Genomic DNA, 57,671 nt, shown 5'->3' on the forward strand with positions numbered 1-57,671 from the left:
GCCATGCCCAGGATGCCGATACCGGCCGTCACGTTCAGGCACAGCACCAGCCACACCAGCCAGAATTGCGGGATGCCCCACACCTTGCTGGCGTGGACGTGGCGGCTGGTGATCATGGTGTTGGCGCTGGCCTTGGCCGGCGGCGTCCAGCCGGCCGGTTTCCAGCCGGTCGGCGGCACGCGGTACGACAGCGCGCCGGCCAGCATGAAGACGAAGTAGATCGCCGCCATCACCAGGAAGGTCTGCCACACGCCGACCGAATCGGCCGTCGCGAAGAACTTCATCAGCTTGTCGGCCAATGGCGCGCCGATCATCGCGCCGCCGCCGAAGCCCATGATGGCCATGCCGGTCGCCATGCCGCGCCGGTCCGGGAACCATTTGATCAGCGTGGACACGGGCGAGATGTAGCCCAGCCCCAGGCCGATGCCGCCGATCACGCCGGAGCCCAGCCACATCAGCCAGATCTGGTGCTGGTACACGCCCAGCGCCGAGATCACCAGGCCGCCGCACCAGCACAGCGCCGACACCACGCCGGCCTTGCGCGGGCCGGCGTGCTCCAGCCAGCCGCCGAACAGCCAGGCGGACAGGCCGAGGAAGACGAAGAACATCGTGTACATCCAGCCCAGCATGGAGATCTGCCAGTCGCAGGTGGACGACAGTATCCGGGCCATCAGGTCCATGTCGGCCGGACAGGCCAGCGCCTCCTTGATGCCGAGCGCGCGCGACAGCGGCAGCCAGAACACCGAGAAGCCGTACGCCATGCCGATGCACAGGTGGATCGCCAGCGCCGCGGGCGGCACCAACCAACGATTGAAACCGGACCCCGCCACCGTCCGTTCCTTTTCCAGAAAATCAAATATTGCCATCTAAAGCCCCTTATATTTTCATGTAACTAAAGTACATGTTTCACCCATGCAACTACGGGCGGGAGGGTAGCATAAAGATAGCGAGTTGTCCTACGGACGGCGTTTCAAATCGGCCGGGGTGAACCACAGCTCCTTGCGCGCCAGCGGAGTCTGCGGCGGCAACAGCGGATTGGGCAGCTCGATCACCCGGCGCCGGTCGAACCTGGCCTTGCGCAGCAGGCTGGCGAAGTGCTGGTCGAACAGGCGCGCAAAGCTGCCGTCGGCCAGCGCCGTTTCCAGGCCGGCCCGCACCGCCTCGGCCAGGGCCGGGTTGTCGCGATTGACGAAAAAGTAATCGGCGGTGACATAGTGCAGCACGATATACGGATCGATTGCCAGCTCGGGATGGCGCGCCGCCTCGGCCCAGATCTCGTAGGCCGAGCGCGGCGCCCAGTCGATCCGCCCGGCGTTCAGCATGCCGAACAAGCCGTTGTAGGCGGCCAGCGCATGCACTTGCAGGCCGCTGTGGCGCAGGATGCGCAGGTCCGGCCAGTCATGCCCCTGGGCGGTGGAAAACCTCTTCAGGTCGTCCACCGAGCGCACTTCGCGCAGCAATTCCTTGCGGTCGCCGCGCAGCAGGACGAAGCGCCAGCCGATCAGGCCGCGCGTCATCGGTATCCGCACCGGCAGCAGCGCCTGCTCACGCTCGACCGAGGTCATGGTGCCGACGATGTCGATGCGGCCGGAGCCGGACTGCAATTCCACCAGCGCGCGGTTCTGCTGCATGCGGGTCGGCGACAACTCCACCCGGTACAAGCCGCCCGACTTGGCCAGCGCCAGTTGCAACAGCGCCAGGCCGTACTCGCCGCGCTCATCGTCGGCGCTCTCGGCCCTGGGATAATGCACCACGATGGGTTCGGCCCCGGCCGCCGCCGCGAGCAGCATCAGGCAGGCGCACAGCAGCCGGCGTAACTTAGGCATGTAACATTTCCGCAAAAGTAACTCTCCGACAATACTCACCCAGTTGCATGGCGACGTCAAGCCTGCCGAATTTTTAATCAAACACGTGCAATGCCCGGCGCCCCGGTGTACACTAGCTTTAATTGCCGAAAGGAAATATCGATCATGGCCATCGCCGCACTCAGTTCAGGAGTCACCGGACTCAACGCCGCCGAACGCGCGTTGGGCAACAGCGCGCACGCGATCGCCAATACCGGCACCCAGGGCTTCCAGCCGGCGCAGGCCGTGTTCAAGGAAAACGCCCCGGCCGGCAGCGGCGTGTCGATCTCCTTCCAGGCGCAGCAACTGCAGGCGGCGGACGCGCCCAGCGCCACCGACCTCGCCACCGAAACCACCAACTCGCTGGTCTACAAGGCGCAATTCGATCTGTCGGCCAAGGTGATACAAGCCGCCGACCAGAATATCGGGACGCTAATCAACACCAAAGCTTGACAGGGTCTGGCCGAATCGGCACATTGAAGTCTGCCGAAAAGGGAGACCCATGATAAGAGACCAGGAAACGCTCAACATCCTGTTGGACAGCATCCGCCGCTTCGTGCGCGAACAGCTGGTGCCGCACGAGCAGCAAGTGGCCGAAACCGACGAGATCCCCCCGGCGCTGGTGGCGCAGATGCGCGAACTGGGCCTGTTCGGCCTCTCCATCCCCGAACAATACGGCGGCCTGGGTCTGACGATGGAGGAGGAAGTGCTGGCCGCGTTTGAAATCGCCCGCACCTCGCCCGCCTTCCGCTCGCTGTTCGGCACCAACAACGGCATCGGCTCGCAGGGCATCCTGATCGACGGCACCGAGGACCAGAAGAACGCCTGGCTGCCGCGCATGGCCTCCGGCGAAATCGTCGGCTCCTTCGCGCTGACCGAGCCGGGATACGGCTCCGACGCCGGCTCGCTCGCCACCTCCGCCGTGCGCGACGGCGACCACTACGTCATCAACGGCACCAAGCGATACATCACCAACGCGCCGGAGGCCGGCGTGTTCACCGTGATGGCGCGCACCGACGCCACGCGCAAGGGACCGGGCGGCGTGTCGGCCTTCATCGTCGAACGCGGCACGCCCGGCATCTCGCTCGGCAAAAAGGACAGAAAGATGGGCCAGCAAGGCGCCCATACCTGCGACGTGATCCTCGAGAACTGCCGCGTGCCGGCCGCCTGCATCATCGGCGGCAAGGAGGGCCAGGGCTTCAAGACCGCGATGAAGGTGCTGGACAAGGGCCGCCTGCACATCTCCGCCATCTGCGTGGGCGTGGCCGAGCGCATGCTGGAGGACGCGCTGCGCTACGCCATGGAGCGCCAGCAGTTCGGCCAGCCCATCGCCGAGTTCCAGCTGATCCAGGCCATGCTGGCCGACAGCAAGGCCGAGATCTACGCCGCCCGCAGCATGGTGCTGGACGCCGCCCGCCGCCGCGACAACGGCGAGGACATCCCGACCGAAGCCTCGTGCTGCAAGCTGTTCGCCTCCGAGATGTGCGGCCGCGTGGCCGACCGCTCGGTGCAGATCCACGGCGGCGCCGGCTACGTGTCGGACTACGCGGCCGAGCGCTTCTACCGCGACGTGCGCCTGTTCCGCATCTACGAAGGCACCTCGCAGATCCAGCAGCTGGTCATCGCCCGCAACATGATCAAGGCGGCCGGGGCCTGATGGAGGCCCTCGACACCGGCCGCCTGCTTGCCACGCTGCCCGCGCGCCTGGGCGGCATCCCGCGCCGCTGGGCCGAACGCGCGCCGCAGGCGCCGGCGCTGCACGACGGCGCGCGCCACTGGTCCTACGCCGAGCTGACGGCAGCCATCGACGAAACCGCGAACCTGCTGCGCGCGCTGGAAGTGCGGCCCGGCGACCGACTGATGGTGGTCGGCGAAAACTGCGCCGCGCAGGTGGCGCTGATCTTCGCCGCGGCCGACATCGACGCGTGGATCGTCAACGTCAACGGCCGCCTGTCGGCGCGCGAGGTGGACCAGATCCTGGGCCATAGCGGCGCGCGGCGGGTGATCTACCTGGCGGCGCCGGGCGATGGCTCGGCATCGGCGCCCCTCCCCGCCTCGCCGGAATCCGCCGCGCACGGCCAGCGCCATGCTGCCGTGCCCACGCCCTCGCCGTTCGGCACATGGATGATCGGTGCGCTCAACGCCCACTGCGCGCCGGAGCCGGTGCACGCCGATCCGGCGCAACAGGTGGCGGCGCTGATCTACACCACCGGCACCACCGGCCAGCCCAAGGGCGTGATGCTCACGCACCGCAACCTGCTGTTCATCGCCGCAGTCTCCAGTACCCTGCGCGGCCTCACGCCCACCGACCGCGCCTACGGCGTGCTGCCCATCACCCACGTCTACGGCCTGGCCTCGGTCATGCTGGGCACCCTGTACGCGGGCGCCTGCCTGTACCTGTGCCCGCGCTTCGCGCCGGAGGCCGTGCTGAAGGCGATCCGCGACGACGGCCTGACCATCCTGCAAGGCGTGCCCGCCATGTACGCGCGACTGCTGGAGCAGCTGGGCGGCGCCGGTGAACCGCTGGCGTCGCGGCTGCGCTTCATCTACGCCGGCGGCTCGCCGCTGGCGCCCAGCCTGAAGGCGCAGGTGCAGCAGCTGTTTGGCCTGCCGCTGCACAACGGCTACGGCATGACCGAGACCTCGCCCACCATCAGCCAGACCCGCCTCGACCAACCGCGCGACGACGCTTCGGTGGGTCAGGTCATCCCCGGCGTCGAAGTGCGGCTGGTGGATGCCGGCGGCGACGACGTGGCGCCCGGCGAGGACGGCGAACTGTGGGTGCGCGGCCCGAACATCATGGCCGGCTACTACCGTGAGCCCGAACTGACGGCGGCGGCGATGCGCGACGGCGGCTGGCTCAATACCGGCGACGTCGCGCGGCAGGATGCCGACGGCGCGCTGTTCATCGTCGGCCGCACCAAGGAGCTGATCATCCGTTCCGGCTTCAACGTCTATCCGCTGGAAGTGGAGACGGTGCTCAACGCCCATCCGGCGGTGACGCAATCGGCGGTGGTCGGCCGCAACGCCGACGACGGCAACGAGGAAGTGGTGGCCTTCGTCGAGATCGACCCGCGCCACCGCGTCACGCCCGAGGAATTGCAGCAGTACCTGGCGGGCCTGCTGTCGCCGTACAAATGCCCGTCCGAGATCATCGAAATGCAAGCCCTGCCCGCAGCGGCAACCGGAAAAATCTTGAAAGGACAGCTGCGGCAACTGGCACAAAAATAACCACAAGGGAGACTGGAATGAAAAACATCACAATCGCGGCGCTGACCGCGATGGCACTGGCTGGCGGCGCACAAGCAGAGGAATTCACGGTCGGCGCGGAGCTGCCGCTCACCGGCACGCTGGCCCGCGTGGGCTCCGGCATGCAGGAGGGCGTGCTGGTGGCCGCCGAGGTATTCAACAAGACCAACGGCAAGCACAAGATCAAGATCGTCACCATCGACGACGAATCGGCGCCGGCCAAGGCGGTGGCCGCGGTGGAGAAGCTGGCCAGCCAGGGCGCGGTGGCGATTACCGGCGGCTACGGCTCCAACAACATATCCCCCGCCTCCGACGCTGCCAACAAACTGGGGCTGGTCTACATCACCTCCGGTGGCGTGGACGACAGCCTGGTCAACAGCGGCCGCAAGAACTTCTTCCGCATTAATAACACCGCCGGCTACGAGAAGGCCGTGCAGGGACTCCTGGCCGACATGGGCGCGAAATCCGTGTCCATCATCTTCTCGACCAAGGAGGCCACGTCCGACCTGGCCAACTCGGTGCAGAAGGCGCTGACGGCCAAGGGTATCAAGGCCACCACGCATTCCTTCGATCCGGCCATCACCGACTTCAAGCCGATCATCAACAAGATCAAGCTGCAGGACAAATCGGAAGCGATCCTGATGGTCGGCTACGAAAACGACTACGTCGGCATCCTGCGCGCCGCGCGGGTGCTCAAGCCGCCCGTCAAGGCCATGATCGGCGTGTGGTCGCTGGCCACGCCCAAGATGGCCGCCGAGTTCCCGGACCTGATGCCCAATGTGTACGGCACCGCGCTGCTGCCCTTCCCCGCCGTCTTCGACACCGCCGACGGCAAGGCCTTCGCCGACACCTACAAGGCGCTGTACAAGAAGGAGCCGGACTACCTCGGCCAGTTCGGCTACGTGCAATCGATGCTGCTGTTCGAGGCCATCGCCCGCGCCGCCGACAAGGGCACGGTGAAGAAAGGCGGCGTGGCCGAAGAGCTGCGCAAGACCGACCGCGAAACGCTGATCGGCCGCGTGCAGTTCGGCGCCAACGGCGACAACCCCAACTTCGTGCACCGCATGGGCCAGCACCAGGGCAAGAACATCGTCATCGTCTGGCCCCGCGAGACGGCGACCGGCAAGATGGTGTATCCGGGCCTGCCCTGGTAAGCCGCCGTGACGGAACTGATACTCCAGGCGCTGTATTCCGGCCTGCTGCAAGGCGGCTCCTACGCGCTGATCGCGCTGGGACTGGCGCTGGTGTTCGGCACCATGCGGGTGATTAACCTGGCCCACGGCGAGCTGGTACTGCTGGCGGCCTACATCGCCTACTCGGTCGAATCGGGGCTGGGCCTCAATCCCGCGTGGGCGATACCGATCGCGCTGGTCGTGGTCAGCGCGACGTCGGCCGGCGTGTACTGGATCGTCAGCCGCATCAGGAAGGACCGCGAGATCAACTCGCTGATACTCACCTTCGGCATCGGCGTGATCCTGACCAACCTGATACTGCTGATCTGGAAGGCCGACGTACGCTCGACCAGTTCCAGCTGGCTGCAGGAGGCCTTCGTGGTCGGCCCCTTGTACAGCATGCGCAGCGAGTTGATCTTCTTCGTCGTCAGCCTGCTGCTGATGGGCGGCTTGTGGTGGTGGCTGTCGCGCAGCTGGTACGGGCGTGCGCTGCGGGCCGTCTCCAGCAACCGCGACGCCGCCAAGTTGATGGGCATTTCGCCCGGACGCACGGAGCTGGTGTCGTTCATCGTGGCCGGCATGCTGGCGGGGTTCGCGGGCGTGGCGCTGTACAGCTACGGCGTGATCCAGCCCGCGTATGGCGGCGCGTTGACGGTCAAGGCCTTCATCATCACCGTGCTGGCGGGCATAGGCTCGATCCCCGGCGTGCTGCTGGGCGCCGTGCTGCTCGGCGTGGCCGAGGCGCTCACCGTCACGCTGGCCAGTTCGGCCCTGCAGGAGCTGGCCGGCATGACCTTGTTCCTGCTGGTGCTGTTCGTGATGCCCAATGGCCTGATGGGCGCGGCCCGGAGGCGCGGATGATCCGCCTCGGGTGGATGGCCGCCCTGGCCGCGGCTTACATCGCCGTTCCCATGCTGCTCGGCGCCGACAACTACGTCATGAGCCTGATCGTCGCGGCCATGGTGATCGGCTGCGTCGCCCTGTCCTGGGCGCTGCTGGGGAATATGGGCGGCATGGTCAGCTTCGGCCACAGCGCCTTCTTCGGCGTGGGTGCGTATGTATCGGCCATCGTCACCGCCAAACTGGGCGTGCCTGTACTGGCGGGCATCGCGCTGGGGGGCGCCGGCGCGCTGCTGGCGTCCATCGTGATGCTGCCGGTGCTGCGGCTGCGCGGCCCCTACTTCGCCCTGGCCATCCTGGCCTACGCCCATATCTTCCGCATCCTCGCCACCGAATGGAGCTCGGTCACCGGCGGCTCCGGCGGCATCGCCAACATCCCCGGACTGCCGACGATACTCGGCTACGACATGAGCGGCAAGACCGGCGCCTACCTGACGATACTGACCATCGTGCTGCTGTTCGCGCTGGCCTACCGCGCCATCCGCGCCAGCCACTACGGCATCGCCCTGCGCGCCATGCACGACAGCGAGGACGCCACCCGCGTGGTGGGCGTCAACAGCACGCTGCTCAAAGGGCTGATGCTGATGGTATCCGCCTTCATGGCCGGCGTGGCCGGCGCCTTCAACGCCCACTACATCAACTTCCTCGAACCCGACTACGCCTTCAACAGCGTGTGGGTCACGGTGCCCATCGTCGCCGCCATCTTCGGCGGCTACCGCACCATCGCCGGGCCGGTGGTCGGCGCGCTGGTGGTGTACCTGCTGGACCAACTGGTGTTCAAGACGCTGATCCCCACCGGGCATCAGCTGGTGCTGGGCGGACTGCTGGTGGCGATGATCATCTTCAGTCCCACCGGCCTGCTTGCCCTGCTGCGGAGGAAAGACCATGCTTGAGCTGAACAATCTCTCGGTGCGTTTCGGCGGCCTGACGGCGGTCAACGCCGTCACGCTGACTGTCGGCACGCACGACGTGGTCGGCCTGGTCGGCCCCAATGGCGCCGGCAAGACCACGCTGTTCAACGCCATCTCCGGCCTGGTGCGGCCAACCGGCGGCACGATACGCTTCGACCGCCAGGACGTGCTGCGCACGCCCATCTACCGGCGCGCGCGGCTGGGCATAGGCCGCACCTTCCAGATACCGCAGCCCATGCACGAGCTGACGGTGCGCGAAAACCTGATCGTGGCCCAGCGCTTCGGCGCCGGCCGCGTGGACGAGGACAAGATCGCCGAGATCCTGGACTTCACCAGCCTGGCCGACAAGGCAAGCCGCAACGCCGCCACCGAACTGGCGCTGACCGAACTCAAGGCACTGGAAGTGGCGAAGGCACTGGCCACCACGCCCAAGCTGCTGTTGCTGGACGAAGTGCTGGCCGGGCTGGAGACCAACGGCAAGCGGCGCTTCATGGGCATGCTCAAGGAGATGCACGCGCGCTTCGGCGTCGGCATCATCATCATCGAGCACGATATCGAAACCATCCACGCGCTGTGCCAGCGGGTGGTGGTGCTCAACTTCGGCCAGCTGATCGCGGACGGTACGCCGGAAGCGGTGTTCAACGATCCCGAGGTAATCCGCAGCTACACGGGAGCGGCGCATGCTTGAACTGGACCAGGTACGCGCGGGCTACGGCGCCATCAACGTGTTGTGGGATGTATCGATGCAGGTCGCGGCCGGCAAGCTCACCACCATCATCGGCCCCAATGGCGCCGGCAAGACCACGCTGCTGCGGGCGATCATGGGATTGGTGCCGGTGGGCGGCGGCGAGATCCGGCTGGACGGCGCGCGCCTGAACGGCACGCCCACGTGGGACATGGCCGACCGCAGCGTCGCCATGATCCCCGAAGGCCGCATGGTCTTTCGCGACATGGGCGTGGAGGAAAACCTGATCATGGGCGCCTTCCACAAATCGCACCGCGCGCATGTGAAGCAAAGGCTGGAGGAAGCCTACGAGATGTTCCCGCGCCTGCGCGAACGGCGTACGCAGATGGCCGGCTCGCTGTCCGGCGGCGAAGCGCAGATGCTGGCGATGGCGCGCGGCCTGATGTCCGACCCCAGGCTGCTGCTGATCGACGAACCCTCGCTGGGCCTGGCGCCGCTGGTCGTCAACGAATTGTTCGAGATACTGGTGCGGCTCAAGGCCGGCGGCCGCACCATCATACTGGTCGAGCAAAATACCGAGCGCGCGGTGGGCGTGGCCGATCACGTCTACTTGATGCAAAGCGGACGCGTGGCCCTGTCACAGCCCGCGTCCGAAGTGCAACTCCAGCAGCTCCACGATTTGTACTTTGCGCGGTGAGGTGAAGTTATGCCGCGGCGATCTACCAGCCCAGGTAATAATCAGCCGGCAGCCAGCTCGGGCGAGGCAGGCCGAAATAGGACTGCAGCATTTTCTCCGCCTCGCAGAAGGCGCCTTCGACCCAGCCCTGCTGATCCGAATACGCTTCGCCGCAGATGTGGATATCCTCCGTCGACAAAGGCTTGCGCATGTAGGGCATCACATCCTGCACCTTGTAGCCCGCCTTCCAGGCATGATAGCCGGCGCCAAACGGGTCATCGCCCCAGTCCTTGAACCAGGTAACGTAGGGCATAGGGACTCCCACGCCGTGCAATTCGCGCAGTTCCTTGACCACCTCCTTGACCATCATGTCGCTCGCCGCGACGTCGTTCAGCGCCTCGACTTCCTGCTGCGATGCCAGCCTGGTCGCGCGTGGCCGGAATTTCACCGGATCGTCCGACAGCGCCTTCCAGAACGTCTCCGTCTCCATATCGCCGTAGCTACCGAGCAGCATCGAATGGTCGGTCACTTGCGCGGTGCCGAAGTAGTAGCACTGGCGCATCGGCAAGTCGGTGATGGAATGCCCGGCGGTGATCCCCAGCTCATTCCACCACGGCGTATCGAATCCCATCAGGATCTTGAACGCAGGCTCCATGATGACCGAGCGAATGTTCTTGTTCAGTTCGGTATTTTGGTTGACGTTGAAGAAGAAGTTGTCCTGATCCAGAAGTTCCAGCGAACGCCGCGGCATCGCCAGTACCAGGCGGTTCGCGTAGACCCGCCACTCCTGGTTCGAACGCAGGTTGAGGAAGACGAGCTCATAGCGATGCGTGGCAAGTTGCGGATCCTGCCGGTTAAAGGTCAGCAGCTTGTTTTCGGACCAGATGCATGCGCCTGGGTAGCTCATATACGCGTTCGCCATCGCATACACCGTGCTGTCAAAACCCTGGGCGATGGTCTTGTACGTCGCGCCGGCGGAGAAATCGCCGATCATGTAGGGGAAGGCTTCCGCCGCATTCCAGTTGATGGTGTTGGAGTAGTAGCCGCCGGCGGTCGACAGGAAGGTATAGCCCTCCTGCGAGACCTGATCCTTGAGCAGATTCCAGAAGCCGATGTCGTTGACCAGGCGCCTGTCGTACGGCGAGCCTTCGAAACGGTAGGTCAGGTAGGGTTTGATCTGGTCCCACTGGCGCAGCGTCAGTTCGATGGCGTAGTTATATTCGTCGATCTGGTGAACGTACTGGCCGTAATTCTCCCGGAACCATGGATCGGCGGTCAGCACGTTGTAAATGACTTTGCTGAACAGCTGGTCGGCGCTGAAGCCGATGTCGTCGTCGTCCAGATAGTAGCGGGTAGACAGCTTCTCGCCCTTGCGCTGCGCTTCGGTCCAGGCGTTTTGCTTGCAACGGTCTTTGCGCAAGTACATATACAAATCGGCCGGATCGCCCATCGGGAACTCCACCGCTTCCATCTGGTCGGCGAAGACTTCTTCGATCAGCGTGGTGACGATTTTCTGCGAGGTCAGGTAGCGCATGCCACCCAGTTCGCCCTGTACCGTCGGCATGCCAGGCAGGCGCACCGATTCGAGCCGTCCGGCAATGCGGGTGTTCATGTCGAAGACCTGCACCTGACTGCCCGTGCTGGCGCCGGCCGTGGTCAGGCGGTAGGCGGAGTAGATGCCGGAGATACCGGCGCCGACGATGGCTACGTCGAGTTTCAATCCATCCTGCATGCCGGTGTTCAGTGCCGTATTCTTGTCAACCATTGTAGACTCCCGATATAAGTGGCTAAATTATTTACATGCTTCTGAAGTAGCGTTGGCCGGTCTGGAAGTGCGAGATGTCGTACGAGCTTTTGCCGTCGAGTGCCATCTCGGACAGGATGCTGCCCAGCAGCGGCACGAACTTGGCGGCCCAGCCGGTTGCATACATGACGATGTTCTGATGATTGGGGACGTACCTTGGGGCGAAGTCGATCAGCATTTCCTTGCCAGCGATCTTGCTCAGCGCCACCAGGCAGGTGGATTTGTAATGCGGAGTGGGGTCGAGTCCGGTCATATGCTTGCGCACCCACTCGGAGGTGTACGCCAATTCCTCCGGGTTGGGCACAAAGCTGGCCAGGTTGGGGTCGGACAGGGGCGTCATAACGAAGTCCGGCGCAACCCGGATATAGTCGGGGTGATCCCAATCGACCTCGGGGAAACCGTAGAACTGATTGCCGCTATCGCCTTCCGGCTGCTGGAAAACAAACCAGGTTGGGTATTGAATGGCGGGGTCGGTCTTTTTAAAATAGCACGAGGTCATATTCCAATATGTCGCCTCTATCCTGAAATTGAGCATATTAATGACGTCGTTGATATAAGGCCCCGGCACAATCACCAACTTCTTGCCAACATAAGTGCCTCCAGGAGTCGTCACCCTGAACAACTGATCGGATTGCTCGATGCCGATGACCGGCGCCTGTTCAAGCATCGTCACATGCGGACTGGCGAGATTGCAGTCGTACAGGGTGCGCTGGGTGGCGCGCAAGTCGATGCTGGCGCCGTCGGCCTGGAACAGGCCCCGGTAATTCTGCGGCAAGTCTTTAAAATGATATTGCTGTTCGATTTCCGACACGGTCAAGGCGGTGTAAGGCACGTCCTGCGCCTGCATGGCTAGTTCCGCAGCGGCGATGTTGCCCTCCGTCGACTGGACGGTGGGGTCGCCAAACCACAAGGTGCCGACCGTCGTCAGCAACGGTTCCTGGGTGTGGGTTTGCAGTTCGGCCCAATAAGGCAGCGCATCTTCGGCCATTTTCACCATGTATTCGTCAGGATAGGGAATGCGGAACTGGCGGGAGACGCCGGCTGAACTGCCCTGCTGATTGAGGAAGGTGAACTGTTCCAGCACCAGCGTGGAGGCGGCGCGCTTACTGTTGCAATACGCGGTGGCGAGCCCCATCGGGCCGCCACCTATGACTATCACGTCATATGTTTGCTGGAAACTGGATGCGGGATTATTTGTTTTATCGACAGGCATAACACTACCTTTCCAATAACAAGTGGAGGATGGTGATAAATCTGGGCGAATCAGGCATGTGCGAGGACCGCATGCCGGGATGTGTAGTATTACATTAATTTCTAAAAATATAATGCTAGTGTTGGACTATTCCAACGGAGAGATTTTATATTTTTAATCTACTTGACGCGGGTTATGGCTAGTAATTTGCTTGTTATTCTCACGGTGACATGCATTATGTACGTCATTCTGAATTAGCTTGCCTGGCTTTCTTTTTTATTATTTGCGAGTACAAACACCAAGAACCCGTCACAGCACCAAATGCGACCGCCCCGCCATATTCAACGCTGCCGATGGTGAAAATCCTGGATATGGCCGACCGCAACGTCGCCATCCGGCGGCGAGGCGCAGATGCTGGCGACCGAGCGCGGTGGGCGTGGCCGATCACGTCTACCTGATGCAAAGCGGACGCGTGGCCCTGTCACAGCCCGCGTCCGAAGTGCAACTCCAGCACCTCAACGGCCTCTACTCCGCACGCTGAAGTGCTGTCGATTCCAATTACGACATGTGCGCGCGCTTATTGCGGCGGGCCGCCCCGGCCAACATGCCCAGGCCCAGCACGAACATCGACACCATGCCCGGTTCCGGTACCGGGCTGGTAGTGATGAAGGACAGGTTATCCGCATAGCCATCGTTGTCGTTCGAAGCGAGACGCTCCATCGACAGCCAGAACGACAGCTTGCTGGTACCGGCAGGCATGATGCCGACGGACTCCCGGTAGTACAGGCCTGTCTGGTTGCCGCGATCCTGCGGGGTGACGGGGCCGATCGCGGCGTTTCCTATCTCATTGTTCGCCGCATCGAGAAACTGCACATAGAACAGCGCGTTATCGCCCTGGGCGGCCCAGCCGCCGAGCCATCCGCTCAGGGTATAGGCACTGTTCCGGGCCGTCGGCACGCCGAAGTCCAGGGTCTGGGTACCCACGGCATATTGTCCGAGGCCGGCGAACATCTTCGTTCCGCGATCGACCGGGCCAGGCTGGGTGGGAAGCACCCAGTTGTTGCCATAGTCCACCGACTGGACCATGTTGTAACCCGTGTAGCCAGTCCAGCCGCTCACGCCTGCTTCGGCATCGCCGTTGACAACGAGGTTCTGACCGTAGATGACGTCAGCCTTGCCGCTACATGCCACGGCGAACAAGGCCGCGGCGACGAGAAATCTGCACTTCATGAAAAGCTCCTTATAAAAATCAAATGACGCGGTACTGGTCAAGTTGCGCTGCCCCGCGCATCGCAGGGTCGCTGATGGACGGCAGACCGTTTTCCAGATGGCCGGCGAAGCGGCGCATCCAGCCCGGCACGCCGGCCACACGCACGCTGTAGTCGTACCAGTTGGAACTCGATGCCAGCGGTAGACGGACCGCGCTCCTCGATCGTGCGACGACCCGCACTTCCATCGGCTTGTTGGAGTAGTACTTGTTGGCGGTGAGTACGAAGGTGCACGGCTGCGCGCCATTGTTGACCAGGTCGATAACCAGCTCGCCGGCGCTGCGTTCGGCGCGCAGGCTGATTTCCGGCCATGCAGCGTTGCCGTCGCCGCGCACGTCCCCGACGATGTGGCGATGGAAGCCATTCGGTCCCAGCACCCAGAGATCGTAGGCGGACGCGGTGTTCCAGCGGCCTTTGAGCTGTTTGCCAGGTTCGACCGTGTAGCGGCGCGGGACCTGATCCAACGCCAGGCGGTCGTACACATGGAACACCGCCCCGGCTTCGCCCAGGTTGTCGAATCTGAGCTCCACCTGGCCGCCTCCGACCGGCACCTGCGCCTGCACCTGGAGTTCGTAGGGCAGCGCGCGCGCCGGACGCACGCCGGCGGCCTGGACGGGTGCCGTCAGGGTGGTCGGCGTTGCGGGCACCTTGGTGTTTGGCAGGCTCAGCGCCATCGAACGCCGCGCAGCCGTTTCCGGCAGCAGTTGCGTGAAGCCGTTGTCGTTCGGGTTTGCGAAGTCGAAACAGGACAACAGGTTGCCGCTCACCGCGCGGCGCCATGGGCTGATCAGCGGCTCGCGCACACCGAAACGCGCCTCGATGAAACGCACCACCGACGTGTGGTCGAAGACCTGCGAATTCACCCAGCCGCCCTTGGTCCACGGCGAGATGACATACATCGGCACGCGCGGCCCGAGACCGTAGGGACGATGGAGCGTGCGCGCATCCGCGCCGTTGAGCACGTGATGGTACTCGCCGGTCGTGTCGACGGTCGACGCACCGGCCAGCTGCGCCTGCGCCGGATTGCTGCTGTAACTGGTGTACGCGGGAACCGCCGGCGGCGGCATGTGGTCGAAGAAGCCGTCGTTCTCGTCGAAGTTGATGAGCAGGACCGTCTTGCTCCAGCTATCGGGATTGGCGGTCAGTGCGTCCAGCACGCGCGCGATGTAGTCGGCGCCCGACGCGGGACTTGAGGGCCCCGGGTGCTCGGAGCCTTCGGCGGTCGCGACGACCCAGCTGACCTGCGGCAGGCGGTTGGCAAGCACGTCGGCCTTGAGCAGGTCGAGGTCACGCGTCGTGGTGCCGCGATCGCGCAGGGATTGCGAATAGCCCGGCCGGCGATACCACGCGTTGCGGAAAGGACGGAATCCCGCCAGCGAGTTGTCGGTGAAGTTGTCCGCCATGTTCTGGTAGACCTGCCAGCTGACACCCGCCGCTTCGAGGCGCTCCGGATAGGTGGTCCACAAGTAGTCGGTGGACATGTCCGGATTGAAGTCGTCGCGGCTGTTGTCGGTCGATGGGCCGCCCGCAGCGGCCAGGGGATCGTTGTGACCGGTGAACAGAAACAGCCGGTTGGTGTTGGTGCCGGTCTGGGTCGCGCAGTGATAGTGGTCGCAGATGGTGAAGGCACGCGCGAGCGCGAACTGGAAGGGAATGTCGGCGTCGGCGTAATAGCCCATCGCGTGGTTCTGCTTGACGTTGCACCAGTCATTCATGCGTCCGTGGTCCCACGCCAGCTGGGCGTCGAGCCAGGAATGCGGGGTCCCGGCCACGCGCATGACTGGGAAGTCCTGCACCGTGTTGAGCCGGAACGGCGCAATGGCGCTGCCCTGGGGCCAGGTGGGCCGGCCAGGCACCGGCGCCCCGCCGACAGAGCGCTGCACGAAGACGGATTTGCGATTGAAGAGATTTTGCCGATCCATCACTGGAATCGGAAAGGGATCGCCGAATCCCCTCACCCCTTCCAGGGTGCCGAAGTAATGGTCGAAACTGCGGTTCTCCTGCGTCAGCACGACGATGTGCTCAACATCTTGCAGGCTGCGGGTGCGCTGGTTGGCGGGGAGGGCCAGCGCCTTTTGAATGGACGGTGGAAAGGTCGCCAGCACGGCACTGGCGCCGGCCGACTTGCCCATTTTGCGGAGGAAGTCACGCCGGCTCATGCGTGCACCTGCGTGCGGGCGCGCGCGAATTTAAAAATTTGCATTTGATTGATCCAGGTCGATTGTCAGGGAAACATGAAAACTGAAGTCATGCGAGACAGCAGCTTACGTAACAATGATGAAATGTTGATGACATGGCATGCAATTGATGCCACATCAGTTAACCTGGACGCCCGCCTTCGGGGCGAATCGATATGTTCAACTTAAAAGGGATGCGTTCTCCTGTGATGTGACCAGTAATGTATTGGCTGGCCGCCTGTGGAACCAGCCGGTCTTGCCGTCCTCAGAGGTAGAGCACAGGCACCCTGATCATTTCCATCCTCCATCACCAGAACTTCCACCACGCTTTGGCGGCCGGTGGCGCGGGCGTTTTCTCGGACGGTTGTCTGCTGTAGAAATTGAGCTTGGTTCTGTAGTCCCACTCATCCCAGGGGACGACGCCAAAGAAAGCATTCATCACCTGGACGAGCAGATGCGCCGTGACGTAAGGCTCAGATGTGACTTCGCCCGTTTCCAGATTCCGGTAGGCAGGGGGCTCACCTTCTTCGTCGATAAACGACTCCGCCGTCAGCCACGGCAGCTCGAACGCGTTGGGCGTTCCTTCATCCACCGTCTTGTCCAGGGTGTGAACTCGTGAGCGAACTGTGACGCCGTCTTTAATGATGGCGTAGCCGAACGAGCCACCCGAATCATAATGGCAGAAAACCAAAACCAGCTCTGGTCTTCCCAGCGCCGCAAATACCGCAGGCTCCAGCGATCGCCCTTCGAAGAGAATTTTTCCCGCTATCTCGCCGTTATAAACGAAGGTTGCGCCATTCTTCGATTCGACCGCCACATTGCCCGGCACCCGGATGTCACGTGCATTCTCCGTTGCGGACGGATCGAAAGAGCTTCCAAAGACCATCTGCACCAACGCCTGTTCGTCCAACGTTGACGCGTTAGGCCGAAATGCCAACCCCGCTGTAGACAATCCCAAATTCAATTCCTCCGATGTCAGTTATCAGCCAAACTCAGCCGAAGGCTCAAATACTAGCACTATATTTCCGCGATTATCAGGGGAGCCTGATGCGGTCGGAAAAGTCTGTCGCCCTGTCGGCCGCCCGCGCCCTGGCGGTGATGTGGGCTTGCTGCCGCAGCGCGTCGAAGCCGCCCTGCCCGGCCAGCGCCCGAATGTCGTACAGGTAGCGATCAAGATAGCCGGAAGCCAGCAGCCGCCAGTCCAGCGGCAGGCCTGGATCGATGCGGCGGGCCATTTCGAAGATGATGGTGGTGCAGTTGGCGGTCAGCGTGTTGTAGAAGCGCGGCTCGCGCTTGAGCAAGGCCCCCTCCTCCAGATACGACAGGAACAAAGAGCGCATGACCTCCGGCGGCATCTTCAACCGGTACAGATACATGTCCTCATCGCGCACGTTGGTACGCACGCGCAGGATGTCGCGCTCGTCGGCGGCGATCAGCACCGTCTCGAAGCGTTTGAAGAAACCGGCGATGGCATCAAAGCTTTCGCCGCGCTCCTTGCGGATCTCGATGGAGAACGTCAGGTAGCGGCCGTCCGCAAAGCCGAACGACACCAGCGTGTGCGCGATGGCCGGCCCCATCCAATACGACAGCGCCACATCGACCGACCGCAACTGGCTCAGGTCATACGAACGCTGTTCCCAGCGCTGCGTGTAATCGGCATCGCTGCGCCACTCGAAATTGCGCACCTGATCCAGCGTGACCACATTGCCCTGCACGCGGCCCGTGACCATGCGCGCCACGTCGTCCGCCCACACGCGGTCGTGGCTGGGTTTGATGGTGCTCCACCAACCCATCATCAGCGCGAACGCGATCAGCCAAGGCAGCAACATCCGCGCACCACGGCGCCACCACCACGCCAGCGACGCCAGGCTGGCCACGCCCCACGCCACCGCCAGCCAGGGCGCGGCCTGGAACCATAATGCACCGCCGCCCCACAGCGACAAGCACAACATCAACAAGGAAGCGAACAGCTTGCCGGCGAGGAGCAGGTATTTTTTTATCATGCCCGATTATAGGGGCATTAATCCTCTTTATCGTCGACGCCGCTCCCGCAGCCGATCTGGACGCATATTACTTTTAATGCAATACTTACGACCACGCCGATTATTCCGATAAGTTCCAACATGGCGGTTTCCGTAAATGAAGAGAGACGCTTCACTTTAACGGCGCCGCGCTTGGCAATCCAATATCAAATTCGGCGGCCAACTATCTCGAAACGGCATAGCGGTGATTTCACTTAAACAGTTTAAATATTTTGTAGAGATCGTGGAGGCCGGCAGCTACTCGCGCGCGGCCGAGAAATTGTACGTCGCGCAGTCGGCGCTGAGCCGGCAGGTCAAGGAGCTGGAGGACGAGCTGCAAACCCAGCTGCTCACGCGCGACTCGCGCCATATCCAGCTGACGCCGGCCGGCCAACTGTTCTTCGAACGCAGCAAGCGCATCCTCGACGACATCGACCGCACGGTGGTGCAGGCGCGTCAGGTGGGCCAGGGCGCCCAGGGCCTGATCCGCCTGCAGCATTCCAGTTCGGTGATCCTGACGCCGGCGCTGACCGGCGCCCTGGGCCGCCTGCTGCAACAGTTCCCCGGCGTGACGCTGGACATCTCGATGGCGCCGTCTGAGGACCAGACGATGGACATCGAGGAAGGCCGCGCCGACATCGGCCTGATCCGCATGCCCACGCTGCGCAAGTTCCCGCACATCCAGGCGCGCGAGCTGACCACCGAGCGGCTGGTGGTGGCGGTGTCGCGCCACTCGCCGCTGGCGGCGCTCGACAATATCGAACTGGCCAGCCTGAGCCAGGAGCCCTTCATTTCGATTCCGCACAAGGACCGTGGCGGCCTGAGCTACCTGGTGGCCAACCTGTGCCTGGACCAGGGCTTCTTTCCCAAGCCGGCGCGGGTACTGTCGCGCAAGTCTTCGCAGCTGAGCCTGATCGAGGCCAACCTCGGCATCGCCATCGTGCCCGAATGCATGCAGCTGATGGCGCCGGCCGGCGTGCGTTTCATTCCGCTGTCGCGCGGCACCCTGTACACCAAGGTCGGCCTGGCCAGCCGGCGCGAAGCCGAGCCCCTGGTGACGGCCTTCGCCGACGCGTTGCTGCGCGAACTGACACAGAGCGGCTAGGCCGCGCCCCGCGTGGCGGACCAAAAAATGGCGGCCCGAGGCCGCCATGATCGTGGTTCAAGACCGATCAAAGGTCATTCTTGTGGCTTTGACGGCCAGCTTCAGCATGTTGCTCAGGCGTGCCGCCGCGTGTGCCGCCAGAGGAACCAGAACCACCCTGATTGCCCTGACCGCCGCTGCGCGACGTGGCGTTGGACGAACCGCTTTGCTGGTTGCCATCGTTCTTGTGGCTCTGGCTGCCAGCCTGGCGTGCCTCTTCGGACGTGAACTCATGCGCGTTGCCGGACGCGTGTGCCGCACGACCGCCCTCGGCGGCGATCTCGCGCTGCTTATCGGGGTCCATCGAAGCGAAACCGCGATTGCTGGTATCGCTCTGCTGGCTCTGTCCCTTCCCGCCCTGATTGCCTTGATTGCCTTGATTACCTTGGTTGCCTTGATTCGAGTTTGCCATGATATAGCCTCCGGTTGATGTAATAAAAAAACCCAGCTCATCAGTGCTGTCACCGCCGATGTGTCAAGGAGGATTTATCGTAAGGCCAGTTCAACAGGCGGCATATAAGCTATCCCGCTGTGCGCGTGTAGGATATCGCTGTCGGTTTGGTACCCCAGGTTTTAACGCGAGATTGTCAATCGCTCGTTTCAGTTTTTTCAAGCGGCGTAGCGGGCGACTGATGGCATCGGCATGTGGCACACTGCAATCCTGTGGATAGCGGACGAGGCAAGGCATGAGCGGGGAAGCGGACGACAAGGATCAGGCACAGCAACCGCAGCACCGGCGCAGCAGCGACCGCGACCGGCGCGCGCGACCGGACACCGGCACGCCCAGCTATCTGGACCCCGGCGACACCGTCTTCAGCCTGTGGGGCCGCGTGCTCATGGCGCGCTACCGGCGCTTCGCCGCGGCGGCCACGCGCCACATCATCCAGCGGCCGCTGCACATCGGCGTGTCGGCCCGCATCTTCCACCCCGAGCCCGGCGCCACCGGCCTGCGCAGCAAGAACCTGCAATATCTGGAGGAGTCCATCGCGCAATGGGTGATGTCGCGCGACGTGCTGGTGTTCATGATCCCGACCGTCAACACCGACGGCCTGCTGCACCCGTCCAACATCCGCCTGCGCGACTACGCCAAGCACCTGGACGGCCTGGTGCTGCAAGGCGGCGCCGACGTCTCGCCGCAAAGCTATTCGGAAACGCCGACCCGCCCCGAATGGAGCGGCGACCGTGCGCGCGACATGTACGAGCTGGAACTGCTGCATGAATTCGTCGAGGCGGGCAAGCCGGTGCTGGGCATCTGCCGTGGCTGCCAGCTGATCAACGTCGCCTTCGGCGGCACGCTGTACCAGGACATCGCCTCCGACGTCCCCGATTCGCTGGCCCACGTCAACGACGAGTACGACCGCAACCGGCACGAGGTCAGCTTCCCGGCCGGCTCGTCGCTGGCCAAGCTGTTCAAGGGCAAGGGAGTTGGACTGGTCAACTCCATCCACCACCAGGCCGTCAAGACGCTGGGGCGCGACATGGCGGTGGAGGCGCTGTCGGTGCCGGACAAGATGGTCGAGGCGATCCGCTACCGCAAGGCGCCGTTCGTGATGGGCCTGCAATGGCACCCGGAATTCCACCAGGCCGGCGGCGTCGAACTGCTCGACTGCACCGCCATCCTCGACAACTTCCTGCGCGTGGCGCGGGAGACGCGGTTCTAGGAAGACCCCGGCCACATCGAACATCAAGCCGCCATGGCCGTCGCGGCTAAAGCGCGCTAAAGACTTTGACGATAAGGCCGATCGTTCCGCAAGCTGTCGTCATGCAAATGCCGAGCAAGATGCGGAAATCCGTCGTGCGCGCTTGTGTAATCCGTCCATTCATACGGACCAGTTCATCGCGAAGCCGATCAAGTTGCTGGTCAATGCGGGCGAAGCCACGTTGCATCGATTCATGTAGCGGCGACTGCGCCTTGTCCTGACAGTCAATCGCGGTCTCGACACGTGCAATGCGCTCGACGATGCGATGTTGTTCTTGCTGGGGCTGGTTCTCGCCATTCATGGTGAACTCCTCGGTATCATCCACCACTTTACGCCGACATTCATGCGCGGCATAGCGCACACGATTGAGATAGGTCTGCACGGCTCGCTTGGCATCCATCCCCCCCCTCACGCAGCGAATCAGTTACATATGGCCGACTAATGTCCCCGGAAGCGCTGGATCGCCGCATCGACCATGCCTTCGGCGCTGCCGCTGCGCTCGAACTGCTGGCGCAGGTAGTGGGCGTCGCTGCCCTCGTGCGTGACCTGCATCAGATGCTGCAAGCCCGCCGTGCCGCCCAACGCCGCGCCGTGCGGCTCCATCTTGCGCAGCGTGGTCAGGATGTCCTCGCGCAGCGACAGGCTCTCATACGTCTTCGGATGCACCAGCGTGCCATCCAGCCCGAAGCGGCAAGCCTGGAAGCGGTTGTAGTTGTAGACCAGGTAGTCGTCCTCCACCGGCGCCGCCTCGCGGCGTTCCAGCAGATAGCGGCACAGCGCCTGCAGATAACAGGCCAGCGCCGCCGCCCGCTCCACCGTCAGCGGCGTGTCGCACACGCGCAGCTCGATGGTGCCGTACTCCGGCTTGGGCCGGATGTCCCAGTAGAAGTCCTTCATGCTCTTGATCACGCCGGTGTGCTCCATCTTGGCGAAATACTCGTGCTCGAAGGTGGACCAGCTTTGCGTGAACGGCGCCCGCCCGCTCATCGGAAACGCGAACACGGAGTTCAACCGCGCCGAATTGAACAGCGTATCGTTCCCCTGCACATACGGCGACGACGAGGACAGCGCGATGAAGTGCGGCACGTAGCGGCTCAGCGAATGCAGCAGGAACAACGCGTCGTCGCCGGAGGCGCAGCCAATGTGCACGTGCTGGCCGAAAATCGTAAACTGTTTAGCCAGATAGCCATACAGCTCCGACACTTCCTTGAAGCGCGGCTTGGCGAAGATCCGCCGGTCCGCCCATTTCTGGAACGGGTGCGTGCCGCCGCCGCAGATGCCGATGTTGAGCTGTTCGCCCGCCTGCACCAGCGTGTCGCGGATCACCTGCAGTTGCGACACCAGCTCGCTGTGATGCGTGTGCACGTCGCTGTTAATCTCGATCATGCTCTCGGTGATTTCCGGCGTGACGTTGCCGGGAAACGGCTTGCGGCTCAACAGGTGTAGCAGGTCCGGGCTGGACGCGGTCAGGTCGAAGTCCGACAGGCTGACCAGTTGCAGCTCCAGCTCCACGCCCATGGTGAGCGGCTGCGATGATTTGAAGGGTTCCAATGGCATGTCAATGCTCCTCTTTTGCCGGGGTTTCGTTGGCCCAGATTAGTGCCCGCTGCGTGATGATGGGGCCGATCACCTCCAGCAGCAGCGTCATCGCCGCCAGCGCGGCCAGTTCGTCGACCAGCACGATACCCATGTACTTGGTCTGCTCCAGCAGCAGCGTGACGAACACCGACATCGGCGACAACGCGATACCGGTCAACAGCCCCTTGCGCCACGAGATGCCGCCGACGTGCGAGAACGCCGCCACCGCAACCGCCTTCACAATGAAGCGCGCCAGCAGCAGCACCACGCCAAGGCCCGCGCCTTCGACCACGCGCTCCCACTCCAGCGTGGACACGGCGAACACGAACAGCAGCACCGTCAGCAGTTCGCCGATGCCGCCGAAGTTGCGCTCGGTGCGGCTGAAGGCCACGCGGCTGTGGCGCGCGGCCAGGCCGAAGGTCAGCGTGGCCAGCACCGGCGAGACGTCGAACGCGTGCGCCATCGCCACCAGCAGGATCACGCCCAGCGCGAAGGCGATGGTGCCGTCCTGCGCCATCGCGCCCAGGCGGCGCAGCACGGCCGGCACCAGGAAGCCCATCACCGCGCCCATCACGGCCGAGATCAGCAGCTCGATCAGGCTGTGCGAAATGGCCTGCGTCAGGCTGCCCGACGTCTGGAACACCCAGAAGCCCACCACCACCTTGAACACGAACACCGCCAGCACGCAGTTGATGGCGACCAGGTGCAGCACGCGCTCGGTCACCTGCCCCGAGCTGTCCTCCTCGTTAATCACGCGCAGCACGCCGGCGGGCGACGTGGACATGGCCAGCGAGGCCAGCAACAGCGACGTCAGCGGCGGCATGCCGGTCAGGTGCGAGATCAGGTAGACGATGCCGAACGTGGCGGCCGATTCCGCCAGCCCGCTGACCGCGATCCACGGATTGATGCGCAGCCAGTGCAGGTTGATGCGATAACCGAATTCAAACAGTATCAGTCCGAAGGCCAGGTTGGCCAACAACGTCACGGTACTGGAAGCGCCGCTGCTCAACGCGGCGGGAAAGGCTTGCACCATCAGGAATCCGACCACGCCGTAGACGCTGATGCGTGGCAGCCGTGTCCAACGATGCATGAATTCTCCCGCCAGCCAAGCCAAAGCAATCGCCAAGGGCCAGCCTAGTTCGGTCATGACGACCTGAATATCCGGCATGTATTTCTCCTTCTTTAAGATACTTGTACAATTCTGGACGACAACGGGCGTGCTCACTGTGCGCTAAGGAACATAAAGGACCAACATGCTTGAACTAATCAGTGAACACGCCTGCTTCGGCGGCGTACAGCGCTTCTACCGGCACGCATCGCGCGAGATCGGCCTGCCGATGCGCTTCTCCGTTTTCATGCCGGCCCAGGCTGCGCAAGGCCCCGTGCCGGCGTTGTTCTACCTGGCGGGACTGACTTGTAATGAAGAGACTTTCATGATCAAGGCCGGCGCCCAGCGCGCCGCGGCGGAGGCAGGCCTGATGCTGATCGCGCCGGACACCAGCCCGCGCGGCGCCGGCGTCGACGGCGAATCGGACAGCTGGGATTTCGGTGTCGGCGCCGGCTTCTATATCGACGCGACGCAAGCGCCGTGGTCCACGCACTACCGCATGTACAGCTACATCCACGAGCTGCGCGAACTGCTGGTGCGCGAGCTGCCGGTGGACGGCGAGCGCATCGGCATCTTCGGCCACTCGATGGGCGGCCACGGCGCGTTGACGATGGCCTTGAAGCGGCCGGACGTGTTCCGTTCCGTGTCCGCGTTCGCGCCGATCGCGGCGCCGTCCATGTGCCCGTGGGGGAAGAAGGCCTTCAGCGGCTACCTGGGCGACGACACCGCAGCATGGGAGCGGCACGACGCCAGCCTGCTGATGGCGCGCCTGCAAACGACCTTCCCGGCCGGCATCCTGATCGACCAGGGACTGGGCGACAAGTTCCTGAAGGAGCAGCTGTATCCGGAAGTATTCGAAGCCGCCTGCCGCACCGCCGCGCAGCCGCTGGAACTGCGGCGGCACGACGGATACGACCACGGCTACTACTTCATCGCCACCTTCATGGAAGACCACATCCGCTTCCATGCCCGCTGCCTGGGCATGACCCCAACTTGATCTAGAGCTTGATTTCCGTGCCCAGCCGCTGCAGGAACTGGCCCAGCCAAGCCGGGTGCGCAGGCCAGGCCGGCGCAGTGACGAAGTTGCCGTCGGTGACGGCCTGGTCGACCGGGATGTCGGCGTAATTGCCGCCGGCCAGCTTGACCTCGGGCGAGCACGCCGGGTACGCCGAGATGGTCTTGCCGCGAATGACGTCGGCCGCCGCCAGCAGTTGCGCGCCATGGCACACGGCGGCGATCGGCTTGGACGCCGCCGCGAACTGCTGCACGATCTCGATCACGCGCGGGTTGAGCCGCAGGTATTCCGGCGCGCGGCCGCCGGCGATCATCAGCGCGTCGTACTTGCTCACGTCGACGTCGTCGAAGTTGGCGTTCAGCGCGAACAGATGGCCCGGCTTTTCGGTATAGGTCTGGTCGCCCTCGAAGTCGTGGATGGCGGTCTTGACGGTCTCGCCCGCCCGCTTGTCGGGGCACACCGCGTGCACCGTGTGGCCCACCATCTGCAGCGCCTGGAACGGCACCATGGTCTCGTAATCCTCCGCAAAGTCGCCGGTCAGAAACAGAATTTTCTTAGCTGCCACGGTATATCCTTTCGAGAAATGGAATACAAAAAAAGGGCCGCGACGTCGCCGTCACGGCCCTTCGATACTACCCTTGTTTGTGCCGGCGTGCTTAGCTCGCCGCCGCTTTGCCCAACACCGTGCGCAGCGTGTCGGCCAGGTCCTCGGCCGAGAACTTGGCCACGTAGGCGTCCGCGCCCACGCCCTTGACGTGGTCCTCGTTGGTCTTGCCCGACAACGAGGAATGGATCACCACCGGAATCTTGGCGAAGCGCGCGTCCTGCTTGATCAGGCGGGTCAGCGTGAAGCCGTCCATCTCCGGCATCTCCAGGTCGGTCAGCACCAGGGCGACGCGATCGCTGACCGGCACGCCCTCGGCCTTGGCGCCGTCGGCGATGTGCTGCAGGCGGTCCCAGGCTTCCTTGCCGGACTTGGTCATGATGAAGTGGGCGCCCATCGCTTCCAGGCCCTTCTCGATCAGGTTGCGCGCGACCACGGAATCGTCCGCCGCCAGGATCACGGCGCCCGGCTTGAGCATGACTTTCGGGCCGATGGTTTCCGGATCGACGTCCTTGCCTTCCGGCGGCACCAACTCGCGCAGGATGGTTTCCACGTCCAGCACCTGCGCCAGGCGGGTGTTCTGCACGTCGCCGTCGACGCGCGCGATGCTGGTGACCTTGCCGCCGGCCGTGCCTTCGGCGGTCAGCACCTGGCTCCAGTCCAGGCGGACGATCTCATCGACCGACTCCACCGCGAACGCTTGCGTGGTGCGGGCGAACTCGGTGACCAGCATGATGTTCAGACCAGTTTTTGGGGTCACACCGACGATGCCTGGCAAATCCAGCACCGTGATGATTTGTCCGCGCAGGTTGACGACGCCCAGCATGTGTGGCGGGGATCCGGCCACGGCGGTCACTTCCGGCATCGCGACGATCTCGCGGATTTTGAAGACGTTAATACCGAACAACTCGGAATGTTCGCCGTTGGCGTCGGCGCCAAGGCGGAACAGCAGCAGTTCGAATTTATTGGAGTTGGTCAGGTTACTGCGCTCATCAACTTCCTGTTGAACTGATTTCATAGATTTCGTCTCCGTCGGTGGTAGCTCCGTAGCAAGTATAACGTCTGCCACTGCCCACCGTCACACTTTGAAAGAAGAGATATTGTTTTACAGCACGAGATACAACGGTATGGACGTAAAAAAAGGAAGCCCGCAGGCTTCCTTTCAATGTGCTACCGAATTCTGGAGCGGGAGAAGAGTCTCGAACTCTCGACCTCAACCTTGGCAAGGTTGCGCTCTACCAACTGAGCTACTCCCGCAGAAGACAAGATTATGACAGAAAGATTTCCGGTTTGCTAGTGCCCTGCCCCAACTTTTTGCAAAACCGGCGATGGTGTAAGCTTGCTGGCGTCTTGCAATGTTGAAGGAATGAGTATGGATTCAATCGAAGTGGTGCTGGTGATGCTGCTGGCCGTGGTGGCCAGCGCCTATCTCACCCGTTTCCTGCCGCGCGCGGTGCCGCTGCCGCTGGTGCAGATCGCGCTCGGCGCGCTGATCGCCGCCAAATCCACGCGCGGCGTCGACCTGGAGCCGGACCTGTTCTTCCTGGTGTTCCTGCCGCCGCTGCTGTTCCTGGACGGCTGGCGCATCCCCAAGAGCGGCCTGCTGCGCGACAAGGGCACCATCCTCGAACTGGCGCTGGGACTGGTGGTGTTCACCGTCATCGGCGCCGGCTTCCTGATCCACTGGCTGATTCCCGCCATGCCGCTGCCGGTGGCGTTCGCGCTGGCCGCCATCATCTCGCCGACCGATCCGATCGCCGTGAGCTCGATCGCCGCCACCACGCCCATCCCCAAGCGGCTGATGCACATCCTGGAAGGCGAATCGCTGCTGAACGACGCCTCCGGCCTGGTGTGCTTCCGCTTCGCCGTGGCGGCCGCGCTGACCGGCGCGTTTTCGGTCAGCACCGCCGCCCTCACCTTCGTCTGGCTGGTGGCGGCCGGCATCGGCGCCGGCGTCGCGGTGACGCTGCTGGTGACGCGGCTGCAGTACTGGCTGAGCTGCCGCTTCGGCGAGCCGACCGGATCGCCCATCCTGGTCAGCCTGCTGCTGCCGTTCGGCGCCTACCTGGTGGCGGAGCGCCTGCACGCCTCCGGCATCTTGGCGGCGGTGGCGGCCGGCATCACCATGAGCTACGCGGAGCTGGGCGGCCACACGCTGGCCAACACGCGCATCCAGCGCTCGGCCGTGTGGGACACGGTGCAGTTCGCGCTGAACGGCATCATGTTCGTGCTGCTCGGCGAGCAGCTGCCCGACATCTTCCGCGACGCCAGCGCCACCATCGAGGAGAGCGGCCACCTGAACCCGTGGTGGCTGGCGGTGTACGCGGTGGCCATCAACATCGGCCTGCTGGCGCTGCGCATGCTGTGGGTGTGGGCGTCGCTGCGGCTGACCATCTACAAGCAGAAGATCCGCAACCAGCCGCGCATGAAGATCAATCCGCGCCTGCTGCTGGCCACCACGCTGGCCGGCGCGCGCGGCGCCATCACCTTGGCCGGCGTACTGACGCTGCCGCTGGCCATGCCCAACGGCGCGCCCTTCCCGGCGCGCGCGCTGACCATCTTCCTGGCCTGCTCGGTGATCCTGGTCTCGCTGCTGACGGCCAGCCTGGGCCTGCCGCGCCTCTTGGCCGGCATGACCTTCCCGGCCTCGCCGGAAGAGCAGCAGGAGGAAGACCTGGCGCGCCGCGCGGCGGCCAACGCCGCCATCGCCGCCACCGAGCAGGCGCAGATCGCCTTGATGGAGGCCGAGTCCTGCGTCGACCCCGAGGTCTATCCGCAGGCGGCGGCGCGCATCATCGCGTTCTACGAGCACAAGCTGCGGGAGGTCGATCCGAACGCCGGCGCGGCCTGGCGTAAGACCGACCACGCCGAGAAGGAGCTGCGGCTGGCGGCGCTGACGGCCGAACGTCACGCCATCTACGAGCTGGCGCGCAACGACCACATCTCCGACGAGATCTCGCGCAAGCTGGTGCGCGAGATCGACCTGATGGAGGCGCGCTACCGCTAGTCCTATCGACTCATTGACCTATTGATAAGAATCGGTAATCATCTGGGCCATGCTACCGAAGCGCACACAAATCACCATCGCTGCGGCCTGGATCCTGTTCTGGCTGCTGATGAACCTCACCGCCGTCCAGGAATACCTGCGCGACCATCATACCGGCGTGTGGAAGCCGATCGTGTGGGAGACCTCGTCCGCGCTGACCGGCACCCTGCTGCTGCTGGCCCAGCGCCACTACACGCGCCGCTACGACCACCTGCTGGCGCAGCCGCTGCAATGGTTCGCGCGCCAGCTGGTGTGGCTGCCGATCTACTGGGTGCTGTTCGTGCCGGTCGCCTTCGGCATCCGCTATGGCGTGTACGCGCTGGCCGGCGACACCTACACCCACCTGCCCTGGCCGCAGACCTTCCTGTACGAAGACGTGAAGATGACGGTCTTCTTCAGCATCTTCGCCACCATCATGTTCGGCGTGCTGTCGTATCACGCGATGCAGAACGAGAAGCTGCGCGTGGAGCGCGTCAACGCCTCGCTGCGCGAAGCGCAGCTGCTGCGGCTCACCCAGCAGATGCAGCCGCACTTCCTGTTCAACGCCTTGAACACCATCTCCTCGCTGATGCACAGCGACGTGGCGCGCGCCGACGCGATGCTGATCCAGCTCGCCGACGTGCTGCGCGCCACGCTCGACGTCAGCGAGCAGCACCAGGTCACGCTGGCGATGGAGCTGCGCCTGCTGCGCGGCTACGCGGCCCTGATGTGCGAACGGTTTTCCGACCGCGTGCACATCGACTGGCATATCGACGAGACGCTGCTGGACTGCCAGGTGCCGGTGATGAGCATGCAGCCGCTGTTGGAGAACATCTTCAAGCACACGGTGGAACGGCGCCGCCAGGCCACCGCCATCAGCATCTCGGCCAGCCGCGAGCAAGGCGCGATGGTGCTGCGGCTGGAGGACGACGGCGGCACGCTGCGCGTCGGCGAAGGCGCGCAGTCCAGCGCCGGCATCGGCGTGCGCAACCTGCGCGAGCGGCTGGCGGCCCTGTACGGCGCCGGCGCCTCCTTCGACCTGATCCAGCTCGCGCCGGCCGGCGTGCGGGCGGAAATGCGGCTGCCATGCGCGTCCTGATCGTCGACGACGCGCGCCCGGCGCGCGACAAGATGCGCCGCCTGCTGGAGCAGGAGCCCGACGTCGGCGCGATCGAGGAAGCCCGCGACGGCGTCGAAGCGCTGGAGCGCCTGCCCGGCTTCGCGCCCGACCTGCTGCTGCTCGACATCCAGATGCCCGAGATCACCGGCCTCGATGTCGCCGCCTCGCTGCCCGCGCCGGCGCCGCTGGTGGTGTTCGTCACCGCCTACGACGAATACGCGATCCGCGCCTTCGACGCCAACGCCATCGACTATCTGCTCAAGCCCTACGACCAGCAACGCCTGCAACGCGCCCTCCAGCGCGTGCGCGAACGCCTCGCGCAACAGCGTGCCGCCCAGACCATCCAACCCATGCCACCACTCCTGATTGAAGAAGCGCCTCCGCCGTTGCAGCATCCCCTGCCCGCCATCAGCCAGCTGCTGATCCCCGAGCGTGGCGGCACCCGCATCGTTCGGGTCGAGCATATCCAGTGGATCGAAACCGCCGATAACTACGTCGTGCTGCACACCGCCGACGGCCAGCCGCTGATGCGCCAGACGCTGGCCGGCCTGGTCGACAAGCTTGGTCCGCGCTTCCAGCGCTGCCACCGGCGCGCCGCCGTGCAGCTGGACTGGATCGTCAGCGTGCAGCACCTCGACAAGGGCGACGGCGAACTGGTATTGCGCAGCGGCGCGCGCGTGCCCTGCTCACGCCAATACCGCGCCGAAGTCATGGAGCGGTTGAGCGGTCGGTAAGCCGGTTCGCCCCACCTGCATCCCGCTTCGCCCCCGCGCGCTGGACGCCGGACGCGCAGCCTCGCTAGACTGGCTTCATTCAACCTGGAGCCCACCATGAACCCAACCGAGAGCAACCGCCTGTACTTCCTCGACTGGATACGCATCTTCGCGTTCTGCGTCCTGATCTTCTACCACACCGGCATGTACTACGTGAGCTGGGGATGGCACGTCAAGAGCCCGTACGCCAGCGACGCCATCGAACCGTTGATGCTCTTGTCCTCGCCGTGGCGCCTTGGCCTGCTGTTCATGATCTCCGGCGTCGCCACCGCCTTCATGCTGCAGAAGGTACGCGTCGGCGCCCTGCTGCGGCAGCGCAGCTGGCGCCTGCTGGTGCCGCTGGTGTTCGGCATGCTGGTGATCGTGCCGCCGCAATCGTATTTCGAGGTGATCGAAAAACTCAACTACGCCGGCAGCTACGCCGACTTCATGCGCCTGTACGTCACCGGCTACCACGGCTTCTGCAAGGACGGCGGCTGCCTCGACCTGCCGACATGGAATCATCTTTGGTTCGTGGTCTACCTGTGGGCCTATACGATGGTAATCGGCGGCGTGGCCGCGCTGGCCGGCGCCGAGCGCCTGCGCTCCTGGTCCGCCACGTTGGGCCGCCGCCTGACCGGCTGGAAGATCGTCGCGCTGCCGGTGCTGGCGCTGTTCGTGGCCCGCTACGCGCTGGCCGAAGCCTTCCCCGAAACCCACGCGCTGGTCAACGACTGGTACAACCACGCCCACTACTTCTTCCTGTTCGGGATGGGCGTGATGCTGGCGCTGCAAAATGGCTTCTGGGCCAGGGTGGATGAATTGCGCTGGACCAGCCTGGGACTGTGGCTGTTCAGCTGGGCCGTGGTGGTGTGCCTGCACTCGATGCCCGAATCGGTGGGCAACCTGCCGATCATCGCGCAAATGAAGCCGCTGCTGCGCATGATCTTCTGCCTGGGCCAGTGGGCGCCGATCCTGGCCATCTGCGGATTCGGCCACCGCCACCTGGCCTTCGACAGCGCCAAGCGCCGCTACCTGACCGAAGCCGTGTTCCCGGTCTACATCCTGCACCAGACGCTGATCGTCACCATGGCGCACTGGCTCAAGCCGGTGAAGATGGCGCCCGGCACGGAGGGCGCGGTGCTGGTCGTGCTGACCTTCGCCATCAGCTTCGGCGTGTTCGAAGTGGTGCGCCGCGTCGCCGTGCTGCGCCCACTGTTCGGCCTTGGCCGCGCTACTTCACAAACATCAGCGTATGCGCCGCAGGCCCCGGCAGCAGCGGCGTATCCCGCCCGCTGACCCAGTCGGCGCGGCCATCCAGGAAGTACGGCGACAAGGGATGGCCGCTCTGCCCACCCGGCATGTTGAACACGCCCTGCTCCTCATGGCCCGGCGACACCGTCAGCCGCTCCGACTGGCCGAACGACGGTCCCGACACACGCGGCATGTGCTGGTCGCCCGGCAGCATGTCCGGCGCCACTTTGAGGTACTTGCCCAGCACCGGCACCACCGCCGCGAAGGGATGGGCGCTGGCCGCCGTGTTGCGCTCGCCCCACGTGGCGCTGGCCAAGGGCTTGCCGTCCTTGGTCAGGTCGGCGATCGCGCGGTCCAGCGCGGCCAGCTGCAAGGCTTGCCAGCTGGCGTACTGCGGCGGCAACCAGGCGGCCGGCTTCTCATCCAGCACACGCGCCACCACCACCGGCCAGCGCGACGTCACCGCCGCCATGTTGGCCTTGGCGTCGACCTTCGCCATTTCCTCGTTGGCGCTTTCGAACAGGATGTCGTACAGCGCGTACATATAGGCGCGCGTGATGCGGTAGCCCACCGAGTCCACGCTGGCCTTGCCGGTCCAGCTGTCCTTCAGCAGCTTGAGCGCTTCGGTGCGCTGCGGCTTGCCTTCGACGGCCTTGGCGTCCAGCGCGGCCATCGCGCGTTCGCGCCAGGCGGCCAGGAACACGGCGCGGTCGTCCAGCGTGATGGCGTAGACTTTTTTCACGTCGGTCTTGGGGCCGAGCGCGGTCAGGTCGTCGCGCACCTGGTGCGTGCGCGCGCCGAGGTCGAAGCCGCCGTCGCCCAGCAGTTCGGCGCCGGCGTTGGCCAGCTGGCGGCTGTTGGCCGTGGCCAGCCGGCCGGCGGCCGGGTTGACGACCTTCGGGTATTCCTCTGGCTTGAGCCAGCCGGTCCAGACGCCGGCCTGGTCGTCCGCCGACAGCGGATAGGTGGCGGCCACGCCGGCCGGCGCGCGGCGCCGCAGCGCGCCGGCGATGGTCCAGCCGATATTGCCCTTGTCGTCGCCGCCGACAAAATTCTGCGCCGGGATGCCCATCGTCGCCGCGACCGCCATCGCCTGCTCCAGCGTGTCGGCGAACTCCAGGTTCCTGGCGTTGACGTTGACCGCCGCCGGCGTGTGCGCAACCCAGTGGATGGCGTAGCTGCGGCCCATGGCCTCGCGGATCGGACCGAGGCTGGTTTCGCGCACGGCCAGTTTGGCAGCCGGTTCGCCTTTGATTAATATCGTTTCCTCGTGCACCACCGGCGTCTCCCAGCCGGCCTGGGTGCGTACCTGGCCCGGCTTCGCCTGGTCGGTATCGAGCGCGATCAAATCGAGATAGTCGCCGTAGCTGTTGGTGAAGCCCCAGGCCACATGGCCGTTACTGCCGACCACCACCGCCGGCGTGCCGGGCAGCGTGACGCCGACCACGCGGCGCTGGCCGCCCTTCCCGTCGGGGAACTGCAAGGCGAGGCGGTACCAGATCGCCGGCAGCTGTATGCCGAGGTGCATATCGTCCGACACGATGGCCGCGCCGGTGTCGCTGCGGCCGCCCGCCACCGCCCAGTTGTTGCTGCCCACGGTGTTGAGGAGTTCCGCCGCCGCCACTTTCGGATCGGTATGCGCCGCGCCGCCGTCGGCCTTCGGCTTGCCCCACCATGCGGGTGGAGCGGCGGGTATCGCGATGTCGGCGGACGTCACCGATGGCGCGTCGAGCGGCGCATCCCACTGCGTCGATTCCGGCGCCAGGAAGGCGCGCTGCTCTTCGGTCGCATGGTCGCGGAACCAGCCGCGCGCCAGTTCGCGCGGCTCCTGGCTGCCCTGCAGGTCGAAGTACATGGCCCAGATCACCAGCAGCGAATCGGCCGCCGACCACGCGCGCGGCGGCATGCCGATCAACGCATATTCGAATGGCTTCGCGCCCAGCTTCCGCAGGCCGGCGTTGACGCCTTCCACGTAACGCTCCAACAGCGCGCGGTCGGCGGCCGGCATGGCGTTCAGCGCCAGCTCGGCGCGGGCGCGGAAGCGGTGCAGGCGATGGGATTTATCCAGCGGCAGTGCGCGCGCGCCGAACAGTTCGGACAATTCGCCGGCCGACACGCGGCGCAGCAGGTCCATCTGGAAGTAGCGCTCCTGCGCATGCACAAAGCCGGTGGCGTAGGCCACGTCCATCCGGCTGCCGCCGCTGATGAGCGGCACGCCGTGTGCATCGCGCGCCACGCTGGCGCCGGCCTCCAGGCCAGGCGTCTGCACCGTGCCGTCCAGCTGCGCCAGGCTGCCGCGCAAATACAGCCACGCCCCGGCCACGGCCGCCAATATCAACACCACCAATCCGATTACGACACGCTTGGACCACATCCCCAGCCTGTTCTTTTGCATAGTATCCCCACGGTTGATTAAACTACCACGTTGAGGATAGTGCCAGAGAAGCGGCCGCGCAGGCAATCGCCAGCGTGATATCAGAGCGTCAGTTCCCAGGTTTCGTTGACCATGTCCTGGCCGAATGCGTGCACCGGCTCCTCGGCCACCAGCACGTATCCCTTGTTTTGGTAGATCTGGCGGGCTTCCTTCTGCTGGTCGGTGGTCCACAGGCGCATCTTGCGGTAGCCGGCGGCGCGGGCGTAGCGGTGGCATTCGTCCACCAGCCGCGAACCGAGGCCGTAGCCGCGCGCCTGCTCCTCCACCAGCAGCAGCCGCAGTTTGCCGACACCCTCCTCGCCGTCGCGCGCCAGCGCGATCGAGCCGACCGGCTGGCCCGCCATCTCGGCGATCCAGCAATGCTCCAGCGCCGGATCGAAGTTGCGTTCGAAGTCCGCGCAGATCTCGCCGACCAGTTTCCCGAAGCTGTCGTCCCAGCCTTGCTGCTCGGTGTAGATGGCGCCGTGGCGCCGTGCGATCCACTCCATGTCGCCGGCGCGATGGGGGCGCAGCACGAACGGCTGGGCGTATTTCAAGCCGCTCTCCGCATCCAGCATCTGCTGGATGGTGCGCATCGCATCGAGCATGCGCAGCTGGTCGGACTCGCCGAAGCGGGCCAGCAGGTCGCCGACCTCCTCGCGCGAGCGGCGCTCCAGCGGCTCGTAGACGGCGCGGCCTTGCGCCGTCAGGTGCAGCAGCTTGGAGCGGCCATCGGTGGCCGACGGCACCTTGGACACCAGTCCCGCGCCTTCGAACTTGGCCAGGATGCGGCTCAGGTAACCGCGGTCCAGCCCCAGGTCGCGGCCCAGCACCGCCGCCGGCTGGTCGCCCTGGTGGGCCAGCTCGTACAGCACGCGCATCTCGGTCAGCGTGTATTCGCTGTGCAGCAGGCCCTCGCGCAGCACGCCGATCTGGCGCGTGAAGAAGCGGTTGAAGGAACGGACCGCCGCGACGCGGTCATCGAAAACAGGAACTGACATACACCCTCCGGCTGAAACATGGAAGGATTCTGCAATACATTGTTGACTGAGTCAACAATAACCGCGATATCCGAAAAGAGCGGACGCGCACAGAACGCGGGCGCACCCCGGCCTAGCATGGATTTTCCATTGCATCGTCATTGAAAGGAATTGTCATGGATATCACATCAGCCATGCAGGACTGCATAGACGCCTGCGACAACTGCCATCAAGCGTGCCTGCAAACCGCGCTGACCCACTGCCTGGAAATGGGCGGTCGCCACGTAGAGCCGAACCACTTCCGCTTGATGCTGGACTGCGCGGCGGTCTGCGAAATGTCGGCCAACCTGCAACTGAGCGGATCGCGGTTCAGCCCCAGGATATGCGCGCTGTGCGCCGACATCTGCCACGCGTGCGCGCTGAGCTGCCTGGAACTGGACGGCATGGAGGAATGCGTGCGCGCCTGCGAAGCCTGCGAACATAGCTGCCACCAGATGCAGGCCTAGCACAGGCGATTTCGCAACAGATTGGCGACCGGGCCAACATTCAGTCGCGCGGCCGCCGCCGCGATGCTAAAGTCGGCATACGTCCACTTCGAGCGCCCGATGCCCATGCTAGCCGCACCGATCCCCGACAACGATGCCGAGCGCCTGGCGGCGCTGCGCGAACTGCTGATCCTGGACACGCCGCCGGAAGAACGCTTCGACAAGGTGGCACGCTTCGCCGCCGAGGAATTCGACATGCCGATCGCGCTGCTGTCGCTGGTCGACGAGAACCGCCAGTGGTTCAAGGCCAACGTGGGCATGAACGTGTGCGAGACCGCGCGCGACACTTCCTTCTGCGCCCACGCGATCCTGCGAGCCGATATCTTCGTCATCCCGGATGCCCGCGCCGATGCGCGCTTTGCCGACAATCCCATCGTCATCGGCGAGCCGCATGTGGTCTTCTACGCCGGCGCGCCGTTGACCATGCCGTCCGGCTTCACCATCGGCACGCTTTGCCTGATCGACCACAAGCCGCGCACGCTGGACGCGACCGAACTGGCGATCCTGGCGACGCTGCGCGACCTGCTGCTGGAAGAACTCAGCCAACGCACGGAGGCTGCGGATGCCTGAGAATCCGGTCAAGAACCTGAACATGCTGCTGGTGGAGGAACAACCGCTGTTGCGCCGGACGGTCGCGCTGACGGCGCGCACACTGGGACTGGGGACCATCCATGAAGCGGCCAGCATGGAAGCGGCCGAGCGCCTGCTGCTCACGCACAGCTTCCAGGGCGCGGTGATCTCGATCGACTGCGGCCTGCTGCCCGGCTGCACCTACAACCTGGCCTTGCTGGACCGGATGCGCAACGGCATGTACGTCAGCGACAGCGACATCCCCATCGCGGTGATGGCGGAAAACGCGACCGCCGGATTGCTGAACGACCTGCGCGACCGGCATGTCAGCCGCGTGATCCTCAAGCCCTTCCGCGCCAAGGTGCTGCTGGACGCCTTCGCCAGCTTCCAGCAGCCGGCTGCGCACAAGCCTTAGTACATCTCTTTCGCCACTTCGCGCACGGACTTCAACAGCAGGCTCGCGCCCGGCGACATGATGTGGCCATCGACCGTGATGATGCCGTAGGCGTCCATGCGGCACGGCAGTTCGATCGGCAGGATATTGAGCACATTCTGCGACTCGTAGTATTTGGCGACGGCGATCGGCATGACATTGAGCGCGTCCGTCTGCTGCAGCAGCGGTTTAATCAGCAGCACGGCCGTGGTGTCGACCACGTTGGACGGCACCTCCAGGCCGGCGCGGCGGAACATCAACTCGCAGCGCGCGCGCAGGATGCTGCCTTGCGGCGGCAGGATCCACGGCTGGCTGGCGATATCGCGCAGCGACAGGTTGCGCGCCTTCAGCAGCGGATGGCCGGGCCGCACCACCGCGCACGCCGGCTCGTCGCCCAGCTCCTCGTAACTCAGGCCCTCCGCGCTCTGGCGCTCGGGGATGCGGCCGATCATGAAGTCCAGCCGCCCGCGCTGCAACTGCTCCAGCAGGATGTTGGACTGCTCCATCTCCACGCCGATGCGCAGCTTGGGCGCCTGCGCCTTGGTGCGCGTGATCGCCACCGGCAGCAGCGAGATCCCCGGCGTCATGATGGTGCCGATGTCCACCTGCCCGGACAGGCCGGCCTTGATGGCGACGATGTCCTCGTGCGCCAGCGAGAGGCTGGTCAGCGCCATGCGGGCGTGGCGTATCATCGTCTCGCCGTAGATGGTCGGCTCCATGCCGCGCGGCAGACGATCGAACAGCTGCACGCCCAGCATCTCCTCCAGGTCCTTCAACTGCTTGGAGGCGGCCGGCTGCGTCATGTGCAGCTCTTCCGAGGCGCGATGGATATTGCGTTGTTCGTCGAGCGCGATCAGCAGAAGCAGCTGGCGCGTTTTGAGGCGCGCACGCAAGAACCAGTTCGGGTTAGTTTCCATGGAAAAATGATATCACAATCGGTATGGTTGTTGATGGCATACCGGCAGTTGCGGTATCACTTGCACGCCGCAGAAGGATTGGCCGCCGGGCCCTCCCTGGTCTGCGGAATGAATGGAATGGTGCCGTCGGCGTTGTACCGGAACTCTTCCACCGCCACCGAACGGCGGTACTCGCCGCCGCCGGGCAGCTTGGCGTTGTGGTAGAAGATGTAGGACTTGCCGTTGAAATCGATGATGGCCTGGTGGATGGTCTTGACCTTGGCGTTCTTCGACATGATCACGCCGCGATAGTGCCACGGGCCGGTCGCGCTCGGGCCGGTCATGTAGGCCGTCTCCTCGGGGAAGTTGCGCGAATAGGATAAATAGTATGTACCGTTATGCTTGTGCAGGTAGGACGCCTCGGTGAACATGTCCATGCCGACGGTCTGGATCGGACCGTCGAATTCGATCATGTTCGGTTTCAGCTTGGCGTACTTCAGCACCGTGTTGCCCCAGTAGAGATAAGCCTGGCCGTCGTCGTCCTGGAAAATGGCCGGGTCGATGTCGTCCCAGGCGATCGGCGATTGCAGCGTCATGTCGTTGGTGACCAGCGCCGAGCCGCGCGCGTCGACGAAGGGGCCGGTCGGACTGTCGGAGACGGCGACGCCGATGGCGTGGCCGGGAATGGTCGCGTGGTCGACGGTCGAATAGAAGTAGTACTTGCCATCGCGCTTGGTGATGTCGGCCGCCCAGGCGTGGCCCTTGGCCCACTTGAAGGTCGAAGCCTGCACCGGCGAGCCGCGGTCGGTCCAGTTCTTCATGTCGCAGCTGGTGTAGACGCGCCACTCGTTCATCACGTAGTCCGGGCTTTTCGGCGTGGCCTCGTCATGGCCTACGTACAGGTAGACGGTGCCGTTTTCCACATAGGCCGACGGATCGGCCGTGAACAGCTTGGGGAACAACGGGTTGGCCGCCTGCGCCGCGCCCATTGCCAGGCCCGCCGCCGCGATGGCCGCGAATTTGATCAACTTGTTTTTCAATGCTCTCTCCAGTTATTTTTTTTGTCGTGCGCCCAGCGCCATCAAACGCTGGACCACGCAGAATACAAACAGCAAACCACCGATGACAATCTTGGTCCACCACGAGCTGAGGGTGCCGTCGAAGGCGATCAGCGTCTGGATGGTGCCCAGCACCAGCACGCCCGACAGCGAACCGGCCACGTAGCCATAGCCGCCGCTGAGCAACGTGCCGCCGATGACCACCGCCGCGATGGCGTCGAGCTCCGTGCCTTGGGCGTGCAGGCCGTAGCCGGACAACATGTAGAACGAGAACAGCACGCCGGCCAGCGCGGCGCAGAAGCCGCTGAAGGCGTAGATCAGCACCTTGGTGCGCCCTACCCTCAGGCCCATCATCAACGCCGATTGCTCGTTGCCGCCGACCGCGTAGATGGCGCGGCCGAACGGCGTGCAGTGCGCGACGTAGATCGCGGCGGCCAGTGTCAGCACGGCGATCAGCGCACCGGGGGAGATGAAGCCGCCGAACACCGGCAACTGCGTCTGCGACATGGCGACGTACAGCGGATCGTCGATGGTGATCGAGTTAATGCTGATCAGGTAGCACAGGCCGCGCGCCAGGAACATGCCGGCCAGTGTGACGATGAACGGCTGCAGCTTGAAGTAATGGATCATCGCACCCATGGCCGCGCCGAAGCCCGCGCCCAGCGTCAGCGCGATGGCGATCACCAGCAGCGGAGGCAGGTGCCAGCTTTGCAGCAGCCAGGCGGAGATCATGGTGGTCAGCGCCAGCACCGAGCCCACCGACAGGTCGATGCCGCCGGAGAGGATGACGAAGCTCATGCCGACCGCGATCACCAGCAGGAAGGCGTTGTCGATCAAAAGATTGAACAGCACCTGCAGCGACAGGAAGCCCGGATACGCCACGCCGCCCACCGCCAGCAGGACAACCAGCAGCGCCACCGTGACCAGGGACGTGAAATACGGCGACGCCATCCAGGCGCGCCCGCGAAGGATCATGGTGCTCATGCCGCGCCACCTTTGTTCTTGGCGCGGAAGGCGCGCCACATGTTCTTGAATTCCGCCGACTGCGACAGGCACACCAGGAATACCACCACGGACTTGACGACCATGTTGACTTCCGGCGGCAGGCCGAGGGAATAGATCGTGTAGGTCAGCGTCTGGATGATCAGCGCGCCGATCACGCTGCCGGCCAGGCTGAATTTGCCGCCGGCCAGCGAGGTGCCGCCCAGCGTGACGGCCAGGATGGCGTCCAGCTCCAGCAGCAGGCCGGCGTTGTTGGCATCCGCGCTCTTGATGTTCGCGCTGATCATCAACCCTGCCAGGCCGGCGCAGGCGCTGCAGAAAACGTAGACGAAGAAGATCAGCACCGCTGTCTTCAAGCCGGCCAGCCGCGCGGCGACCGGGTTGATGCCCACCGCCTGGATGAACAGGCCCAATGCCGTCTTGCGCATCAACAGCGCGGTGATCAGGAACACGGCGCCGACAATGTAGAGCGAGAACGGCAGGCCAAACAGGTAGCCGCTGCCGAGGAAGAAGAACGGCTTGTAGTAGACGGTGACGATCTGGCCGTCGGTGAACAGCTGCGCCAGGCCGCGTCCCGCCACCATCAGGATCAGCGTGGCGACGATGGGCTGCAGGCCGAGGCCCGCCACCAGCAGGCCATTCCACGCGCCGCACAGCAGCGCCGCGCCCATGGCCGCGCACAGCGCCCAGACCATCGGCGTGTTGGCGACGTATTCGGGCACGCCGTTCTGCATCACCATCGTGCCGCCGATGAGCATTGCGGCGACGGTGCCGCTGATCGCGACCACGGCGCCGACCGAGATGTCGATGCCGCGCGTGGCGATCACCAGCGTCATGCCGAGGGCAGCCAGCACCAGAGGCGCCGCGCGGTTGGCGATGTCGATCAAGCTGCCGTACAGGTGGCCGTCCTTGATCTCCAGGTGAAAGAAGCCGGGAACCAGCAGCAGGTCCACCAGCAGCAGAAGGACCAATGCGGCCAGCGGACGGAATAAGGGATGTCGCACAAACATGGATGCAGTCGTTGGTAAGGTGGCGCCAGCGGGCACGGTGGCGGCGGCGCGAGGTGCGGCGATGTCGTTCAGCGGGCTATTCATGGGCGTCTCCGGCTGCGATCACCTGCAGCACCGAGCTTTCGTCCAGCGCGCCGCGCGGATATTCGCCGCCCGCCTTGCGGTCGCGCATGATGACGATGCGGTCGCTGACCCGCAGCACCTCCGGCAGCTCGGACGAGATGAACAGGATGGCCATGCCCTTGCGGCACAAGGCCGTCACGTAGTCCATGATCTCCTGCTTGGCGCGCACGTCGATGCCGCGCGTCGGTTCGTCCAGGATCAGCATCTTGGGATCGGTGGCCAGCCAGCGCGCCAGCAGCACCTTCTGCTGGTTGCCGCCGGAGAGCGTGCCGATCGGCGTCTCGATGCTGGCCGTCTTGATGCCCAGCGCCTTGACGTATTCCTCGGCCAGCTGCTGCTGGCGCTTGAGCGGAATCGCGCGCAGGATGCCGGTGCGGGCCTGCAGCGCAAGGATCAGGTTCTCGCGCACGGACAGTTCGAGCACCGCGCCTTCATGCTTGCGGTCCTCGGAGCAGAAGCCGATGCCGGCGGCGATGGCGTCGCGCGGCGAGGTGAAGCTGCGCTCCTTGCCGTCGATGACGATGCTGCCGCCGTCCGCCTTGTCGGCGCCGAACAGCAGGCGCGCCGCCTCGGTGCGGCCGGAGCCCAGCAGGCCGGCAAGGCCCAGCAGCTCGCCCTGGCGCAGTTCGATATCCATCGGCGACAGCGCGCCCTTGCGGCCAAGGCCCACGGCGCGCAGGAAGGTCTGGAACTTCGACGGCGCGGCCGCCGTGGCGGTGACGGTGGCGCTGCCGCCAGCATCGGCCACCGACGACGCCGGGGCGCCGACCATTTTGTTCACGAGGTCGAACCGCGACAACTCGCTGCAGGCGTACTCGCCTTCGCGCTCGCCGTTGCGCATCACCGTGATGCGGTCCGAAATCGCGTAGGTCTGATCGAGGAAGTGGGTGACGAACAGGATCGCCATGCCCTGCTCGCGCAATCCGCGCAGCACGCTGAAAAGCAGATCGACTTCCTTCTCATCGAGGCTGGAAGTCGGCTCATCGAGGATCAGCACCTTGGCCGACACCAGCAAAGCCCGCGAGATCGCCACCATCTGCTGGATCGCCAGCGGATAGTGCGCCAGCGGCAGCGATACATCGATCCGAATCTGCATCCGCTCCAGCAGCTCCACCGCCTGCCGCTGCATGGCTGACCAGTCGATGCCGCCGCGCTTACGCGGATAACGGCCGATGAAGATATTCTCCGCCACCGACAAATTCGGGCAAAGGTTCACTTCCTGATAAACGGTGCTGATGCCCAGGTTCTGCGCATCCAGCGTGGACGAAGGGTGGATCGCCCGGCCCTCCAGCAGGATCTGGCCCTGGTCCGGGGTGTACACACCGGTCAGCACCTTGATCAGCGTCGATTTGCCGGCGCCGTTCTGGCCCATCAGCGTGTGCACCTCGCCCGGATACAGGTTCAACGCCACACCGCTCAAGGCCTGCACGCCGGGGAATGCCTTGCTGATGCCGCGCAGCTCCAGCACCGGCGCAGGCGCGGAAGTTATGTTATTCATCGGCTTAGTATTTACGGTTCGGGAATTCCTTGGCCGCGACTTCGGCCGGGAACACGCTTTCCTGGGTGACGACGCGCTTAGGCACCGGCTTGTTGGCGACGACGTCGCGCGCCAGCTGCATCAGTTGAGGACCCAGCAGCGGGTTGCACTCCACGGTCACGTTCAGCTTCCCGGCGATCATCGCCTCGAAAGCGCCTTTGACGCCGTCGATGGAAATGACCACGATGTCCTTGCCCGGCTTCATGCCGGCTTCCTCGATGGCCTGGATGGCACCGATCGCCATGTCGTCGTTGTGCGCGTACAGCACATTGATCTTCTTGCCCTCGGCCTTGAGGAAAGCCTCCATCACTTCCTTGCCCTTGGCGCGGGTGAAGTCGCCGGTCTGCGAGCGGATCACCTTCAGCTTCGGATTGGCGGCGATGACTTCATCGAAGCCCTTCTTGCGGTCCAGCGCCGGCGCCGAACCGACGGTGCCTTGCAGCTCAACGATATTGATTACGGCATCGGGCGTCTTCTTCGCCCGCTCCAGCAGCCAGCGGCCGGCGCGGCGGCCTTCTTCCACGAAGTCCGAGCCGAGGAAGGTGGCGTACAACGAAGGATCGCTGACGTTGACGGCGCGGTCGGTCAGGATGACGGGGATCTTGGCGGCCTTGGCTTCGCGCAGCACCGTGTCCCAGCCCGATTCAACGACCGGCGAAAACGCGATCAGGTCCACGCGCTGGGCGATGAAGGAGCGGATCGCCTTGACCTGGTTTTCCTGCTTCTGCTGGGCGTCGGCGAATTTGAGGGTGACGCCCTCCTTCTTGGCGGCGTCCTTGATCGAGACGGTGTTCGCGGTGCGCCATTCGCTTTCAGCGCCGACCTGCGAGAAGCCGATCACCAGCGGCTTGGCCGCGAAGGCCGGAACATTGAGGGCGAAGGCGGCGAGGCATGCGGCGGCCAATACGGTTCTGCGATTGCTATTCATGGCAAAGTCTCCAGATGGATTTTGTGTTTTATGGATCAGATACTATGAGAATCTCAAATATCTATCCAATGATATTTTTAAGCAGTTCGATATTAATTTTGACATCAGCGCAGCAGCCGCAGGCCATATAGACCGCCTGCCATCGAGCCTTGGCGGGCCACGAATTTGACTGTCAACTTGCCGCCAGCCGCCATGGCAGGCGGTATCGCGTAATCCTTGGTGTAGATTTCCTGCGGCGCCGTGGCGTCCAGCGTCACCTCGGCCAACGGCTGGCCGTTGATAAAGATATCGAAACGGCGGCCGGCATCCAATGTTGAATATGTCAACCGCAGCATGCGCGCCTCGGCCTTTTTGTCGGTCAGGTCGTAGCTGAACCATCCGCTCGCGTGCCGCCAGTGCAGGCCTTTGTTGACGCCAGCGTCGGCGCCCTCGCCCTTGAAGAAGTGATCCGATTCCGGCTGCTGCTCGCCCGGCGCCACCTGGTCGATGGTCAGCGCGTCCAGCGCCAGGCGGTCCGCCTCGTCCTGCGCGGCCTTGGCCTGCATGGATGCGAGGTTGGCCGGCGTCGAATACGGCCAGTAGACGACGTAGCGCGAATCGTGCAGGCGGAAGAACGGGATGAAGGTGACGTTGTCGACGTTCTTGCCCTGCACCAGACCCGGCGCCGTAAATGTCAGCGGCTTGCCGGGCACCGGCTTGAAGCGGTCCATGAAGGCCTTGGTGTCGCTGACCAGCATCGGCGCGGACTCCAGCGGGCAGACCTGGCCCTGCGCCACGTGGCCCATGCGCGAATCGTCGGCGAAGAAGTTCAGCTTTTCGCCGGCGAAGGGATTGGTGCGCGCCGCCAGCACGATGGGACCGTGCAGCACCGCGTAGTAGTTGGACTTGTCCGGCATCTGCTCCAGATGGGTTTTCATCGGCAGGCGGATCTCGACCTTGTCGCCATCGCGCCATTGGCGCCGCAGGTTGACGTAGCGGTCCGCGCCCGCGTTGGCCGCCACCGGCTTGCCGTTGATCGTGATCCGCAGGGCACCGCGCGCCACCCATTCGGGATAACGTATCTTCATCGTGAAGGCTTTGGCGCCCTTGACTACAATGGTGCTGCGGTCTTCATCCGGGAAGCGGTTGGCCTGGGTGATGGTCACGCCCTGCTCGCGCCAGTTCAGCGTGGAAGGGATGAACAGGTTCACGTACAGCTGGTCGCCGCGATGCGCGTAAATGAACTCGCCGTATTTGGCGTGGCTCTCGATGCCAGAGCCGACGCAGCACCACATGGCCTTGTCCACCTGCGAGTAGACGCGGTAGTGGTTGGGCCGCATCGGCGTGAAGTAGACGAAGCCGCCGCTATCCGGCCGTTGCGAGGACAGGATATGGTTGTACAACGCACGCTCATAGTAGTCGGTGTAGCTGCCCTTGGCATCGCCCAGGAACAGCAGCTCCGTGAGCTTGAGCATATTGTAGGTGTTGCAGGTCTCGGGGCCTTCGACTTCCTCGACCATCGGCGAGTAGTCCTTATCGTCGTGGAAGTGCTCCTTGACGCTGTTGCCGCCGATGGCGACGGTGCGGTGATCGTGCACGGTCTGCCAGAAGAACTGGGCGGCCTGTTGCCAGTCGCGCCGGCCGGTGATGTCGCCGATGCGCTTGAAGCCGATCACCTTTGGGATCTGCGTGTTCGCGTGCAGGCCGGTGAGCTGGTCCTTGCCCTCTTCCAGCGGCCGCAGGATGGCCTGGTGGGAGAAGCGGATCGCCAGGTCCATGTATTTTTTCTGGCCCGTCATCTGGGCGACATCGGCCAGCACTTCGTTCATGCCTCCGTGCTCGCTGCGCAGCATGGACTGCATCTGCTCCTCGCTCAGGTGCGAGGTCAGTTCCAGCGCCCAGTCGGACATGGCGATCAGCATGGCGCGGGCGTCCGCGTTGCCGGCGTAGGTGTAGGCGTCGCGCAGGCCGGCGTAGACCTTGTGCAGGTTATACCACGGGACCCATTTTCCGTTGACCGAGAAGTTGTCGGCGTGGAGGTCGCCCTTGGCGATGGCCTGCCAGGCGGCGCTGCCGTCCGGGATGCCGCCAATGTAGCCGTTGCCGTTGCGCTCCTGGCAGCGCTTGAGCTCCGCCACGAAGTAATTCAGGCGGCGCAGCACTTCCTCGTCGCGGGTGGAGGCGTACATCAGCGCCAGCGCGGACAGGTAATGGCCGCCGAGGTGTCCGTCCAGGCCGGAGGATTCCCAGTTGCCGTAGCTGGGCTGCTTCAGCGGCAGACCGGCTTCGCGCAGGAATGGGGCGAGCAGGCGGTCGGGTTCCATCTCCAGCAGGTAGTGGAGATCCGTGCGCTGGGCATCCAGGAAGGGACTGTCGCCGAGCCGTACGTCGGCGAGCGGGAACAGGCGCAACGGCGCGGCCGTTGTGGCGGCGGAGGCGGTGCACAGCATCGCAGCCGCCGCCAGCGCAACTGCTCCGCGCAGCGCGGCTTTCATGACCGTCATGGGGAAGGCAGCTGGTTGCTGCGGTAGCGGTTCAGGTCTGCCGCGTCTACTGTCGGCCAGCCGGTGGCATCCCATTTCATTTCCATGATCTTCAATTTCTGCAGGTAGTTGTCGGCCGTCTCGTAGGCATGCAGCACCATGTAGTCCTTGCCGTCGATGGTGTAGGCGCTGTTGTGGCCCAGGCCTTTCCAGTCCTTGTCGCCGGCGATGACGACGGAGCCGCCGCCCTTCATCATGTCGACGTCGTTCCTGTCCACATAAGGACCGGTAACGTCCCTGGAGCGGCCGACGACGACGTGATAAGTGCTATCGCCCTTGCGGCAGCAAAGCCCGAACGACGCGAACAGGTAGTAGTAATCGCCCTTCTTGAAGATGAACGGCGCCTCGATCTCGTCCGGCCCCGCCGACTTGTCCGCCACCGACGGCCCCCGCGAGCGGCTGGCGATGGCATGCCACTCCTGCGGCTCCGCCAGGCCGGTCCAATCCGCGTTCAGCTTGACCAGTTTCAGCCCGCTCCAGAAGGAGCCGAACGCCATCCACGCCCCGCCCTTGCCGTCTTCGACGATGTTCGGGTCGATGGCGTTCCAGTCGTCGCGCAGCGGCACGGATTGCAACACCATGCCCTTGTCTTCCCAACGATAGTCCGGCGAACGCGGATTGAGCGTCTTGTTGACGGTGACGCCGATACCCGATGTGTTCTTGCCGAAGCCCGATACGGAATAATATAAATAGTATCGACCGTTATGGAGGTGGACATCCGGCGCCCAGACATGGCCGTCGAAGGTCGGCGCGGCGCGCTTGGCCCACGCCGGATCGCCCTTGAAGACGCGGCCTTCCGGCGTCCAGTCCTTCATGTTTTTTGAGCTGTAGAAGGTGATACCCGGCCCCGTACTGAATACGTACCAGGTATCGCCCTCCTTCGCCATGACAGGATCGTGGACGCTGACCTCCTTGGCGGCGCCGACCGACGCCGCCGCAAGGCACAATGCAAATACCGCAGACTTCATCTCAACTCCCCGTACGCGCGCCCCAGATCGACACGCCGTCCACCGACTGCGCCGTCCACGTCACCACGAAAGCGCCGGCATTGGTGTTCCACTGGCGCGACAGCACGCCGTTGAACGTTCCGGCTGCACCCAGCGAGATCGTGATCTTGTTGGCGCCATTATGCTTCCAGGTGCCGGTGGCGGCGCCGGAAACCGTGCCGTCCGCCGCCAGCTTGACATTCTGCGATGGCTTGATCGCCGCCGTGATGTCCTTGCCGTGGTTGATCATCTTATACGTTCCGGCGGCATCGGCGGCGGTGACTTCGGCCGACAACGGCGTCGCATTCTTGCTGAGCGGCGCGTAGCGGAACGGCGACACCACGATCCAGCCGTCTTCGTTGATGAACATCTCGTGCACGCGGATCTGGTGGAACTCACCGGTGCCGGGGAAGCGCGTGTGGAACACCAGGAAGTACTGTCCGGTCGCCGCCTCGTAGTAGGCGGAGTTGTGGCCCGGCGATACGTAGCCCAACGGCGTTCCCGTTTCGCCATCCGCCAGCGCGAACTGGTGGTTCCCCATGATCTTCTGGCCGAACGGCGCGATACTGGCGTCGTCGAACAGTGGCAACGCCGGATTGGCTTTGACGTTCGCCATGTCGTTGCCCTTGGCGTCCAGGTATGGGCCGTCGGGGTTCAGCGAGCGCGCCACGCGCATGTTGTAGGCGCCGTTCGCATCCAGTCCGCCGAAGGAGGTGAACAGGTAGTAGTACTTCGACTGCGGGCTGTACATCACATACGCGCCTTCGATGCGGCTGTGGTTCCCGCCCATCAGGTGCTTGCCATAGCCCTGGCCCGGCTTCTGCAGTCCCGTGGCCGGATCCATCGCCAGGATGAAGATGCCGCCCGAGTAGGAGCCGTAGATCATCCACAGCTTGCCGTCCTTGTCGAAGAAGGTGTTCGGATCCACCACGTTCGGCATCGTCAGTGCATCGTAGACGTTGACGCCGTCCTCGCTGATCTGATTCCACATGCCGGATTTGAGCATGATCTGCTTGTTGACGTACGGGCCTTCGATCTTGTCCGCCACCGCCACACCCAGCGCGGAGCGGGGGGAATCGCCTTTGCAGGAATTGTAGTAGAAGTAGAACTTACCGTCGCCGAGTTTGACCACGTCCGGCGCCCACAGGTCCGTCACCTGCGACCAGGTGAAGGTGTCCGCCAGCGCCGTGACGACGTTGTTGAACAACGGGTTGCTGGCGTTGACGCCGTCCGCGATCTTGGTCCAGTTCATCAGGTCCGTCGACTTGGCGGCGGCCAGGTGCGAGCCGAAGACGTAGTAGGTGCCGTCCACCTTGATCACCGCCGGATCGTGCACCGAAGCGTCGCCGAAGGTGATCGCCGCTGGCGCTGGCGCTGGCGCTGGCGCTGGCGTTGGCGTTGGCGTAGGGGTCGGCGTAGGCGTAGGCGCCAGCGTTACCGGGCTAGCGCCACCACCGCCACCACCACCGCAGCCCGCCAGCAGCAATGCCACGCCGCCGGCGATGGCCCTACGGCGCGATACCGAGATATCGTGTTCGCTCATGATCTCACTCCACCGCGACGACGACAACGGCCTTGGCCGGGATCTTCACCGTCAGCTTGCCGTCCACCGCGTTGGCGCTGTACGGGGCTGGTTTGATCGCCTGGGGCGCCTGGAAGCTGTTGTGTGCATCCATCGCGGCGGCGGTCAGAACGCGGCCCTTGACCGACTTGATCGTCTGACCCGGCACGTTGATCGCCACGTCCGCATCCTGGCCCGGATTGGTGTTGACCAGCGCCAGATACAGCTTGCCGTCCGTACCACGCGCCGCCGATGCGCTGATCTCCGGCACGCTCGCGCCGTCCAGCGTGTACTGCGGATTGTTCGACAACGTCAGCGGCAGCGAGGTCGCGCCCTGGAACGGCACGTACATCTCGAAGGCGTGATAGGTTGGCGTCAGCACCATCTTGTCCTTGTCGGTGATGATCATCGACTGCAGCACATTGACCATCTGTGCGATGTTCGTCATGCGCACGCGGTCCGCATGGGCGTGGAAGATGTTGAAGTTAAGTGCTGCAACAACCGCATCGCGCAGGGTGTTCTGCTGAAACAGGAAGCCGGCGTTGGTGCCCTTCTCCACGTCATACCAGGTGCCCCATTCATCGACGAACAGGCCCAGTTTTTTCTCCGGGTCGTTCTTGTCCATCGCTGCGGAGTTCCTGACGATGTGGTCCTCCATGCGCAGGGTGCTGGTCAGCGTGGACATCCACTCCTTCTCGGGGAAGCCGGTGGCGGCGCCCTTCACATCCCACTTCCCGGTCGGGATGGTGTAGTAGTGGAAGCTGATGCCGTCGGTCTGCGACTTCAGCCGCTTGCTCAGCACCTCGGTCCAGGACACATCGTTGTCGTTGCCGCCGCTGGCGATCATCTTCGGACGGTATTGCTGCGGCGCGCGCAGGAAGGTCTCGACGTTACGATACAGGTCCGAGTAGTGGTCCGGCGACATATTGCCGCCACAGCCCCAGGCCTCGTTACCGATCGCGAAATAGGCGACCTTGAACGGCTTTTCATGGCCGTTCTTGCGGCGCAGGTTGGCCAGCGTGGACTGGCTGTCGGAGGTCATGTACTCCACCCACTCCGACATCTCCTGCGCGCTGCCGGTGCCCAGGTTGCCGTTGACGTAGGCGTCCGCGCCCAGCAGGTCGACCAGGTCGAAAAACTCGTGGGTGCCGACGGCGTTCGATTCAGCCACGCCGCCCCAGTTGGTGTTGACCTTGACCGGACGCTTCTCGCGCGGGCCGATGCCGTCCTTCCAGTGGTACTCGTCGGCGAAGCAGCCGCCCGGCCAGCGCACCAGCGGTACATGCATGGCCTTCAGCGCGCCGACGACGTCGTTGCGCCAGCCCTTGGTGTTGGGGATCTTCGATTTTGGGCCGACCCACATGCCTTCGTAGATGCCGGTGCCCAGATGCTCTGCGAACTGGCCGTAGATATCCTTGTTGATGACCGCGCCGGGCTTGGCGGCGTCAATGGTCAGGCCGATCGCGTCGGCCGCGAAGGCGCCGCCGGAAGCCAGCAGGCAAAGGGAAAGTACGCCTTGTTTGATGTAGTTCATTCTAGTCTCCTGTTTATAATTTGATGACGAAGCCGCCGTGCGGCTTGATCGTTACAGCTACTTTTTTTCCAGCGTCGATGCCACGCTGGTTGAAACTGCGCTCGGCGTCGCCGTCGCCGATCACCACACCCTGCTTGGCGCCGGCGAAGGACAGGTCCAGCGTCAGCGTCTTGTCGGATTCCGTCGCGTTGATGCCGGCGATGTACCAGGTGTCGCCGGAGCGGCGCGCGATCACCGCGTACTGCCCCGGATAGCCATCCACCAGGCGGCTGTCATCCCAGCTGCGTGGCAGCTCCTGCAGGAAGGACTTGACGTAGGCCGGCACGGTAGCCATGCCTTCCGGGATCTCCGCGAAGTGCTGGATGCCGGAGATGTACAACACCGACGTGGCCAGCTCGAAGCCGTTGCTGGACGTGCGCTTGATCTTCGGGATATCGCCGAACACCATCGGCGTGAAGTCCATTGGATCGAACAGGTTGCGGGCGAACGGCAGCATGGCGGCGTGGGTCGGCATCTTGTCCTCGTCGGCCTGCTCGAAGGTGGTGAACTCCATGCCGCGCACCGCTTCCATCGTCATCAGGTTGGGCCAGGTGCGGGTCCAGCCGCGCGGCAGCGTGGCGCCGTGGAAGTTGACCAGCAGGCCGGCATCGGCGGCGTCGCGCAGGATGCTGACGTAGTAGGCGATCATCGACTGGGCGTCGCCGTTGAAGAAGTCGATCTTCACGCCCTTGACGCCCATGTCGTGCAGGCGCTTGAACTCCGCCACGCGCTGTTCATGCGTCAGCAGCTGGCTTTTTGGCGAGTACACGGTCGAATTCCACGGACCGGACGAGTTGTACCACAGCAGAATGCCAACCTTCTTCGTCGCCGCGTAGTCGACCAGCTCCTTGACCTTGTCGTAGCCGATCTTGCGGTCCCAGTCGGCGTCGATCAGGGTGTAGTCCCAGTGCATATCGGCGGCGTAGTCGATGAACTTCTTCTGCACGTCGTAGACCGTGGCATCGTCCTTCATCAGGGCCCAGCTCCACGAGGCGTGGCCCGGCTTGACCAGCTGCTTGTCGAAGGCGATGGCCGGCGCGGCCAGGTCGGTGCCGAGCGTGGAATTGGTCACGGTCTGCAGGGAGCCCAATGCCAGCAGGCGCCATGGGGAGGTCAGCGTGCCATCGACTTCGGCCATCAAGCCGCGCTCTGGATAAACTTCGGCCGCCATCGGATTGCCGATGCTGTATTTTCCGCCGGCGGATTCCGGCGCCAGGCGCGAGGCCTGGAAGCTGCCGTCCATGCCGGCCTCGGAGATGGCGACCCAGTTGTCGCCGCTCTTGAACAGCGCCGGGAACACCCAGCCCGCCGGCGATGGCGACACGGTGCCGACCGGGACATCCATTTGATAGTGCTCTTCGTAGGACGGATTGGTCCGGCCCCAACCCGTTTGCGCAACGGCGATCGGCTGCATCCACGCCTTCGCTGCAGGCGGCAGCGCGAAGGTGGTGCGTTCCTGGATCAGCTTCTTGTGAGGCAGTGTAAGCTCGGCGACGACATAGCGGAAGGCCACGCCATCGTTCGACACGCGGAACACGATATCCATCGCCTGCCGCTGCGCGTTGCGCACCGTGAAGGTCTGCTCATTGGCGCGATAGCTGATGCTGCGCTTTTTACCGACCGCCATCTCGTATTGGTCGCTGACCACGCGGGGCTTGGAGGTCGCGGCCAGCGTCAGCGCGCTCGCCAGGTCGGCGCCCTGCAATTGAAGACCGAGGTCGGAGGCCAGCAGCACCGGCTTGCCGTCGCGGGAGATCGAATAAGCCAGCCCGCCGCCGGCGGTCGGCAGCACGCTGACGCTGATGTGATGATCGGGACTGGTGAGCACGGGCTGCGAAGCCGTCGCCATTGCGCTGGCGGCGAGCGCCACCAAAGTGAAACATGTCTTCATCATGCATTTCCCTTTTTTAAGAATGGGGTCAAGTCTGACATTCGGACACGAGCTGAACCGTAGCGGCCCGCTACGGTTCAGCTCGTGTCCGAATGTCAGACTTGACCCCAATTTTTAGACCCAGCCGGCGTCGACGATAAATTCTTGGGCGGTGCACATGGCGCCGTCTTCGGCGGCGAGGAACAGCACCATCGAGGCGACGTGCTGCGGCATCAGCTTGGTCGGCAGGCATTGGTTGCGCTGGATCTCCTGCTCACCCGCATCGTCAAGCCACAGGTCGATCTGGCGCTGCGTCATCACCCAGCCCGGCGTAACCGTGTTGACGCGGATGCCGTGGGCGCCGAATTCACGCGCCAGGCCGCGCGTCAGGCCATGCACCGCCGCCTTGGAGGTGGCGTAGACCGGGTAGCCGGCGTTCTTGACGTGCCATGAGATCGAGCCGACGTTGATGATCGAGCCCGCGCCCTTCTTCTTCATGCCCTCCAGGACAGCCTGGCAGGTGAAGAACATCGGGCGCTGGTTGATGGCGATCCGCTCGTTCCAGTAGTCGACCGTCACTTCGGCCGTTTCGTGGCGCTGGTCGTTGGCGGCGTTGTTGACGAGGATGTCGAAGTCGCCGACGGCGGCCGCCAGCTCGGACATGGTCTTCTGCAGCGCGGCGATGTCGGTGATATCGCACTGGCGGAACAGCGGCTCGGGATAGCCGGCTTCCTTCACGCGCCGCACCAGCGCCAGGCTGGCGTCGCGGGCGATGTCGACGAAGGCCACCTGGGCGCCCTGCTCGGCGAAGGAAATCACCATCGCTTCGCCGATGCCGGTGCCACCGCCCGTGATGAATACGCGCTTGCCGCGCAGGCTGCCAAATTTGGCTAGTTGGGTCATGCTGTCTCCTGCTTTTTTTATGTGTTTTTTTTGCTCGGCATGGATTCCCGTGAAGACGGGAACCCACGCCGGCTTGGATCAGTTACGCGTCAGTTCACCCTCCCGGCGGCGCCAAACCACCGGGCCGTTGTCGCGCAAGACTTCGGGCAACAGCGCTTGCGACAGGTTCTGGTACGACACCGGACGCAGGAAGCGCACGATCGCGCCCGTGCCGACGGACGTGCTGCGGCCATCGGAGGTCGACGGGAACGGTCCGCCGTGCACCATCGCGCTGCAGACTTCCACGCCGGTCGGGAAGCCGTTGGCCAGAATGCGGCCGGCCTTGCGCTCCAACACAGGCAGCAGCTTGTGCGCTTCATCCAGGTCGCCGTCATCCAGTTGCAGCGTGGCGGTCAGCTGGCCTTCGAGGCTTTCGGCGATCTGGCGCAGTTCCGCCATGTCCTTGCAGGCGACCAGCAGCGAAGCCGGTCCGAATACCTCCTCCGACAGCGCATGCTGCGACAGGAAGGCCGCGCCGCTGGTGACGAACAGCGCCGGAGCGCCCTTGCCTTCCGCCTGCGGCGCCAGCGCCAGCGTCTTCACGTCCGCATGCTCGGCCAGCTGGGCGACGCCGCGCTGGAAGCTGCCGGCGATCCCCGGCGACAGCATGGCGCAAGCGGCGCCACCGGCCAGCGCTTGCGCGGCGGCGTTGGCGAAGCGGTCCAGCTCAGGGCCGGCGACGCCGATCACCAGGCCGGGATTGGTGCACATCTGGCCCACACCCAGCACCAGCGATCCGGCGAATGCGCCGGCGATGTCCTCGGCGCGCGCAGCCAGTGCGCGCGGCATCAGGAACACTGGATTGATCGAGCTCATTTCCGCATACACGGGAATCGGCACCGGACGCGCGGCCGCAACAGCCATCAGCGCCGTACCGCCGCTGCGCGAGCCGGTGAAGCCGACCGCCTTGATGGCCGGGTGGCGCACCAACTCCTGGCCGATGCCGTTGCCGCTGCCGGTCAGCAGCGCGAACACGCCGGCCGGCAGGCCGCACAGCTCCACGGCCTTGACCACGGCGCGGCCCACCAGCTCCGACGTGCCGGGATGCGCGGAGTGCGCCTTCAGCACCACCGGGCAGCCGGCCGCCAATGCCGACGCGGTGTCGCCGCCGGCCACAGAAAAAGCCAACGGGAAGTTACTGGCCGCGAAAACCGCGACGGGACCGAGTCCGATCATGCGCATGCGCAGGTCCGGACGCGGCGGCGCCCGATCCGGCAACGCCTTGTCGATGCGGACGTCGTTCCACGAGCCTTCGCGCAGCAGGTTGGCAAACAGTTTCAGCTGGCCGACGGTGCGGCCACGCTCACCCTCGATGCGGGCGCGCGGCAGCCCGGTTTCGGCCATCACGCGCTCCACCAGCACATCGCCCAGCGCCATGATTTGCTCGCCGATGGCTTCGAGGAAGACGGCGCGCTTCTCGTCGCTCAGCGCGCGGAAGGTGTCGAACGCGGCGTCGGCCAGGCGGCAGGCCTGGTCGATCTGGTCGAAATCGACCGCATGGAATTCAGGCTCCATCGGCTGCTGCAACGATGGGTTGTAGGCGCGGACAGGGCTGCCCGTGCCTTTGACGGCGACGCCGCCGATCAGTGCTTCACCGGTGATGATCATAGTGCCTTCACTTTCGCGACTTCGGTTTTGTACACGGCCAGCTTGTTGCGCAAGGCTGGGCCGAACTGCGGCGCTTCGATTTCAAACGTCTCGCCGGGCTTGACGACGATGTTGTCGGCCACGCTCAGCGTCGCCGTACCGAAGAAGTGGATGTGCACATCGCCCGGACGCTTGAACAGCGGGTACTTGAAGTGGTGGTGCTCCAGGTTGGCGATGGTGTGCGACATATTCTGCTCGCCGCTGAAGAAGGCCTTCTCCCAACGGACCTTGCCTTCCACGTCGTAGATGCGCGAGGTGCCTTCGATGTGCGCCGGCGCTTCGCCGACCAGCAGCGCCGGGCCCAGGCCGCAGGCGCGCAGCTTGGAATGTGCGAGGTACAGGTAATTCTGGCGTTCGGTCACGTGGTCCGAGAACTCGTTGCCGATGGCGTAGCCCACGCGGTACGGCTGGCCGTCGTCGCCGATCACGTACAGCCCCGCCACTTCAGGCTCTTCGCCGCCGTCCAGCGCGAAGTCCGGCATGTTCAGGGCCTGGCCGCTGGCGGCCACGATGGAGCCGTCGCCCTTGTAGAACCATTCCGGCTGCACGCCGGCCTGGCCCGCCGCAGGCTTGCCGCCTTCCACGCCCATGCGGAACATCTTCATGGAGTCGCTCAGGGATGCGACGTCGCCGCCGATTTTCTTGTGCATGGCGTCGCGGGTGTCGGCGCTGCCCAGGTGGGTCAGGCCGGTGCCGGTGACGTAGCAGTGGGCGTCGTCGCTGTGGTCCAGCGGCGGCAGCAGGCGGCCGGCCGCGGCGACGGCGTCGAACGCCACCACGGCGGAACCGGTGGCTTGCGCCGCCAGGTCGGCCAGACCGGTCGACTTGCGGATCGCGGCTTGCGCCAGCGCGTAGGTGGTGTCGTAGCCTTCGATGACGCGGATGGTGTTCTGTTCCAGCACGCCGATCTGGCGCGCGCCTTGTTCGTTCTTGAATTGTACGAGTAACATGGTGTCTCCGGATTTTGATTAGTGCGAGTGGCGCGGCACGGCCGATCCACGATTCCCGACCAGGAAGTCGAAGTCGCAGCCTTCATCGGCTTGCAGCACGTGTTCGATGTACAGCTGCTGGTAACCGGTCTTCGGACCAGGCGCCGAGCCGGGCACACGCGCGGCCTGGCGTTCCGCCATCTCCGCATCCGAAATCTCCAGGTTCAGCAAACCGCCGGCGCAATCGAGCGTGATCCAGTCGCCGTCCTTGACGATGCCCAGCGGGCCGCCGGCCATCGCTTCCGGCGCCACGTGCAGCACCACGGTGCCGTAGGCAGTGCCGCTCATGCGCGCGTCCGAGATGCGGACCATGTCCTTGACGCCGGCCGCCAGCAGTTTCGGCGGCAGGCCCATGTTCCCTACCTCGGCCATGCCGGGATAACCTTTCGGGCCGCAGTTCTTCATCACCAGCACCGAGTTGGCATCGACTTCCAGTTCAGGATCGACGATGCGGCTCTTGTAGTGTTCAAAGTCCTCGAACACCACGGCGCGGCCGCGATGCTGCATCAGCTCCGGCGTGGCGGCCGACGGTTTCAACACCGCGCCGCGCGGCGCCAGGTTGCCGCGCAGGATGCAGATGCCGCCATCCTTCAGCAGCGGCTTGTCCAGCGGACGGATCACCTCATCGTCGTAGATCGGCGCGTCCTTGCAGTTGTCCCACAGCGATTTGCCGTTGACGGTCAGTGCGCTCGGATGCGGCACCAGGTCGCCCTCGCCCATGCGGCGGATCGCGCCCGGCAGGCCGCCGGCGTAGTAGAACTCCTCCATCAGGAAGCGGCCCGACGGCAGCAGGTCGACGATGGTCGGCGTGCCACGGCCCACGCGGGTCCAGTCCTCCAGCTCCAGGTCCACGCCGATGCGGCCTGCGATGGCCTTCAGGTGGATCACGGCGTTGGTGGAACCGCCGATGGCGGCGTTGACGCGGATCGCGTTCTCGAAGTTCTCGCGCTTGAGGATCTTCGACAGCGTCAGGCCTTCCTTCACCATCTCGACGGCGCGGATGCCCGACATGTGCGCCAGGATGTAGCGGCGCGAATCGACGGCGGGGATGGCGGCGTTGTGCGGCAGCGTGGTGCCAAGCGCCTCGGCCATGCAAGCCATCGTGGACGCGGTGCCCATGGTGTTGCAGGTGCCTGCGGAGCGGGAGTGACCCGATTCCGCCGACATGAATTCGTGCATGGAGATTTCGCCGGCCTTGACCTGCTCGTGCAGCTGCCATACGGCGGTGCCGGAGCCGATGTTCTTGCCGTTCAGTTTACCGTTCAGCATAGGGCCGCCGCTGACGACGATGGTCGGGATGTCGACCGAGGCGGCGCCCATCAGCAGCGCCGGGGTGGTCTTGTCGCAGCCGACCAGCAGCACCACGCCGTCCATCGGATTGCCGCGGATCGATTCCTCGACATCCATGCTGGCCAGGTTGCGGGTCAACATGGCGGTCGGGCGCAGGTTCGATTCGCCGTTGGAAAACACCGGGAACTCGACCGGGAAGCCGCCCGCCTCCAGGATGCCGCGCTTGACGTGTTCCGCCAGCTTGCGGAAGTGGGCATTGCAAGGGGTCAGCTCGGACCACGTGTTGCAGATGCCGATGATAGGTTTGCCCTGGAATTCATGATCGGGGATACCCTGATTCTTCATCCAGCTGCGATACATGAAACCGTTCTTGTCTTGCGTACCAAACCACTCGGCGGAGCGCAGCTTCACCTTTTTGTCGTTCTCGGACATGCATATCTCCTCAGTATGTTCCTGTGCGGGAGCCTGATGTCATGCCCCCGCATCGATGAAGCCATACTAAGTTGTACTGAGATATCTTTCCAATAAATTATTATTCGACTTTGATACCCAATTTGGTATCAGTCCTCGACACTAAAGCGGTAAGCCATGACGGTGGTGTATTCCTCGCCGGGACGTAGTATCGTCGACGGGAATTCGGGACAGTTGGGCGAATCGGGATAATGCTGCGGTTCGAGGCAGAAGCCGCTGCGATAGCCGTAGATGCGCCCTTTCCCGCCCATGCCGTCATGGAGGAAGTTCCCGCTGTAGAACTGCACGCCCGGCTCCTGGGTCAGCACCTCCAGCACGCGGCCGGAGGACGGATCGCGCACGCGGGCCGCCAGTTCCAGCGCGCGCGGCGCGGATTTATTCAGCACGAAGTTGTGGTCGTAGCCGGCGCCGTGGCGCAGCTGCTCGTCGTCCTGGTCGATGCGCGCGCCGATCGCGTGCGGCGTGCGGAAGTCGAACGGCGTGCCCGCCACCGCAGGCAGTTCGCCGGTGGGTATCAGGCCGCTGTCGACCGGGGTGTAGGCGTCGGCCGCGATGGTCAGCTCGTGGGACAGGATGTCGCCCTTGCCGGCCAGGTTGAAATAGGCGTGGTTGGTCAGGTTGACCGGTGTCGCCTTATCGGTGATGGCGTGGAAAGCGATACGCAATTCGTTATTCTCGCGCAGTTCGTAGATGACCGTCACTTCCAGGTTGCCGGGGTAGCCCTGCTCGCCGTCGGCGCTCAGGTAGCTCAGGATCAGGCCCGCCGATTTGGGCGTGGCGAAGGTTTCGGCTTCCCACATGCGGCGGTGGAAGCCGTCCACGCCTCCGTGTAAATGATTTACACCGTTGTTCACGTTCAGCTGGTACGTCTGGCCGTCCAGCGTGAAGCGGCCGTTGGCGATGCGGTTGCCGTATCGGCCGATCAGCGCGCCGAAGTAGTGGGATTCGCCCAGGTAGGCGGCGGCATCGTCGAAGCCCAGGCAGACGTCGGCCAGCTTGCCGTCGCGGCCGGGCGTGTGGATTTCGGTGATCACGCCGCCAAGGTCGCTGATCTTGACGATCATGCCATTGGCGTTGGTCAGGGTGTACAGGGTGGCTTCGGGGCCGAAGGGTGCTGCGGTGACGT

50 protein-coding genes and 1 tRNA gene (2 of these 51 cut by a window edge) are annotated in these 57,671 nt (G+C 64.3%); 18 read left to right on the forward strand and 33 right to left on the reverse strand.

All coding sequences use genetic code 11. The features are described from left to right. Both HUX88_RS04695 and HUX88_RS04700 read right to left on the reverse strand, forming a co-directional pair. Positions 1-866 carry the 5' portion of an OFA family MFS transporter gene (locus tag HUX88_RS04695; protein ID WP_176360992.1) on the reverse strand. 769 nt of this gene lie to the left of the window's left edge, so 866 of the gene's 1,635 nt are visible here — the first part of the coding sequence; it begins with the start codon at positions 864-866; its stop codon lies off the left edge, out of view. A gap of 90 nt (positions 867-956) precedes the next feature. Next, positions 957-1,826, reverse strand: a complete 870-nt coding sequence (locus tag HUX88_RS04700) for an ABC transporter substrate-binding protein (protein ID WP_176360993.1) — start codon at positions 1,824-1,826, stop codon at positions 957-959. A gap of 144 nt (positions 1,827-1,970) precedes the next feature. Between HUX88_RS04700 and HUX88_RS04705 the strand changes: the two genes are divergently transcribed. Genes HUX88_RS04705 through HUX88_RS04740 form a run of 8 tightly spaced genes read left to right on the forward strand, consistent with a single transcriptional unit; the run spans position 1,971 to position 9,458 of the window. After that, on the forward strand, positions 1,971-2,297 hold the full coding sequence (locus tag HUX88_RS04705) for a flagellar basal body rod C-terminal domain-containing protein (RefSeq protein ID WP_117015586.1): 327 nt from the start codon (positions 1,971-1,973) through the stop codon (positions 2,295-2,297). Positions 2,298-2,346: 49 nt separating this feature from the next. Then, positions 2,347-3,501 carry an acyl-CoA dehydrogenase family protein gene (locus HUX88_RS04710; protein ID WP_176360994.1) on the forward strand — a complete coding sequence of 385 codons (1,155 nt, stop codon included), beginning with the start codon at positions 2,347-2,349 and terminating at the stop codon, positions 3,499-3,501. Then, the gene (locus HUX88_RS04715) at positions 3,501-5,075 is read left to right on the forward strand and encodes a class I adenylate-forming enzyme family protein (RefSeq protein WP_176360995.1); all 1,575 of its coding nucleotides are present in this window, start codon (positions 3,501-3,503) and stop codon (positions 5,073-5,075) included. The genes HUX88_RS04710 and HUX88_RS04715 overlap by 1 nt, the downstream gene beginning before the upstream one ends. 17 nt (positions 5,076-5,092) lie before the next feature. Next, positions 5,093-6,247, forward strand: coding sequence for an ABC transporter substrate-binding protein (locus HUX88_RS04720; protein ID WP_176360996.1), 1,155 nt, complete (start codon positions 5,093-5,095; stop codon positions 6,245-6,247). Between the two features lie 6 nt (positions 6,248-6,253). Next, complete coding sequence (locus HUX88_RS04725) at positions 6,254-7,126, forward strand: branched-chain amino acid ABC transporter permease (RefSeq protein WP_161091193.1); 873 nt, start codon at positions 6,254-6,256, stop codon at positions 7,124-7,126. Beyond that, positions 7,123-8,058, forward strand: a complete 936-nt coding sequence (locus tag HUX88_RS04730) for a branched-chain amino acid ABC transporter permease (protein ID WP_176360997.1) — start codon at positions 7,123-7,125, stop codon at positions 8,056-8,058. Before HUX88_RS04725 ends, HUX88_RS04730 begins: the two co-directional genes overlap by 4 nt. Continuing rightward, a complete protein-coding gene (locus HUX88_RS04735) occupies positions 8,051-8,764 on the forward strand; it encodes an ABC transporter ATP-binding protein (protein WP_176360998.1) in 714 nt (237 codons plus the stop codon). Before HUX88_RS04730 ends, HUX88_RS04735 begins: the two co-directional genes overlap by 8 nt. Then, positions 8,757-9,458, forward strand: coding sequence for an ABC transporter ATP-binding protein (locus HUX88_RS04740; RefSeq protein WP_176360999.1), 702 nt, complete (start codon positions 8,757-8,759; stop codon positions 9,456-9,458). The genes HUX88_RS04735 and HUX88_RS04740 overlap by 8 nt, the downstream gene beginning before the upstream one ends. Before the next feature lie 22 nt (positions 9,459-9,480). Here HUX88_RS04740 and HUX88_RS04745 read toward each other — a convergent pair whose 3' ends face one another. The 6 genes from HUX88_RS04745 to HUX88_RS04770 form a co-directional block, all read right to left on the reverse strand. Next, a complete protein-coding gene (locus tag HUX88_RS04745; protein ID WP_176361000.1) occupies positions 9,481-11,202 on the reverse strand; it encodes an FAD-dependent oxidoreductase in 1,722 nt (573 codons plus the stop codon). 31 nt (positions 11,203-11,233) lie between these two features. Then, positions 11,234-12,454: an FAD-dependent oxidoreductase gene (locus HUX88_RS04750; RefSeq protein WP_176361001.1), complete on the reverse strand. Its 1,221-nt coding sequence runs from the start codon at positions 12,452-12,454 to the stop codon at positions 11,234-11,236. Positions 12,455-12,991: 537 nt separating this feature from the next. Continuing rightward, positions 12,992-13,663: a PEP-CTERM sorting domain-containing protein gene (locus tag HUX88_RS04755; RefSeq protein WP_176361002.1), complete on the reverse strand. Its 672-nt coding sequence runs from the start codon at positions 13,661-13,663 to the stop codon at positions 12,992-12,994. Between the two features lie 19 nt (positions 13,664-13,682). After that, positions 13,683-15,860, reverse strand: a complete 2,178-nt coding sequence (locus HUX88_RS04760; protein ID WP_117015576.1) for a phosphocholine-specific phospholipase C — start codon at positions 15,858-15,860, stop codon at positions 13,683-13,685. Positions 15,861-16,185: 325 nt separating this feature from the next. Next, positions 16,186-16,788, reverse strand: a complete 603-nt coding sequence (locus tag HUX88_RS04765) for a hypothetical protein (RefSeq protein WP_176361003.1) — start codon at positions 16,786-16,788, stop codon at positions 16,186-16,188. Between the two features lie 124 nt (positions 16,789-16,912). After that, on the reverse strand, positions 16,913-17,881 hold the full coding sequence (locus HUX88_RS04770; protein ID WP_176361004.1) for a DUF4105 domain-containing protein: 969 nt from the start codon (positions 17,879-17,881) through the stop codon (positions 16,913-16,915). Between the two features lie 223 nt (positions 17,882-18,104). Here HUX88_RS04770 and HUX88_RS32105 point away from each other — a divergent pair, with 223 nt between their 5' ends. Beyond that, positions 18,105-19,004 (forward strand): LysR family transcriptional regulator, encoded by a 900-nt coding sequence (locus HUX88_RS32105; protein WP_176361005.1) that lies wholly within the window; start codon positions 18,105-18,107, stop codon positions 19,002-19,004. 67 nt (positions 19,005-19,071) lie between these two features. Here HUX88_RS32105 and HUX88_RS04780 read toward each other — a convergent pair whose 3' ends face one another. Continuing rightward, a complete protein-coding gene (locus HUX88_RS04780) occupies positions 19,072-19,455 on the reverse strand; it encodes a KGG domain-containing protein (RefSeq protein WP_176361006.1) in 384 nt (127 codons plus the stop codon). Between the two features lie 274 nt (positions 19,456-19,729). On the opposite strand from HUX88_RS04780, the gene HUX88_RS04785 reads away from it, so the two are divergent. Continuing rightward, the gene (locus HUX88_RS04785; protein ID WP_176361007.1) at positions 19,730-20,704 is read left to right on the forward strand and encodes a gamma-glutamyl-gamma-aminobutyrate hydrolase family protein; all 975 of its coding nucleotides are present in this window, start codon (positions 19,730-19,732) and stop codon (positions 20,702-20,704) included. A 46-nt stretch (positions 20,705-20,750) separates the two neighbouring features. Here HUX88_RS04785 and HUX88_RS04790 read toward each other — a convergent pair whose 3' ends face one another. Genes HUX88_RS04790 through HUX88_RS04800 form a run of 3 tightly spaced genes read right to left on the reverse strand, consistent with a single transcriptional unit; the run spans position 20,751 to position 23,489 of the window. Further along, positions 20,751-21,143, reverse strand: coding sequence for a hypothetical protein (locus HUX88_RS04790; RefSeq protein ID WP_176361008.1), 393 nt, complete (start codon positions 21,141-21,143; stop codon positions 20,751-20,753). Between the two features lie 38 nt (positions 21,144-21,181). Beyond that, on the reverse strand, positions 21,182-22,300 hold the full coding sequence (locus HUX88_RS04795) for a YbdK family carboxylate-amine ligase (protein ID WP_117015568.1): 1,119 nt from the start codon (positions 22,298-22,300) through the stop codon (positions 21,182-21,184). Between the two features lies 1 nt (position 22,301). Beyond that, the gene (locus HUX88_RS04800; RefSeq protein WP_176361009.1) at positions 22,302-23,489 is read right to left on the reverse strand and encodes a cation:proton antiporter; all 1,188 of its coding nucleotides are present in this window, start codon (positions 23,487-23,489) and stop codon (positions 22,302-22,304) included. A gap of 85 nt (positions 23,490-23,574) precedes the next feature. On the opposite strand from HUX88_RS04800, the gene fghA reads away from it, so the two are divergent. Next, positions 23,575-24,426, forward strand: a complete 852-nt coding sequence (gene fghA, locus HUX88_RS04805; protein ID WP_176361010.1) for an S-formylglutathione hydrolase — start codon at positions 23,575-23,577, stop codon at positions 24,424-24,426. A gap of 1 nt (position 24,427) precedes the next feature. Here the strand turns inward: fghA and HUX88_RS04810 are convergent, their stop codons facing one another. The 3 genes from HUX88_RS04810 to HUX88_RS04820 form a co-directional block, all read right to left on the reverse strand. Further along, entirely contained in the window at positions 24,428-25,009 is a 582-nt protein-coding gene (locus tag HUX88_RS04810; RefSeq protein WP_117015565.1) for a DJ-1/PfpI family protein, read from the reverse strand. A 91-nt stretch (positions 25,010-25,100) separates the two neighbouring features. Beyond that, positions 25,101-26,066, reverse strand: coding sequence for a chemotaxis protein (locus tag HUX88_RS04815; RefSeq protein ID WP_117015564.1), 966 nt, complete (start codon positions 26,064-26,066; stop codon positions 25,101-25,103). Between the two features lie 163 nt (positions 26,067-26,229). After that, positions 26,230-26,305 (reverse strand) — tRNA-Gly (locus tag HUX88_RS04820). Positions 26,306-26,420: 115 nt separating this feature from the next. Here HUX88_RS04820 and HUX88_RS04825 point away from each other — a divergent pair. From HUX88_RS04825 to HUX88_RS04840, 4 genes are all read left to right on the forward strand, one after another. Continuing rightward, positions 26,421-28,055 (forward strand): Na+/H+ antiporter, encoded by a 1,635-nt coding sequence (locus HUX88_RS04825; protein ID WP_117015563.1) that lies wholly within the window; start codon positions 26,421-26,423, stop codon positions 28,053-28,055. Between the two features lie 49 nt (positions 28,056-28,104). Then, a complete protein-coding gene (locus HUX88_RS04830; RefSeq protein ID WP_176361011.1) occupies positions 28,105-29,172 on the forward strand; it encodes a sensor histidine kinase in 1,068 nt (355 codons plus the stop codon). Continuing rightward, the gene (locus HUX88_RS04835; protein WP_176361012.1) at positions 29,160-29,927 is read left to right on the forward strand and encodes a LytTR family DNA-binding domain-containing protein; all 768 of its coding nucleotides are present in this window, start codon (positions 29,160-29,162) and stop codon (positions 29,925-29,927) included. The genes HUX88_RS04830 and HUX88_RS04835 overlap by 13 nt, the downstream gene beginning before the upstream one ends. A 96-nt stretch (positions 29,928-30,023) precedes the next feature. Then, positions 30,024-31,244: an acyltransferase family protein gene (locus HUX88_RS04840; RefSeq protein ID WP_176361013.1), complete on the forward strand. Its 1,221-nt coding sequence runs from the start codon at positions 30,024-30,026 to the stop codon at positions 31,242-31,244. Here the strand turns inward: HUX88_RS04840 and HUX88_RS04845 are convergent. Continuing rightward, positions 31,180-33,594 (reverse strand): penicillin acylase family protein, encoded by a 2,415-nt coding sequence (locus tag HUX88_RS04845; RefSeq protein ID WP_176361014.1) that lies wholly within the window; start codon positions 33,592-33,594, stop codon positions 31,180-31,182. The two genes, HUX88_RS04840 and HUX88_RS04845, sit on opposite strands and share 65 nt — an antisense overlap. A gap of 80 nt (positions 33,595-33,674) precedes the next feature. After that, positions 33,675-34,613, reverse strand: coding sequence for a bifunctional helix-turn-helix transcriptional regulator/GNAT family N-acetyltransferase (locus HUX88_RS04850; protein ID WP_176361015.1), 939 nt, complete (start codon positions 34,611-34,613; stop codon positions 33,675-33,677). Positions 34,614-34,768: 155 nt separating this feature from the next. Here HUX88_RS04850 and HUX88_RS04855 point away from each other — a divergent pair, with 155 nt between their 5' ends. From HUX88_RS04855 to HUX88_RS04865, 3 genes are all read left to right on the forward strand, one after another. Continuing rightward, entirely contained in the window at positions 34,769-35,098 is a 330-nt protein-coding gene (locus tag HUX88_RS04855; protein WP_117015557.1) for a four-helix bundle copper-binding protein, read from the forward strand. A 105-nt stretch (positions 35,099-35,203) separates the two neighbouring features. Continuing rightward, positions 35,204-35,707 (forward strand): GAF domain-containing protein, encoded by a 504-nt coding sequence (locus HUX88_RS04860; RefSeq protein WP_176361095.1) that lies wholly within the window; start codon positions 35,204-35,206, stop codon positions 35,705-35,707. Then, complete coding sequence (locus HUX88_RS04865; RefSeq protein WP_176361016.1) at positions 35,700-36,122, forward strand: response regulator; 423 nt, start codon at positions 35,700-35,702, stop codon at positions 36,120-36,122. The genes HUX88_RS04860 and HUX88_RS04865 overlap by 8 nt, the downstream gene beginning before the upstream one ends. Here the strand turns inward: HUX88_RS04865 and HUX88_RS04870 are convergent. From HUX88_RS04870 to HUX88_RS04945, 16 genes are all read right to left on the reverse strand, one after another. Continuing rightward, entirely contained in the window at positions 36,119-37,057 is a 939-nt protein-coding gene (locus tag HUX88_RS04870; protein ID WP_176361017.1) for a LysR family transcriptional regulator, read from the reverse strand. The genes HUX88_RS04865 and HUX88_RS04870 overlap by 4 nt on opposite strands. 56 nt (positions 37,058-37,113) lie before the next feature. Further along, positions 37,114-38,076 carry a glycoside hydrolase family 43 protein gene (locus tag HUX88_RS04875; protein WP_117015554.1) on the reverse strand — a complete coding sequence of 321 codons (963 nt, stop codon included), beginning with the start codon at positions 38,074-38,076 and terminating at the stop codon, positions 37,114-37,116. Between the two features lie 12 nt (positions 38,077-38,088). Continuing rightward, complete coding sequence (gene yjfF, locus HUX88_RS04880) at positions 38,089-39,078, reverse strand: galactofuranose ABC transporter, permease protein YjfF (RefSeq protein WP_229213450.1); 990 nt, start codon at positions 39,076-39,078, stop codon at positions 38,089-38,091. Further along, a complete protein-coding gene (locus HUX88_RS04885; RefSeq protein WP_229219217.1) occupies positions 39,075-40,106 on the reverse strand; it encodes an ABC transporter permease in 1,032 nt (343 codons plus the stop codon). The genes yjfF and HUX88_RS04885 overlap by 4 nt, the downstream gene beginning before the upstream one ends. A gap of 76 nt (positions 40,107-40,182) precedes the next feature. Continuing rightward, on the reverse strand, positions 40,183-41,727 hold the full coding sequence (locus HUX88_RS04890; protein ID WP_176361019.1) for a sugar ABC transporter ATP-binding protein: 1,545 nt from the start codon (positions 41,725-41,727) through the stop codon (positions 40,183-40,185). A gap of 4 nt (positions 41,728-41,731) precedes the next feature. Next, on the reverse strand, positions 41,732-42,694 hold the full coding sequence (locus HUX88_RS04895; RefSeq protein ID WP_117015550.1) for an ABC transporter substrate-binding protein: 963 nt from the start codon (positions 42,692-42,694) through the stop codon (positions 41,732-41,734). Positions 42,695-42,798: 104 nt separating this feature from the next. After that, a complete protein-coding gene (locus tag HUX88_RS04900) occupies positions 42,799-45,177 on the reverse strand; it encodes a glycoside hydrolase family 127 protein (protein ID WP_176361020.1) in 2,379 nt (792 codons plus the stop codon). After that, the gene (locus tag HUX88_RS04905; RefSeq protein ID WP_176361021.1) at positions 45,174-46,184 is read right to left on the reverse strand and encodes an arabinan endo-1,5-alpha-L-arabinosidase; all 1,011 of its coding nucleotides are present in this window, start codon (positions 46,182-46,184) and stop codon (positions 45,174-45,176) included. The genes HUX88_RS04900 and HUX88_RS04905 overlap by 4 nt, the downstream gene beginning before the upstream one ends. A 1-nt stretch (position 46,185) precedes the next feature. After that, positions 46,186-47,745, reverse strand: a complete 1,560-nt coding sequence (locus HUX88_RS04910; RefSeq protein WP_176361022.1) for a glycoside hydrolase family 43 protein — start codon at positions 47,743-47,745, stop codon at positions 46,186-46,188. A gap of 4 nt (positions 47,746-47,749) precedes the next feature. Further along, positions 47,750-49,297: an alpha-N-arabinofuranosidase gene (locus HUX88_RS04915; protein WP_176361023.1), complete on the reverse strand. Its 1,548-nt coding sequence runs from the start codon at positions 49,295-49,297 to the stop codon at positions 47,750-47,752. Between the two features lie 13 nt (positions 49,298-49,310). Beyond that, positions 49,311-51,230, reverse strand: a complete 1,920-nt coding sequence (locus tag HUX88_RS04920; protein ID WP_176361024.1) for a glycoside hydrolase family 97 protein — start codon at positions 51,228-51,230, stop codon at positions 49,311-49,313. 111 nt (positions 51,231-51,341) lie between these two features. Then, positions 51,342-52,109, reverse strand: a complete 768-nt coding sequence (locus HUX88_RS04925) for an SDR family NAD(P)-dependent oxidoreductase (RefSeq protein WP_176361025.1) — start codon at positions 52,107-52,109, stop codon at positions 51,342-51,344. A 78-nt stretch (positions 52,110-52,187) separates the two neighbouring features. Further along, positions 52,188-53,756, reverse strand: a complete 1,569-nt coding sequence (locus HUX88_RS04930) for an aldehyde dehydrogenase (NADP(+)) (protein WP_117015543.1) — start codon at positions 53,754-53,756, stop codon at positions 52,188-52,190. Continuing rightward, positions 53,753-54,745 (reverse strand): AraD1 family protein, encoded by a 993-nt coding sequence (araD1, locus tag HUX88_RS04935; protein ID WP_117015542.1) that lies wholly within the window; start codon positions 54,743-54,745, stop codon positions 53,753-53,755. The genes HUX88_RS04930 and araD1 overlap by 4 nt, the downstream gene beginning before the upstream one ends. An 18-nt stretch (positions 54,746-54,763) precedes the next feature. After that, the gene (locus HUX88_RS04940; protein ID WP_117015541.1) at positions 54,764-56,506 is read right to left on the reverse strand and encodes an IlvD/Edd family dehydratase; all 1,743 of its coding nucleotides are present in this window, start codon (positions 56,504-56,506) and stop codon (positions 54,764-54,766) included. A 128-nt stretch (positions 56,507-56,634) separates the two neighbouring features. Continuing rightward, positions 56,635-57,671, reverse strand: the 3' portion of a protein-coding gene (locus HUX88_RS04945) for an aldose epimerase family protein (RefSeq protein ID WP_176361026.1). 10 nt of this gene lie beyond the right edge of the window; 1,037 of the gene's 1,047 nt are visible here — the last part of the coding sequence; its start codon lies beyond the right edge, outside the window — the gene reads right to left on this strand; its stop codon occupies positions 56,635-56,637.

Source organism: Duganella sp. BJB1802, from assembly GCF_013369445.1.
Lineage (GTDB): Bacteria > Pseudomonadota > Gammaproteobacteria > Burkholderiales > Burkholderiaceae_D > Rugamonas > Rugamonas vulcania_A.

Excerpts from the sequence above, each read along its gene's own strand:
- HUX88_RS04785 (WP_176361007.1), top strand. The coding sequence starts at position 19,730 with ATGAGCGGGGAAGCGGACGACAAGGATCAGGCACAGCAACCGCAGCAC.
- HUX88_RS04895 (WP_117015550.1), bottom strand. The coding sequence starts at position 42,694 with ATGAATAGCAATCGCAGAACCGTATTGGCCGCCGCATGCCTCGCCGCC.
- HUX88_RS04835 (WP_176361012.1), top strand. The coding sequence starts at position 29,160 with ATGCGCGTCCTGATCGTCGACGACGCGCGCCCGGCGCGCGACAAGATG.
- HUX88_RS04930 (WP_117015543.1), bottom strand. The coding sequence starts at position 53,756 with ATGATCATCACCGGTGAAGCACTGATCGGCGGCGTCGCCGTCAAAGGC.
- HUX88_RS04780 (WP_176361006.1), bottom strand. The coding sequence starts at position 19,455 with ATGGCAAACTCGAATCAAGGCAACCAAGGTAATCAAGGCAATCAAGGC.
- HUX88_RS04915 (WP_176361023.1), bottom strand. The coding sequence starts at position 49,297 with ATGAACTACATCAAACAAGGCGTACTTTCCCTTTGCCTGCTGGCTTCC.
- HUX88_RS04870 (WP_176361017.1), bottom strand. The coding sequence starts at position 37,057 with ATGGAAACTAACCCGAACTGGTTCTTGCGTGCGCGCCTCAAAACGCGC.
- HUX88_RS04750 (WP_176361001.1), bottom strand. The coding sequence starts at position 12,454 with ATGCCTGTCGATAAAACAAATAATCCCGCATCCAGTTTCCAGCAAACA.
- HUX88_RS04705 (WP_117015586.1), top strand. The coding sequence starts at position 1,971 with ATGGCCATCGCCGCACTCAGTTCAGGAGTCACCGGACTCAACGCCGCC.
- araD1 (WP_117015542.1), bottom strand. The coding sequence starts at position 54,745 with ATGTTACTCGTACAATTCAAGAACGAACAAGGCGCGCGCCAGATCGGC.
- HUX88_RS04850 (WP_176361015.1), bottom strand. The coding sequence starts at position 34,613 with ATGTCAGTTCCTGTTTTCGATGACCGCGTCGCGGCGGTCCGTTCCTTC.
- HUX88_RS04830 (WP_176361011.1), top strand. The coding sequence starts at position 28,105 with ATGCTACCGAAGCGCACACAAATCACCATCGCTGCGGCCTGGATCCTG.
- HUX88_RS04940 (WP_117015541.1), bottom strand. The coding sequence starts at position 56,506 with ATGTCCGAGAACGACAAAAAGGTGAAGCTGCGCTCCGCCGAGTGGTTT.
- HUX88_RS04865 (WP_176361016.1), top strand. The coding sequence starts at position 35,700 with ATGCCTGAGAATCCGGTCAAGAACCTGAACATGCTGCTGGTGGAGGAA.
- HUX88_RS04730 (WP_176360997.1), top strand. The coding sequence starts at position 7,123 with ATGATCCGCCTCGGGTGGATGGCCGCCCTGGCCGCGGCTTACATCGCC.
- HUX88_RS04755 (WP_176361002.1), bottom strand. The coding sequence starts at position 13,663 with ATGAAGTGCAGATTTCTCGTCGCCGCGGCCTTGTTCGCCGTGGCATGT.
- HUX88_RS04910 (WP_176361022.1), bottom strand. The coding sequence starts at position 47,745 with ATGAGCGAACACGATATCTCGGTATCGCGCCGTAGGGCCATCGCCGGC.
- HUX88_RS04790 (WP_176361008.1), bottom strand. The coding sequence starts at position 21,143 with ATGGATGCCAAGCGAGCCGTGCAGACCTATCTCAATCGTGTGCGCTAT.
- HUX88_RS04840 (WP_176361013.1), top strand. The coding sequence starts at position 30,024 with ATGAACCCAACCGAGAGCAACCGCCTGTACTTCCTCGACTGGATACGC.
- HUX88_RS04860 (WP_176361095.1), top strand. The coding sequence starts at position 35,204 with ATGCTAGCCGCACCGATCCCCGACAACGATGCCGAGCGCCTGGCGGCG.
- HUX88_RS04885 (WP_229219217.1), bottom strand. The coding sequence starts at position 40,106 with ATGTTTGTGCGACATCCCTTATTCCGTCCGCTGGCCGCATTGGTCCTT.
- HUX88_RS04920 (WP_176361024.1), bottom strand. The coding sequence starts at position 51,230 with ATGATGAAGACATGTTTCACTTTGGTGGCGCTCGCCGCCAGCGCAATG.
- HUX88_RS04925 (WP_176361025.1), bottom strand. The coding sequence starts at position 52,109 with ATGACCCAACTAGCCAAATTTGGCAGCCTGCGCGGCAAGCGCGTATTC.
- HUX88_RS04740 (WP_176360999.1), top strand. The coding sequence starts at position 8,757 with ATGCTTGAACTGGACCAGGTACGCGCGGGCTACGGCGCCATCAACGTG.
- HUX88_RS04815 (WP_117015564.1), bottom strand. The coding sequence starts at position 26,066 with ATGAAATCAGTTCAACAGGAAGTTGATGAGCGCAGTAACCTGACCAAC.
- HUX88_RS04800 (WP_176361009.1), bottom strand. The coding sequence starts at position 23,489 with ATGCCGGATATTCAGGTCGTCATGACCGAACTAGGCTGGCCCTTGGCG.
- HUX88_RS04770 (WP_176361004.1), bottom strand. The coding sequence starts at position 17,881 with ATGATAAAAAAATACCTGCTCCTCGCCGGCAAGCTGTTCGCTTCCTTG.
- HUX88_RS04735 (WP_176360998.1), top strand. The coding sequence starts at position 8,051 with ATGCTTGAGCTGAACAATCTCTCGGTGCGTTTCGGCGGCCTGACGGCG.
- HUX88_RS04745 (WP_176361000.1), bottom strand. The coding sequence starts at position 11,202 with ATGGTTGACAAGAATACGGCACTGAACACCGGCATGCAGGATGGATTG.
- HUX88_RS04825 (WP_117015563.1), top strand. The coding sequence starts at position 26,421 with ATGGATTCAATCGAAGTGGTGCTGGTGATGCTGCTGGCCGTGGTGGCC.
- yjfF (WP_229213450.1), bottom strand. The coding sequence starts at position 39,078 with ATGAGCACCATGATCCTTCGCGGGCGCGCCTGGATGGCGTCGCCGTAT.
- HUX88_RS04710 (WP_176360994.1), top strand. The coding sequence starts at position 2,347 with ATGATAAGAGACCAGGAAACGCTCAACATCCTGTTGGACAGCATCCGC.
- HUX88_RS04900 (WP_176361020.1), bottom strand. The coding sequence starts at position 45,177 with ATGACGGTCATGAAAGCCGCGCTGCGCGGAGCAGTTGCGCTGGCGGCG.
- HUX88_RS04760 (WP_117015576.1), bottom strand. The coding sequence starts at position 15,860 with ATGAGCCGGCGTGACTTCCTCCGCAAAATGGGCAAGTCGGCCGGCGCC.
- HUX88_RS04845 (WP_176361014.1), bottom strand. The coding sequence starts at position 33,594 with ATGCAAAAGAACAGGCTGGGGATGTGGTCCAAGCGTGTCGTAATCGGA.
- HUX88_RS04855 (WP_117015557.1), top strand. The coding sequence starts at position 34,769 with ATGGATATCACATCAGCCATGCAGGACTGCATAGACGCCTGCGACAAC.
- HUX88_RS04720 (WP_176360996.1), top strand. The coding sequence starts at position 5,093 with ATGAAAAACATCACAATCGCGGCGCTGACCGCGATGGCACTGGCTGGC.
- HUX88_RS04905 (WP_176361021.1), bottom strand. The coding sequence starts at position 46,184 with ATGAAGTCTGCGGTATTTGCATTGTGCCTTGCGGCGGCGTCGGTCGGC.
- HUX88_RS04890 (WP_176361019.1), bottom strand. The coding sequence starts at position 41,727 with ATGAATAACATAACTTCCGCGCCTGCGCCGGTGCTGGAGCTGCGCGGC.
- HUX88_RS04700 (WP_176360993.1), bottom strand. The coding sequence starts at position 1,826 with ATGCCTAAGTTACGCCGGCTGCTGTGCGCCTGCCTGATGCTGCTCGCG.
- HUX88_RS04795 (WP_117015568.1), bottom strand. The coding sequence starts at position 22,300 with ATGCCATTGGAACCCTTCAAATCATCGCAGCCGCTCACCATGGGCGTG.
- fghA (WP_176361010.1), top strand. The coding sequence starts at position 23,575 with ATGCTTGAACTAATCAGTGAACACGCCTGCTTCGGCGGCGTACAGCGC.
- HUX88_RS04715 (WP_176360995.1), top strand. The coding sequence starts at position 3,501 with ATGGAGGCCCTCGACACCGGCCGCCTGCTTGCCACGCTGCCCGCGCGC.